This window comes from Novosphingobium sp. 11B, from assembly GCF_054589055.1.
The window spans coordinates 3,639-46,309 of record NZ_BAAILP010000272.1 but is presented as its reverse complement, the minus strand read 5'-3'; the positions used below and the strand labels follow the sequence as shown (position 1 = coordinate 46,309).

At 64.8% G+C, this 42,671-nt stretch carries 36 protein-coding genes, 1 tRNA gene and 1 riboswitch; of the genes, 15 read left to right on the top strand and 22 right to left on the bottom strand.

Annotation, left to right across the window (positions count from 1 at the left end; all coding sequences use genetic code 11):
* Positions 1-83 precede the first annotated feature (83 nt).
* From ACYPYD_RS23235 to ACYPYD_RS23220, 4 genes are all read right to left on the bottom strand, one after another.
* Positions 84-2,348 (bottom strand): NADP-dependent malic enzyme, encoded by a 2,265-nt coding sequence (locus ACYPYD_RS23235; RefSeq protein WP_008832097.1) that lies wholly within the window; start codon positions 2,346-2,348, stop codon positions 84-86.
* Positions 2,349-2,583: 235 nt separating this feature from the next.
* A complete protein-coding gene (locus ACYPYD_RS23230; protein ID WP_008832096.1) occupies positions 2,584-4,035 on the bottom strand; it encodes an efflux transporter outer membrane subunit in 1,452 nt (483 codons plus the stop codon).
* Positions 4,036-4,037: 2 nt separating this feature from the next.
* A complete protein-coding gene (locus ACYPYD_RS23225) occupies positions 4,038-7,226 on the bottom strand; it encodes an efflux RND transporter permease subunit (RefSeq protein WP_036526138.1) in 3,189 nt (1,062 codons plus the stop codon).
* A gap of 6 nt (positions 7,227-7,232) precedes the next feature.
* Positions 7,233-8,405 carry an efflux RND transporter periplasmic adaptor subunit gene (locus tag ACYPYD_RS23220; RefSeq protein ID WP_211149691.1) on the bottom strand — a complete coding sequence of 391 codons (1,173 nt, stop codon included), beginning with the start codon at positions 8,403-8,405 and terminating at the stop codon, positions 7,233-7,235.
* Positions 8,406-8,506: 101 nt separating this feature from the next.
* Between ACYPYD_RS23220 and ACYPYD_RS23215 the strand changes: the two genes are divergently transcribed.
* Positions 8,507-9,121 carry a TetR/AcrR family transcriptional regulator gene (locus tag ACYPYD_RS23215; RefSeq protein ID WP_008828720.1) on the top strand — a complete coding sequence of 205 codons (615 nt, stop codon included), beginning with the start codon at positions 8,507-8,509 and terminating at the stop codon, positions 9,119-9,121.
* Positions 9,122-9,264: 143 nt separating this feature from the next.
* The gene (locus tag ACYPYD_RS23210; RefSeq protein WP_008828719.1) at positions 9,265-9,528 is read left to right on the top strand and encodes a hypothetical protein; all 264 of its coding nucleotides are present in this window, start codon (positions 9,265-9,267) and stop codon (positions 9,526-9,528) included.
* A gap of 44 nt (positions 9,529-9,572) precedes the next feature.
* On the opposite strand, the gene ACYPYD_RS23205 is transcribed toward ACYPYD_RS23210, so the two are convergent.
* Genes ACYPYD_RS23205 through ACYPYD_RS23190 form a run of 4 tightly spaced genes read right to left on the bottom strand, consistent with a single transcriptional unit; the run spans position 9,573 to position 13,391 of the window.
* Positions 9,573-10,724: a glycosyltransferase gene (locus ACYPYD_RS23205; RefSeq protein ID WP_459665790.1), complete on the bottom strand. Its 1,152-nt coding sequence runs from the start codon at positions 10,722-10,724 to the stop codon at positions 9,573-9,575.
* An 11-nt stretch (positions 10,725-10,735) separates the two neighbouring features.
* Positions 10,736-11,227: a DUF2141 domain-containing protein gene (locus tag ACYPYD_RS23200; protein ID WP_069709314.1), complete on the bottom strand. Its 492-nt coding sequence runs from the start codon at positions 11,225-11,227 to the stop codon at positions 10,736-10,738.
* Between the two features lie 14 nt (positions 11,228-11,241).
* Positions 11,242-12,162, bottom strand: coding sequence for a hypothetical protein (locus ACYPYD_RS23195; RefSeq protein ID WP_086013060.1), 921 nt, complete (start codon positions 12,160-12,162; stop codon positions 11,242-11,244).
* 38 nt (positions 12,163-12,200) lie between these two features.
* The gene (locus tag ACYPYD_RS23190; RefSeq protein WP_459665788.1) at positions 12,201-13,391 is read right to left on the bottom strand and encodes a glycosyltransferase; all 1,191 of its coding nucleotides are present in this window, start codon (positions 13,389-13,391) and stop codon (positions 12,201-12,203) included.
* A gap of 346 nt (positions 13,392-13,737) precedes the next feature.
* Here ACYPYD_RS23190 and ACYPYD_RS23185 point away from each other — a divergent pair, with 346 nt between their 5' ends.
* Both ACYPYD_RS23185 and ACYPYD_RS23180 read left to right on the top strand, forming a co-directional pair.
* The gene (locus ACYPYD_RS23185; protein WP_459665787.1) at positions 13,738-16,080 is read left to right on the top strand and encodes a TonB-dependent receptor; all 2,343 of its coding nucleotides are present in this window, start codon (positions 13,738-13,740) and stop codon (positions 16,078-16,080) included.
* Between the two features lie 92 nt (positions 16,081-16,172).
* Entirely contained in the window at positions 16,173-17,900 is a 1,728-nt protein-coding gene (locus ACYPYD_RS23180; RefSeq protein ID WP_211149686.1) for an alkaline phosphatase D family protein, read from the top strand.
* Positions 17,901-17,991: 91 nt separating this feature from the next.
* On the opposite strand, the gene rpoD is transcribed toward ACYPYD_RS23180, so the two are convergent.
* Positions 17,992-20,031, bottom strand: a complete 2,040-nt coding sequence (gene rpoD, locus ACYPYD_RS23175) for an RNA polymerase sigma factor RpoD (RefSeq protein WP_459665785.1) — start codon at positions 20,029-20,031, stop codon at positions 17,992-17,994.
* A 359-nt stretch (positions 20,032-20,390) separates the two neighbouring features.
* Positions 20,391-21,068, bottom strand: coding sequence for a cold-shock protein (locus ACYPYD_RS23170; RefSeq protein WP_008833318.1), 678 nt, complete (start codon positions 21,066-21,068; stop codon positions 20,391-20,393).
* Positions 21,069-21,458: 390 nt separating this feature from the next.
* Positions 21,459-21,703: riboswitch (cobalamin riboswitch) on the top strand.
* A gap of 171 nt (positions 21,704-21,874) precedes the next feature.
* Between ACYPYD_RS23170 and ACYPYD_RS23165 the strand changes: the two genes are divergently transcribed.
* Complete coding sequence (locus ACYPYD_RS23165; RefSeq protein ID WP_459665783.1) at positions 21,875-23,917, top strand: TonB-dependent receptor; 2,043 nt, start codon at positions 21,875-21,877, stop codon at positions 23,915-23,917.
* A 195-nt stretch (positions 23,918-24,112) separates the two neighbouring features.
* Here ACYPYD_RS23165 and ACYPYD_RS23160 read toward each other — a convergent pair whose 3' ends face one another.
* The gene (locus ACYPYD_RS23160) at positions 24,113-24,562 is read right to left on the bottom strand and encodes an Rrf2 family transcriptional regulator (RefSeq protein ID WP_459665886.1); all 450 of its coding nucleotides are present in this window, start codon (positions 24,560-24,562) and stop codon (positions 24,113-24,115) included.
* An 86-nt stretch (positions 24,563-24,648) separates the two neighbouring features.
* Between ACYPYD_RS23160 and ACYPYD_RS23155 the strand changes: the two genes are divergently transcribed.
* The gene (locus ACYPYD_RS23155; protein WP_459665781.1) at positions 24,649-25,428 is read left to right on the top strand and encodes a class I SAM-dependent methyltransferase; all 780 of its coding nucleotides are present in this window, start codon (positions 24,649-24,651) and stop codon (positions 25,426-25,428) included.
* 142 nt (positions 25,429-25,570) lie between these two features.
* Here the strand turns inward: ACYPYD_RS23155 and ACYPYD_RS23150 are convergent, their stop codons facing one another.
* The 5 genes from ACYPYD_RS23150 to ACYPYD_RS23130 all read right to left on the bottom strand — a co-directional run bounded on the left by ACYPYD_RS23150 (position 25,571) and on the right by ACYPYD_RS23130 (position 33,018).
* Positions 25,571-28,705: an efflux RND transporter permease subunit gene (locus tag ACYPYD_RS23150; protein ID WP_069708983.1), complete on the bottom strand. Its 3,135-nt coding sequence runs from the start codon at positions 28,703-28,705 to the stop codon at positions 25,571-25,573.
* Positions 28,706-28,709: 4 nt separating this feature from the next.
* Positions 28,710-29,846 carry an efflux RND transporter periplasmic adaptor subunit gene (locus ACYPYD_RS23145; RefSeq protein ID WP_008831540.1) on the bottom strand — a complete coding sequence of 379 codons (1,137 nt, stop codon included), beginning with the start codon at positions 29,844-29,846 and terminating at the stop codon, positions 28,710-28,712.
* Entirely contained in the window at positions 29,843-31,159 is a 1,317-nt protein-coding gene (locus tag ACYPYD_RS23140; RefSeq protein ID WP_008831541.1) for a TolC family protein, read from the bottom strand. Before ACYPYD_RS23140 ends, ACYPYD_RS23145 begins: the two co-directional genes overlap by 4 nt.
* A gap of 1,371 nt (positions 31,160-32,530) precedes the next feature.
* Positions 32,531-32,746 carry a hypothetical protein gene (locus ACYPYD_RS23135; RefSeq protein ID WP_459665780.1) on the bottom strand — a complete coding sequence of 72 codons (216 nt, stop codon included), beginning with the start codon at positions 32,744-32,746 and terminating at the stop codon, positions 32,531-32,533.
* 65 nt (positions 32,747-32,811) lie between these two features.
* The gene (locus ACYPYD_RS23130) at positions 32,812-33,018 is read right to left on the bottom strand and encodes a cold-shock protein (RefSeq protein ID WP_036526131.1); all 207 of its coding nucleotides are present in this window, start codon (positions 33,016-33,018) and stop codon (positions 32,812-32,814) included.
* A 212-nt stretch (positions 33,019-33,230) separates the two neighbouring features.
* On the opposite strand from ACYPYD_RS23130, the gene ACYPYD_RS23125 reads away from it, so the two are divergent.
* Complete coding sequence (locus ACYPYD_RS23125; RefSeq protein ID WP_459665779.1) at positions 33,231-33,677, top strand: acyl-CoA thioesterase; 447 nt, start codon at positions 33,231-33,233, stop codon at positions 33,675-33,677.
* Here ACYPYD_RS23125 and ACYPYD_RS23120 read toward each other — a convergent pair.
* Positions 33,669-34,493: a transglutaminase-like domain-containing protein gene (locus ACYPYD_RS23120; protein WP_459665777.1), complete on the bottom strand. Its 825-nt coding sequence runs from the start codon at positions 34,491-34,493 to the stop codon at positions 33,669-33,671. The two genes, ACYPYD_RS23125 and ACYPYD_RS23120, sit on opposite strands and share 9 nt — an antisense overlap.
* On the bottom strand, positions 34,487-34,753 hold the full coding sequence (locus ACYPYD_RS23115) for an antitoxin Xre/MbcA/ParS toxin-binding domain-containing protein (protein WP_069708979.1): 267 nt from the start codon (positions 34,751-34,753) through the stop codon (positions 34,487-34,489). Before ACYPYD_RS23115 ends, ACYPYD_RS23120 begins: the two co-directional genes overlap by 7 nt.
* Between ACYPYD_RS23115 and ACYPYD_RS23110 the strand changes: the two genes are divergently transcribed.
* A complete protein-coding gene (locus tag ACYPYD_RS23110; RefSeq protein WP_459665776.1) occupies positions 34,737-34,982 on the top strand; it encodes a hypothetical protein in 246 nt (81 codons plus the stop codon). The genes ACYPYD_RS23115 and ACYPYD_RS23110 overlap by 17 nt on opposite strands.
* Before the next feature lie 83 nt (positions 34,983-35,065).
* On the opposite strand, the gene ACYPYD_RS23105 is transcribed toward ACYPYD_RS23110, so the two are convergent.
* Positions 35,066-35,239 carry a hypothetical protein gene (locus ACYPYD_RS23105; protein ID WP_459665774.1) on the bottom strand — a complete coding sequence of 58 codons (174 nt, stop codon included), beginning with the start codon at positions 35,237-35,239 and terminating at the stop codon, positions 35,066-35,068.
* 308 nt (positions 35,240-35,547) lie between these two features.
* On the opposite strand from ACYPYD_RS23105, the gene infA reads away from it, so the two are divergent.
* Positions 35,548-35,817 (top strand): translation initiation factor IF-1, encoded by a 270-nt coding sequence (gene infA / locus ACYPYD_RS23100; protein WP_036526130.1) that lies wholly within the window; start codon positions 35,548-35,550, stop codon positions 35,815-35,817.
* Positions 35,818-35,846: 29 nt separating this feature from the next.
* Positions 35,847-35,993 carry a hypothetical protein gene (locus ACYPYD_RS23095; RefSeq protein ID WP_155986264.1) on the top strand — a complete coding sequence of 49 codons (147 nt, stop codon included), beginning with the start codon at positions 35,847-35,849 and terminating at the stop codon, positions 35,991-35,993.
* Between the two features lie 301 nt (positions 35,994-36,294).
* Here ACYPYD_RS23095 and ACYPYD_RS23090 read toward each other — a convergent pair whose 3' ends face one another.
* Together ACYPYD_RS23090 and ACYPYD_RS23085 are read right to left on the bottom strand one after the other, a co-directional pair.
* Positions 36,295-36,567 (bottom strand): hypothetical protein, encoded by a 273-nt coding sequence (locus ACYPYD_RS23090; RefSeq protein WP_459665772.1) that lies wholly within the window; start codon positions 36,565-36,567, stop codon positions 36,295-36,297.
* Between the two features lie 348 nt (positions 36,568-36,915).
* Positions 36,916-37,006, bottom strand: a tRNA-Ser gene (locus ACYPYD_RS23085).
* 78 nt (positions 37,007-37,084) lie between these two features.
* Here ACYPYD_RS23085 and ACYPYD_RS23080 point away from each other — a divergent pair.
* Both ACYPYD_RS23080 and ACYPYD_RS23075 read left to right on the top strand, forming a co-directional pair.
* Positions 37,085-38,065, top strand: coding sequence for a peptidylprolyl isomerase (locus ACYPYD_RS23080; RefSeq protein ID WP_459665771.1), 981 nt, complete (start codon positions 37,085-37,087; stop codon positions 38,063-38,065).
* Entirely contained in the window at positions 38,062-38,388 is a 327-nt protein-coding gene (locus tag ACYPYD_RS23075; RefSeq protein WP_008827801.1) for a DUF1905 domain-containing protein, read from the top strand. The genes ACYPYD_RS23080 and ACYPYD_RS23075 overlap by 4 nt, the downstream gene beginning before the upstream one ends.
* 71 nt (positions 38,389-38,459) lie before the next feature.
* Here the strand turns inward: ACYPYD_RS23075 and ACYPYD_RS23070 are convergent, their stop codons facing one another.
* A complete protein-coding gene (locus ACYPYD_RS23070; protein WP_036526026.1) occupies positions 38,460-40,553 on the bottom strand; it encodes a RelA/SpoT family protein in 2,094 nt (697 codons plus the stop codon).
* A gap of 333 nt (positions 40,554-40,886) precedes the next feature.
* Between ACYPYD_RS23070 and ACYPYD_RS23065 the strand changes: the two genes are divergently transcribed.
* The 3 genes from ACYPYD_RS23065 to rutC all read left to right on the top strand — a co-directional run.
* Positions 40,887-41,351 carry a PilZ domain-containing protein gene (locus ACYPYD_RS23065; RefSeq protein ID WP_459665769.1) on the top strand — a complete coding sequence of 155 codons (465 nt, stop codon included), beginning with the start codon at positions 40,887-40,889 and terminating at the stop codon, positions 41,349-41,351.
* Positions 41,352-41,559: 208 nt separating this feature from the next.
* Complete coding sequence (gene rutB, locus ACYPYD_RS23060; RefSeq protein ID WP_459665767.1) at positions 41,560-42,288, top strand: pyrimidine utilization protein B; 729 nt, start codon at positions 41,560-41,562, stop codon at positions 42,286-42,288.
* Positions 42,289-42,290: 2 nt separating this feature from the next.
* Positions 42,291-42,671, top strand: a 381-nt coding sequence (gene rutC, locus ACYPYD_RS23055) for a pyrimidine utilization protein C (RefSeq protein WP_459665765.1), incomplete at its 3' end; no start/stop codon positions are given.

The window sequence follows — 42,671 nt, the reverse complement described above, 5'->3', positions numbered from 1 at the left end:
GGGGGCAGTCCACCCCCTCCACCACCTGCTACGCAGGCGGTCCCCCTCCCCATCGCTGTGCGACGGGGAGGATTTGGCTCAACTCAATGCCCGTCGGCAGCGCAGACCGCGATGCTGGTCAGGTTCAGGATGCCGCGCGCGGTGACCCCCGGCGTCAGCACGTGGATCGGCTGCGACAGGCCCAGCAGCATCGGGCCGACGGTCGGCGAACTGGACGAGGCCGAGAGCGCCGTCAGCGTGATGTTCGCCGCATCGAGGTTCGGCATGACGAGCAGGTTCGCCGCGCCCTCGAAGCCCGAATCCGGCACCAGCTTCTCGCGCAGCGCCTGGCTGAGCGCGGCGTCGGCGTGCATTTCGCCGTCCACGCGCAGTTCCGGCGCGACCTTGCGCACCAGCTGCGCCGCCGAGCGCATCTTGCGCGCGCTGGGGCTGTTCGACGAACCGAAGTTCGAGTGCGACAGCAGCGCCACCTTCGGATCGAGGCCGAAGCGGCGCACCGCGTCCGCCGCCAGCACGGTCATCTCGGCGATCTGCTCAGGCGTCGGATCGGGCACCATGTGGGTGTCGGTCAGGAACAGCACGCCCGCATCGAGGATCAGGCCCGACAGCGCATAGACGCGCTTCACGTCGGGCGCGCGGTCGATAATGCGCAACACGTGCTCGATCTGGCCCCAGTACTCCGAGTTGCCGCCGACCAGCGCCGCATCGACCTTGCCGGTGCGCAGCAGCATCGCGGCGGTCACGGTCGGGCGGCGGTAGGTGTGGCGCAGCACTTCGGCGGTCGGCACGCCCTTGCGGCTGGCGATCGCGCCATAGGCCGCGACCAGTTCGCCCATCAGTTCGTGGTCGGTCTCGGGATCGACGAGATCGACGTGCTCGCCAAGGCGGAACGACAGGCCGAGTTCGGGCAGCTTCTGCTCCAGAATCCGGCGGCGACCCACCAGCGTCGGGCGCACCATGCCTTCGTCGAGCGCATCCTGCACCGCGCGCAGCACGCGTTCGTCCTCGCCCTCGCCGTAAGCGACGCGCTTCATCGCCCCGCGCGCGGCCTGGTAGACCGGCAGCATGAGCTGGCCCGAGCGGGTGTTCATGTTCGCCAGCGACCGCTTGTACTCGGCGATGTCGAGCGTCTTGGTCGCGACGCCCGAATCCATCGCCGCCTTGGCGACGGCGCCGGCGATCTCGACGATCAGGCGCGGGTCGAACGGGGTGGGGATGATGTACTCGGGGCCGAACACCAGCTTGCGGCCGCCGTAGGCCTGCGCGACGCTGTCATGCGCGGGCATGCGCGCCAGACCGGCGATGGCCTCGGCGGCGGCGGCCTTCATCGCCTCGTTGATCTGCGTCGCGCCTGCGTCCAGCGCGCCGCGGAAGATGTAGGGGAAGCACAGGACGTTGTTGACCTGGTTCGGATAGTCCGAACGGCCCGTGGCGATGATCGCATCGGGACGCACTTCGCGGGCGGCCTCAGGCCGGATTTCCGGCTCGGGGTTGGCGAGCGCGAAGATCAGCGGCTTGTCGCCCAGCAGCGGCAGCCATTCCGGCTTGAGCACGCCCGGCGCCGAGAGGCCGAGGAACACGGTGGCGCCCGGCAACACGTCGGGCAGCGAACGCGCGTTGGTGTCGCGGGCATAGCGCGCCATGTTGGGCAACATGCCCTCGCGGCCGGAATGGATCACGCCGTCCTTGTCGGTCAGCGTCACGTTCTCGATCGGCAGGCCCATCGAGACGAGCAGATCGACGCAGGCCAGCGCCGCCGCGCCCGCGCCCGAGGTGACCAGCTTGGCATCGGCCAGCGTGCGGCCCTGCAGCACCAGCGCATTGCGCACGGCGGCGGCGACGACGATCGCGGTGCCGTGCTGGTCGTCATGGAACACCGGGATGTTCATGCGCTTCTTCAGCTCGGCCTCGATGTAGAAGCACTCGGGCGCCTTGATGTCCTCAAGGTTGATGCCGCCGAAGGTCGGCTCCAGCAGTGCCACCGCCTCGATGAACTTGTCGGCGTCGGTGGTGTCGACCTCGATGTCGAACACGTCGATGTCGGCGAACTTCTTGAACAGGACGGCCTTGCCTTCCATCACCGGCTTCGAGGCCAGCGCGCCGATCGCGCCAAGGCCGAGCACGGCGGTGCCGTTCGAGATCACCGCGACGAGGTTGCCGCGCGCGGTATAGTCCAGCGCCTTGGCGGGATCTTCGGCGATTTCCATGCAGGGCACGGCGACGCCGGGCGAATAGGCCAGCGCGAGGTCGCGCTGGTTCACCATGCGCTTGGTCGGTTCGATGGTCAGCTTGCCGGGCCGAGGCAGGCGGTGGTAATCAAGTGCGGCGCGGCGCAGCGTCTCGTCCATGTGTTCGTCCCGTGGTCAGTGGCCAAAGTCAGCGTGCGATCCCATCGTCGAGGCGATAGGATTCGCTGCTCCCACAACACGGTTCGGGCGCGCCTGTCGAGTGCCTAAGGCGCAAAATCGGGACGATCGACACACTTCGTCATGCCCAGCGGGCACGGACGGCCCTCGCACACCGGCTCGGTGGGGTGGTGCGCAAGGACCGTCCGCGATCCCGGCTCTCACCGGGACCAAGGGGTTAACGGGCGGGCTGTTCGCCGCCGACCGGGGTGGTTTCCTCCAGGCCGCCGCCCAGCGAGCGATATAGCTCCACCAGATTGCTGGCCTGCGTCAGCCGCGTGGTGACCAGCGCCTGCTCGGCCCCGTAGGCGGTGCGCTGCGCGTCGAGCGTGGTCAGGAACGAATCCACGCCCGAACGGAACCGCGCGTCGGACAGCTTCGCCGCCACGCCCGCAGCCTCGGCGCGCGTGGTCTGCGCACGGATCTGATCACCGATGCGACCACGCTGGGCAAGCGCGTCGGAGACTTCCTTGAACGCAGTCTGGACCGCCTTCTCGTAAGTCGCGACGGCCACCTTCTGCGAGGCCTTGGCATATTCGAGATTGCCCGAGCGGCGGCCGAAGTCGAACAGCGGCAGCGAGGCGCTGGGCGAGCCGGTGTAAGTGTAGCTGCCGTCCTTGAACAGGCCGCCGAGCGCGGTGCTCAGCGTGCCGAGCGTGCCGGTCAGCGAGATCGTCGGGAAGAACGCCGCGCGCGCGGCGCCGATGTTCGCGTTCTCGGCGATCAGCTGGTGTTCGGCCTGCAGCACGTCGGGGCGGCGCAGCAGGACTTCGGAGGACACGTCACCCGGCAGTGCGTCACGGGTCATCGGCTCGGTGCCGAAGCCGGTGGGCAGCTGTTCCGCCGCGACGGTGGTGCCGACCAGCAGGTTGAGCGCGTTCTGATCCCGCGCCACGCTGGTTTCCAGCGCGGCGATGTCGTTGACGGCACTCTGGTAGCTGGTCTCCGCCTGACGCACTTCCAGTTCCGAGCCGGTGCCGATGCGGAACTGCGCGCGGGTGAGGTCCAGCGTCTTCTCGAACGCCTTCGCCGTCTCACGCGAGAGGCGCAGCTGCTCGCTGTCCGAGGCCATCGTCAGCCAGGCATTGGCGATCTCGGCGATGAGGCTGATGCGTGTCGAACGCTGGGCTTCCTCGCTGGCGAAGTACTGCTCCTGCGCGGCGCGCGACAGGTTGCGGACACGGCCGAACAGGTCGAGCTCGAAAGCCGAAAGACCCACGGTCGCCTGATAGATCTCGATGTCCGAGCTGCCACCCGTACCACCGGCCGCGCCCGCGCCCATCAGGTTGTTGGTGTAAGTCGCGGTGCCGGTGGCATTGACCGTGGGCAACCGGTCGGCGCGCTGGACGCGGTACTGCGCCCGCGCCTGCTGGACGTTGCCCGCCGCGATCCGCAGATCTCGGTTGTTGGCAAGGCCCGCCTCGATGACCTGCCGCAGCCTGTCGTCGAGGAAGAAGTCCCGCCAGCCGATGCGCGATACGTCCTGCGCATCGGTCGGGGCGGCCGGATAGACGCCGCCTTGCGGCAGCGCCACCGGGACGGCGCCCGCCGGTCGCTCGTACTTGGGGGCAAGGTTGCACCCGGCGAGCAGCGTGGTGCCGGCGAGCAGGATGAGGATCGACTTTTTCATGTTCAGCTTTCCTGCGGTGCCGCGCCGTGGGCGCCGTCAGCGTGAGGCTCATCGTCGGTGTTCGTCGGCTTGCGGTCGGTCTGCCCGTGCTTGAACAGGCGAGCGACGACCACGAAGAACATCGGCACGAAGAAGATCGCGAAGATCGTGGCGGAGAGCATGCCGCCCACCACCGCACGGCCGATGGCGTTCTGGCCGCCCGCACCCGCGCCGGTCGAGACTGCCAGCGGCAGCACGCCGAAGACGAAGGCCAGCGAGGTCATCAGGATCGGACGAAGACGCAGCCTTGCCGCTTCCATCGCCGCGTCGAAGGCGTTCATGCCGGACTGTACGCGCTCCTCCGCGAACTCGACGATGAGGATCGCGTTCTTGGCCGAGACGCCGATCGTGGTGATCAGGCCGACCTGCAGGTAGATGTCGTTGCCGAGCCCCGTAAGCCAGGCGGCGAACAGCGCGCCGACGACGCCCAGCGGCACCACCAGCATGACCGCGATCGGCACCGACCAGCTCTCGTACAGAGCCGCAAGGCACAGGAATACGATCGCCAGCGACAATGCATAGAGCATCGGCGCCTGACCGCCCGAAAGGCGCTCCTCGTAGGACAGGCCGGTCCATTCGATGCCGGTGCCTGCGGGCAGCTTCTGCTGCATCTCCTCGATCGCCTGCATCGCGCCGCCGGTGCTCAGGCCCTGGCCCGGCGCGCCCTGAAGCTGCATGGCGGGACGGCCATTGTAGCGCGTGAGAATCACCGGCGCCTTCTTCCACGACAGCTCGGAGAAAGCACTGAACGGCGCCATCTGGCCGCTGGTGCCTCGTACGTAGAGGTTCGAAAGAGCCTCTGGCGAAGAGCGATACTGCTGGTCCGCCTGGATATAGACGCGCTTGGTACGGCCACGGTCGAGGAAGTCGTTGACGTAGGAACCACCCCAGGCGGTGCCGATCTCGGAATTGATCGCGGCAAGGTCAAGGCCAAGCGCAGCCGCCTTGTCCTGGTCGATCTTGACGTCGAGCTGCGCCGCATCGTCGAGGCTGACCGGACGGACCTGCGCCACGCGCTTGTCCTGCGACGCCATGCCGAGCAGCTGGTTGCGCGCTGCCAGCAGCTTGTCGTGACCCATGTTGGTCTCGTCGACCAGCCACATGTCGAAGCCGGTGGCGTTGCCCAGTTCCTGCACCGCAGGCGGGGTCAGCGCGAAGATCATCGCGTCACGGTACTTGGAGAAAGCCCCCATCGCGCGCCCGACGATCGCCGGTGCGCGGTTCTCCGCCCCGCCTCTATCCTTCCAGTCACGCAGCATCACGAAGGCCATGCCTGCATTCTGGCCCTGACCGGAGAAGGAGAAACCGTTGATCGTGAACACCGATACGACGTTCGCCTTCTCATCCTCGAGGAAGTGCTTGTTGACGAGATCGAGGCCCTTCTGCGTGCGCGGCAGGGTTCCGCCCGAAGGCCCCTGGACGAGCGCGATGACCACGCCCTGGTCCTCGTCCGGCAGGAAGCCGCCGGGCAGGCGCGTGAACAGGAACACCATGCAGCCCACGATCAGCAGGTAGACGAGGCCAGAGCGCTTCCAACCATTGGCGGTGCGACGTACGCCGCCCCGGTACTTCTCGGTGCCGCGGTCGAACTTGTCGTTGAACCAGCGGAAGAAGCGCGCCAGCAGCCCCTTGCCCTGATGCTCGTCGTTCCGGTGCGGCTTGAGGATGGTGGCGCAAAGCGCCGGCGTCAGGATCAACGCGACCATGACCGAGAGCGCCATCGACGAGACGATGGTGATCGAAAACTGACGATAGATCACGCCAGTCGATCCGCCGAAGAACGCCATCGGCAGGAACACCGCCGACAGCACCATGCCGATGCCGACCAGCGCGCCGCTGATTTCGTCCATCGACTTGCGCGCCGCCTGCTTGGGGGAAAGATGCTCTTCCTGGATCAGTCGCTCGACGTTCTCGACGACGACGATAGCGTCATCGACCAGCAGGCCGATGGCGAGCACCATGCCGAAGAGGGTCAAGGTGTTGATCGAGTAGCCGAGCACCGACATCACGCCGAAGGTGCCGAGCAGCACCACCGGCACCGCGATCGTCGGGATCAGCGTCGCGCGCCAGTTCTGCAGGAACAGGAACATGACGAGGAACACGAGCACCACCGCCTCGACGAGGGTGTGCACCACCTGCTCGATCGACAGCCGCACGAACGGCGTCGAGTCGTAGGGGAAGGCCACCTTCACATCCGACGGGAAGTTCTTGGCGATCTTCTGCACTTCGGCCTTGACCGCATCGACGGTGTCGAGCGCGTTGGCGCCGGAGGCGAGGCGAACGCCGAAGCCCGATGCGGGCTTGCCATTGAACTGGGTATCGAAACCGTAGAGCTCCGCGCCGAGTTCGACGCGGGCGACGTCGCGCAGGCGCACGGTCGCGCCGCCCTGGGTCGAGCGCAGGCGGATGTTGCCGAATTCCTCGGGCGTCTGCAGGCGCGACTGAACCGAGACGGTAGCGTTGAGCATCTGCTCCTTGGGCGCCGGCAGAGCGCCGATCTGACCCGCCGAAACTTGCGCATTCTGGGCGGAGATCGCGGTGGTGACATCGGCGATGGTCAGGTCGTAGCTGCGCAGCTTGAGCGGATCGACCCAGATGCGCATGGCGTACTGGGTGCCGAAGATCTGCAGTTCACCCACGCCGTTGATGCGGCTGACCGGGTCCTGCACCTGGCTGACGAGGTAGTCGGCAAGGTCGGTGGCTGAGTGGCTGCCGTCCTCGGAATAGATGGCGGTGACGAGCAGGAAGCTCGCTGCCGACTTCTGCACCTGCACGCCCTGGCGCTGCACTTCCTGCGGCAGCAGCGGCGTGGCGGCCTGCAGCTTGTTCTGGACCTGCACCTGCGCGATGTCGGGATCGGTGCCCTGCTCGAAGGTCAGGGTGATCGTCACCGTGCCCGCCGAGGAGGACGCGGCCGAGAAGTAGCGCAGGTTGTCGATGCCCTTGAGCTGCTGCTCGATGATCTGCGTCGTCGTACGCTCGAGCGTCTCGGCATCGGCGCCGGGATAAGTCGCGGAGATCGAGACCGTGGGCGGTGCGATCTCGGGGAACTGGGCCACGGGCAAGCTGCGGATGGCGATGATGCCCGCCATCATCAGAACGATGGCGATGACCCATGCGAAGATGGGCCTGTCGATGAAATAGCGTGACATGGCGGCTTACTGCCCCTTGTTGGCAGGAGCGGCGGGCTGCCCACCAGCGGGCTTGCCGCCCTGCTGGGCCTGCCCTTGGGGTGCGACCGGCTTCACCGGCACGCCCGGACGCAGCATCTGCGCGCCGTCGACGACGACCTTGTCACCCGCCTTGAGACCGGAAGTGACCAGCCAGTTGTCGCCGACGGTACGCGGGGCGGTGATCGGACGCATCTCCAGCTTGTTCTGCGCACCGATGACGAGGACGGTGGGATTGCCCTTCTCGTCACGCGACACGGCGACTTGTGGGACCAGCAGGCCATTCGCCTTGGTCGCCTGCGCGAACTCTGCGCGCACGTACATGCCGGGGAGCAGCAAGCCCTTGGGGTTGGGGAACTGCGCGCGGATGATCTGGCTGCCGGTCGTCGGATCTACGGTCACGTCGGTGAACTTGAGCACGCCTTCCTGCGGGTAGGTGCTGCCGTCTTCCAGCTTCAGCTTCACCGCGACATTGCCGCTGGCGCTCGTCAGGTCTCCGGCGAGAAGCTGCTGACGCAGGCGCAGGACGTCGGCGCTGGACTGCTGGATGTCGACGAAGATCGGATCGAGCCGCTGGATCGTGGTCAGCGCATCGGTCTGCGAGGCCGAGACGAGCGCACCTGTGGTGTAAGTCGAGCGACCGATCCGGCCGGAAATCGGCGCACGGATGGTCGTGCGCGCAAGGTCGATCTCGGCGGAACGCAAAAGCGCCTGCTGCGCCGAAACGTCCGCGCGCGCCTGCTGCGCGGTGGTCACCGCGTTCTCGTAGTCCTGCCGCGAGATCGCGTTGATCTTGACCAGTTCACCATAGCGGCGGGCTAGCGCCTCGCTCGATGCGATCGCTGCGCGCGAGCGGGCCAGCGCCGCACGCGCATTCGCCGCTGCCGCTTCATAGGGCGCACCGTCGATGCGATAGAGCGGCTGACCGGCCCTCACCTGGTCGCCCTCGGTGAACAGCCGCGCAACGATCAGGCCATTGACCTGCGGGCGCACATCCGAACTCTCGTAAGCGCTGGTACGCGCCGGCAGTTCATTGCTGAGCGTGACGGACTGCTCGCGCACGGTGACCACGCCGACCTCGGGCGGTCCTGCCGGAGGCTGCTCCTGTCCTCCTCCACAGGCGGAGAGAATCAGCACTAGGGCCGGAGCGATCTTTTTCATGGAGTTAATCCGCCAAGAGGGTTAAAGCGTGAGTGAGCGTTCACTCATGATTCGCGCGACTGGTATTGCGTCGCAGCATAAAAAGCAAGCCGGACAGGGAAATGACCAACGAGACTGCACTGGATCGCCCCCGAGCCGCCAAGTCGGCCGCACGTCGAAAACACCTTCTCGACACCGCGCGTAACCTTTTTGTCGACCAAGGGTTCCATCAGACCGGAATGGCGCAGATCGCGGCCGCCTCGGGCATCGCCGTAGGGCAAATCTACCGCGACTTCGCGAACAAGGAGGCGATCATCGCCGCCATCTGCGAAACGGAGATTACGGCTTGGCTCGATGAAGAGACGCTGAGCGCCGCCGTTGCAGCCAATGATCGCGATGCCATTCTCGCATGGATCGAGCGCGTCGGGTTCGAGGAGCCGGACTGCGACGACCGCCGGCTCATGTGCGAACTGCTTGCCGAAGCAGGCCGCAACCCGGCGATCAACCAGATGCACACCAAGGTCGACATGCGGCTTCGCGACAGTCTTGGCGCAGCACTGGGGTCGCTGGCACCTGCTGCAACGGCGCAGCGCCATGCTACCGTGGCGGACTTCATGATCGCCATGTCGTGGGGCATGGTCGCGCTGCGCGAACTCTCGCCCGACAGCGATCACGAGACGCTGCATGCCCGCCTTTCCGCACTGCTCAGGCAGGAGGTTGCCGCGCTGGAAGACTGATCCGCCGGCCTTTGCGAATATTGCGGCGCACAATCGTTTGCGACAGCAGAATACTGCTCTTTTGATGCGCTGGACATTGTTTCGTGGTTGTATCATCCTGTCTTCAATGTCGGCCGAACGGCCGCTTGAGAGGACGGGATGTGATGATCGAGAACAGTGAAGTCGATTCAGGTGAAAAGGCCATGATCCTGCTGCAAAGCCTGATCTGCTATCTGCGTGAAAAGAACGTGCTGTCGCGTGCCGACATCGAGGAACTGCGCGACCGGGTCGAGGCGCGAATCGCTACCGGCGAAAAGAACCTGCCCTGCACCGCCGCGATGGCCGCCGCCGCCGCGACCGAAATGCGCGAACTCGACGATTACTGTGGCAAGACTTACGGCGGCAAGCATCGTCGCCGGGTGAACTGACCACCCTCATCGTAAAGGGCTGTGACGGGCAGTAACCTTCCCTCTCAGGCTGCGCGCCGCTCGCGCCGCACGCTCGTCTCGTAGAGGGCAAAGAGGTCGGCGAAGTGATCGTCGCTGGTGCGGGCGGCTTGCGGGTAATGCTCGCGCTCAAACAGCACCTCGACGATGGCGCGCGCCGCTGCAGCCGGGTCGCAGGCGGTGTACGTGAGGCCGCCGCCGTTCGCGGCATGGTCGACCGCGCCGCCCTCGTCCGGGACCACGATCGGCACGCCGCTGGCGCGGGCTTCGGCGGCGACCATGCAGAAAGTCTCCGCCTCGCTGCCGTGAACGAGCGCGTCGGCGCTGGCGATGACCCGGGCGAAAGTGTCCGGATTGCGCTCGGGCTCGAAGAGGCGGACGTGCGGATTGCCGGCTATGTGTTTGAGCACGGTGCGCTGCTCGCGCCCCTCGCCGAACAGCACGAAGCCGACCGGCCGGTCGCGCGAGACCGAGGCCACCGCGTCCAGCACCAGGGGCCAGCGCTTTTCCGCCGCCAGTCGGCCGACGCCCAGCAGCAGGCGCGCGTCTTCGGGCAGGTCGCAGGCGGCCAGCAACTGCGCGCGCAGGGCCGGATCGCGGTTCTGCGGGGAGAAGCGGCCGGGCTGCACGCCCATCGGCACCGTCACCGTATTGGCGACGCCCCCGTCCGCCAGCCGCCGCGTCAGGCTGGAATTGGCGCAGACGACATGGTCGAAGCTGCGGCTGTGGCGGCGCAAGTGGTCCCAATAGACCGAAAACTGCCAGTCGATCGTTCGCCGCGCAAACACCTGTCCGAACCAGCGGTAGGCATAGGCGGAAAGCGGATCGGCATGCATGATCATGCTGCGCGGCGCATCGCCCGCCCAGTCGGCGACGAGACGCGCGCTGCGCCAGGGTGAGGCGGCCTCGACGAAGTCCGGCTGCAGTTCGTCGAGCGCGGCGTGAAGCTGTGGCGCCGAGGCGAAGTACCAGTACTTGCGGTCGAGCGGGAAGCGCGGGTTCTTCAGGGTGATGATGCGGGCATTGGGGCCGCGCTCGATCACCGCGTCCTCGTCCCCCGGTGCGAGGATGATGATCTCGTGGCCCAGCGCCGCGCCGATGCGCAGCTTCTGCTCCACATAGGTGCGCACGCCGCCGCCCTTGGGCGTGTAGAAGGCGCAGACGTCCACGATCCTCATGCTTTGGCCCCTTACTTCGATGCCAGCGGAGCTACGCCCAGCCCGCGACGGTAGTTCATCACGATGGAGATCGTCTTCGGCCCGCTGCCGACCGACGCGCTGGCCTTCTCGGCGCTCGGCTTGCTGAAGCCGAGCCGGGGATTGCCCGCAAAACCGATGCCGTCGATGCGCCAGCCGAACTTGCGGTTGCCGTCCCGGTCGTGGAGCAGGCTCACCGCGTAGTCGCCGGGGCCGGGCACGCGTACGCACAGGCGCACCGGGCCGCTGGCGGGGACCGGCACCTCGACGCGGCGGAAGGTCTTGCCCGCGCTCACCAGCACGTTGTCGTCGGCGAGGAAGTCTGTGTTGTTGGCCGGGTAGACCTCCAGCTTGAGGGTGCCGATACGGTCCTTCAGGCCCTTCACCTGCACTTCGAAGGAGGAGCCTGCCTCGTCCGGCCGACAGCGGCCCTCGGCCTTGCCGAGATCGGGCGTGGAGGGAATGGTCGCAGCGTTCGCCAGCATCAGCAGGGACAGGATCACGGGCGTTTCTCCGGATTGGCGAGGTCGTTGAAGGCGATGAGCGCGCCCAGCACGAGGTGCGCGGCGGTGATCAGCCCGGCCATGAGCGCCATGAGCGTGCCGATATCCCGCTCCTCGCCCAGCACCACGACGGTTATCCCTGCGAACAGCAGGTCCTTGTTCGGCACCAGCGGCAGGCGCGAGACGAGCAGGCGCAAGGTCGAAAGGTAGAGCCACCAGCTCAGCGCGACATCGGGCAGGACGATGTGCCACAGCAGCGCGAGGAACACGGTCGAGACGACGATGCGCGCGAAATGGACGCGGGTGATCATCCAGAGGTCATCGCGCGAGAGGCTGAAGACCTTGCGGCGGAAGGCCATGGCGCCCAGCGAGATCGCAAGAATGACGCCCAGCGACCCGGTCAGCAGGCGCCCGTCGATGCCCAGCTTGTCGAAGCCGAGCGAAGGCACCGCGAAGACCAGCAGCGCCATAGTCACCACGTTGCCGGTGACGGCCGAGAGGATCGACACGTCCTTGACCGTGCCGAACGGCGCGGCGGTCAGGGTGACGCGGCTGCGCGCCCAGGTGTAGAAGTACGCCTCGCCGAGATAGCCGAGCAGCAGTTCGTTGTAGATCTTCTTGCGCAGCAGCGCGAGCACGCCGCTGCCCGGAATGCGCCACAGCTTCCAGTAGATCAGCCACTCGCTGGCGGGGGTGATGAGGTAGTAGCCCGCGAAGATCAGCCAGAACCCCGGCGATGTCGGGATCATCTGCGGCAGGCGGCGCAGCTCGACGCTGTTCGTCTCATGCAGCACGGCGGCGATGACCGCCAGCGACAGCAGGATGGAGAATACCGCATTGCGCCCCCGCTTCGCGGTGCGATCCTGAGGGGTCAGTGCGATGGCCGCCAGATCGACGCCGTCTACGGTAGCAGCCACGGTTGCAGATTGAGACAAGGTGATCTCCGGGGTGACAGTCACTGGGAGCGCCGCAGCGACCGGCAGGGCGCCAGCGTGCTGAGGGCAAGGTCGCGGCGGCGCTCGGCCTCGCGGCGCGAGACGACCGCGCGCATCAGGTCGAGGTAGCGGCGCGCGGCACCTTCGAGTTCGTAGTGCGAGGCGACGGCGCGAGCGCGCGTCGGATCGCCGCGCAAGTCGCGCAAGGCCGCGATCCCTTGCGCGAAGCCATCCTGGCAGCGCACCGGGACCATCAGGCCGGTGCGACCGTGGTCGAGCAGGCTCGCCATGCTGACGCAGCAGTCGGTGGCGAGGATCGGCATGCCTGCCGCCAGCGCCTCGACCACGACGCCGGGCAGCCCCTCGTAATCGGAGCTGAGCAGCAGCGCGTCATGCTCTGCCAGCAGCGGGTCGATCGTCGCGACATGGCCGAGAAACGCGACCTGCCCGGCGATGCCCAGCGAACCGGCGAGCGCTTCGAGAGGACCGCGTTCGGGGCCGTCCCCGGCGATGGTCAGGCGGTCACCGGCGCGGGCTCCGGCGGCGAAGGCCCGCAGCATCAGCGCAAAGTTCTTCTGCGGCGCGAGACGCCCCGCCGCGAGGTAGCGCATGCCCCAGGCTGAAGGCGCGCGCCGTTCGATGCGGCCAAGCTGGATCAAACGGCGACGATTGAGGATCGGATTGGCAATCACCTCGACTTGACGCGGCTGCGCCAGCATACACTCGCGCACTTCGCGGCGCATCGGCTCGGACAGCGCGACCAGCGAATCGAACAGCCCGCCCTGCGCGCGCAGCCAGGCGCCGTAGCCCCGGCGCATGGCCCCTGACATGTCGGGACGGTGCAGCGCATTGCTGATCTTGAGCAGCATCGGCGGGGCGTGGTGGCCCATCAGCAGCTTCATGGCCGCGCCGATCACCGCGTACGTATTGCCGGGGCAGAACACCACGTCGACACGGTTTTCGATCAGGAAACTGTAGAGCGTGTGGACCATCCACGGCGTTCGCCACGATGCCGTTGCCTGCTGGAACCTGGGCCGCGTGGGCAGGCTCCAGTAATCGAGCGCGGGCGCACTGCACAGGCCCGCGCCGCCCGGACGGCCGAGAACCATGGTAACCTCGTGCCCCGCTTCGCGCCATTGCGCAGCCAGGCCGAGGGCGACGCGCTCGACGCCGCCCGGCTCAAAGCTGTGAATGGGGATCGCTATGCGCAATGGTTCCTGCATGTCCTTCCGACGCCGCCAGCCGTCTCGTTGCGGTGGCCTCTATGGACGGGTCATTTCGGGTTTGTGACGGTGATGCAGCCCGTCACGCAGCGGACATGCCAGCGACTTCGAAACGCCATGAAGCGGCTCTCTCGTACGCAGACGCACAAAGTCGGGTCTATGCGGCGCGTAACTTTCGATCATCGCCCCGAAACCTGGGACGGCTGGCGCTTTCACGTCACAAAGGTGTCGCGAAACCGACTGTAAAACGTCTCCGAATTGACTGCAGGGCGTCAGAATAAGCGCGCAGATGCTGCGCCGCACAAGCTTAACGCTACAGGGGGTTCACCAAGCCATGCGCGCCATTTCGATCCGCCGTATCTACATTCTCAGCACGAGCCTTGCCGCCATCGCCGCGAGCACTCCGGCGTTTGCAGACGAGGCAGCCGCCGACGCCGCGGCCTACGACAGCGCGGACACCGCCGACGCCATCGTCGTCACCGGCCAGCGCACCACCTACAACAACGCCGCGCTCGACGAGACGCTGATCGACGACAAGTCGCCGATCGCCTCGGCCATCGACCTCATCGGCACCCTGCCCGGCGTGCAGGTCAACGAGGGCGACGCCTTCGGCTTCGACGACTGGTCGACGACCTACTCGATCCGCGGCTACCAGACCAACCTCGACACCCAGCAGGTCGGCATCACCATCGACGGCCTGCCCAACGGTGGTTCGGGCTACGGCGGCGGCTCCAAGGCCAACCGCTTCATGGACAGCGCCAACATCGCCACCGTCGAGGTGTTCCAGGGCACCGCCGACATCGCCTCACGCTCGAACGAGGCGCTGGGCGGCACCATCAACTTCGTCACCGCCGACCCCATCGACGACATGCGCGTGCGCCTGTCCGGCTCGGTCGGCGACTATGACGCCAGCCGCTACTACGGCCGCTTCGACACCGGCCTGATCGGCGGCGTTGCCAAGGCGTGGTTCTCCTACGGCCACCAGCAGGCAACCGACTGGATGGAAGGCTCGGCCAAGAACACGCGCGACAACTTCGCGATGAAGTTCATCGTCGATACGCCCGTCAAGTTCACCGGCTACGCCAGCTACGACGATGCCTACGAGAACAATTACGACCAGATGTACTCGCCCGAGCAGTACGCCGCGAGCCCGCACCAGGACGGCCTCAACGGCGTGTGGACCGGCGTTCCGGCGGTGGACCAGAACTATCGCGGCGTCTGGGGCACCACCCGCAAGAACTTCTTCGCTTACCTGAAGGCCGAGACGAAGATCGCCGACGCGCTCGATCTCAAGGCCTCGGTCTACTACCATGACATGGCCGGGCGCGGTGACTGGGCGCCGCCCTACATCGTCAACGTCGGACAGGACACCTCGGGCGTCCAGAGCGAGATCAACGGCACCTCGACGGTGAAGGGCACGCCCGCATGGTGGGCCACCCTGCCCGCCGGTTCCGGCACGCCGACCTACTTCGCGACCAACGCCGCCGGCCAGATCGTCGCGCCGACCGCGGCTGGCGCCATCCAGCAGCAGTCGTTCCGCCACACCCACTACCGCAAGGACCGCCTCGGCGGCACCCTCGACGGCGCCTGGACCATGCAGTTCGGCGCGCTTGAGAACACCCTGCGCGGCGGCGTCTGGTACGAGGACACCCACCGCCGCGAATGGCGCGACTGGCACCACGTCAGCGACACCCGCGTCGGCCCGGCCTATGACGCCACGCCCTACTGGACGCAGTACGACCGCAAGTATCCGCAGACCACCTTCAAGTGGTACGCCGAGGACCAGGTCCAGTTCGGCCCGGTCACCGCGAACTTCGGCGTCAAGCAGTTCATCAACCACCTCGACCGTGAGGACCTGTTCGGCGAGAGTTCCAACGTCGGCGTCAAGTCGAAGTCGAAGGTGCTGCTCTCCGGCGGCATCCAGGTCGAGCCGATGACCGGCCTCGACGTGTTCGGCGGCTACTCGGAGAACTTCAAGGCGCTCTCCGACACGCTGCTCGAATACAGTGCTGACGCGTTCTCCAGCATCAAGCCCGAGACCGCCGAGAACTGGGAAGCCGGTGCGCGCTACTCCAACGGCATGTTCAACGCCTCGGCTACATGGTTCAAGAGCAAGTTCTCCAACCAGGTGATCTTCGTGCCCAGCTCGACCTCGGCCGGCCCGGATTACCTGAGCGAAGGCGACGGCCGCTTCTTCAACGCGGGCGGCATCGACTCCGAGGGGTTCGAACTGCTCGCCAACGTCCGCCCGGTTCACGGCCTGACCCTCTACGGTTCGTACACCCACATCGATGCCAAGTACCGCGGCACCGGCAATGCCGAACTGGACGCGGAACAGGGCGTGACGGCAGGCAACCGCGTCGCGGGCATTCCGAAGGACATGTGGGTGCTGTCGGGCACCTACAACTACGGCCCCGTCACCCTGGGCCTGACCGGCAAGTACACCGGCAACCGCTTCGTCAATGCGAGCAACGCCTGGACCGCAAAGAACTCCTTCATCACCGACCTTTCGGTCGCGGTGAAGGGCGAGGGCCTGACCGATACGCTCAAGGACCTGACCTTCGCACTCAACATCACCAACCTGACGGACGAGGACTACCTCGGCGGCATTTCGGGCAACTACGCCTGGATCGGCACTCCGCGCACGATGGTCTTCAGCGTCACCGCCGACTTCTGACGGTAGCGCGAGGGGCGGGTCGGCGTTCGGGGGGACGCCGGCCCGTCCTTTTCCTTTGCAGCACAGCACACCAGAACACAGGATTGCCCGCCATGACCATGCTCCAAGCCCATCAGGTTTCCCGCCGCGCCCTGCTGGCCGGTATGGCAGGAGGAGCGGCGATCATGGCGCTGCCGATTTCCGCCCTCGCCGCCACAGCGGTGAACCCGGTGTTCCGGCACGGCGTCGCCGCCGGTGACCCCGACGCTTCGAGCGTGGTGCTCTGGACCCGCGTGACTGTGCCCGCCGCCACCGATGTGCAGTGGGAACTCTCCGACAGCCCCGCCTTCGTGAAGATCCTGAAGTCCGGCACGATGCGCACGGACGCGGAGCGTGACTTCACCGTCAAGGCCCTCGCCGCCGGCCTCCCGGCGGGCGGTACGTTCTTCTACCGCTTCCGCATGGGCAAATCGGTGTCGCCGATCGGCCGCGCCCGCACCTTGCCCGAAGGCCGGGTCGATACGCTCGGCATCGCCCTCGCCTCGTGCTCCAACTATGCCTTCGGCTTCTTCAACGCCTACGATGCGATCGCGAAGGATCCGGCGATCGACTTCGTGCTCCATACCGGCGACTACATCTACGAATACGGCGGCAAGGACGGCTGGGGTGAAAACATCGCCCGCACCATCGGCCGCGAGCACGCCCCCGCGCACGAGATCGTCACCCTCTCCGACTACCGCACCCGCCACGCGCAGTACAAGACCGACGCCGGATCGTTGGCGATGCACGCGCAGCACACCCTGCTCGCCTGCTGGGACGACCACGAGAGCGCGAACAACCCCTGGACCGGCGGCGCGCAGAACCACCAGCCCGATACCGAGGGCGACTGGGCCACGCGCCGCGCCGCCTCGATCCGCGCCTATTACGAATGGATGCCGGTGCGCGAACCGGAATGGCTCGACGTCAAGGGCCGCACCCGCATGCAGTTCTGGCGCGCCTACCGCTTCGGCGACCTCGCCCTGCTGCACACGCTGGAGACGCGCCACACCGCGCGGGCGAAGCAGATCGAATACCTCGACCATGCGCAGGAAATCGTCGACGACGCCTCGGCCGAGAAGTTCAAGCGCGACGTCCTCGGCGCCCCGAACCGTCCGCTGATCTCGCCCGAACTGGAAACGGACCTGGAGGCCGCTCTCGCCCGTTCGGTGAAGGACGGACAGCCCTGGCGCGTGATCGGCTGTCCGATGGTGATCGGCCGCCTCAACGTGCCCGACCTTGCGAAGCTGGGCGTGCTGCCCGACCCGTTCCCCAAACTCGCCGCTGCGAAGACGAAGGAGGAACTGGCGAAGCTGGCAGCCGACCCGCATGTCTCGCTGGCGTGGCGCGGCCGCTGGAACCTGCCCGACTACACCGACGCCTGGGGCGGTTACCCTTGGGCCCGCGAGCAGTTCTATGCCCTGTCGCGCCGCGCAGGTGCGGGCGATCTGGTGTTCCTCTCGGGTGACAGCCACAGCTTCTGGACCAACGACCTGGCCGATGCACAGGGACGCCCCACGGGCATCGAGTTCGGTACGGCGGGCATTTCCTCCCCGGGCGATTTCATGGACAGCGGCTTTGGCGAGGACATGTCGCCCAAGCTCGATAAGGCCTACGCCGATCACATGCCTGAGGTGGTATGGACCGACAACATGCATCAGGGCTACGTCCGCATGCAGTTCGGCCGTAAGACCGGCACAGCCAACTTCGTCGCGGTCAGCACCGTCCTGTCGCGCGACTACACGACAAGCGTGATTCGCAAGGACGACTTCCGCCGCGACGGCAACCGCGTACGCTTCGCCTGATCTGAACCACGAACGATGCCAACCGACACGGACGGGGGGATCGCCCTGCGTCCGTATCGGCCGCGTGCCTGTGATGTTGAACGGCCTGTGCTTAGTCGAGGAACGCTCGCATGATGCGTGAACGGCTCGGATGCTTGAGCTTGCGCAGCGCCTTGGCCTCGATCTGTCGGATACGCTCGCGAGTCACCGAAAACTGCTGTCCGACCTCCTCCAGGGTATGGTCCGTTGGCATCCCGATGCCAAAGCGCATGCGCAGCACACGCTCCTCACGCGGGGTCAGCGATGCCAGCGTGCGAGTTATCATTTCCTTCAGGTTGGCCTGAATCGCCGCGTCCACCGGGATTACGGCGTTCTCGTCCTGGATGAAGTTGCCAAGGCTGCTGTCTTCCTCATCGCCGATCGGCGTTTCGAGCGAGATAGGCTCCTTCGCGATCTTCAGAACCCGCTTCACCTTTTCGAGCGGCATCGACAGTTTCTCGGCCATTTCCTCGGGCGTGGGCTCACGGCCCTGGTCATGGAGGAACTGACGGCTGGTGCGCACCAGCTTGTTGATCGTCTCGATCATGTGGACCGGGATGCGGATCGTGCGAGCCTGATCCGCGATCGAACGCGTGATCGCCTGCCTTATCCACCAGGTCGCGTACGTCGAGAACTTGTAGCCGCGGCGGTACTGGAACTTGTCGACCGCCTTCATCAGCCCGATGTTGCCTTCCTGGATGAGATCCAGGAACTGCAGACCGCGGTTGGTGTACTTCTTGGCGATCGAGATCACCAGACGCAGGTTCGCCTCGACCATTTCCTTCTTGGCGATGCGCGCTTCACGCTCCGCCTTCTGGACCATGTTCACGATGCGGCGGAACTCGGGGAGCGCCATGCCGGTGGCAGTGGCGATGTCCGAGACTTCCAGACGGATGCGCTCGGCAGGTTCAGCCTCGTTTTCTGCGAAGGCAGCCCACTTCTTGTCCTTCCCGGCCACTTCTGCGACCCAGGCGTCGTCCAGTTCGCGGCCCGTATAGGCTTCGAGGAAATCGGCGCGCTTCACCTTGTGACGCTCGGCCAGACGCAGCATCTGCCCGCCCAGCGTCGTCAGGCGACGGTTGAAGGTGTAGAGGTTGTCGACCAGATACTCGATCTTGGCCGCATGGAACTGCACCGATTCCACCTGCGCGGTGAGATCCTCGCGCAGTTGCAGGTACTGGTCTTCCTTGGCGACCGGGAAATCGATGCCCAGCGCCAGCGCGTCGAGCCGATCGCTCTGCAGGCGCTCGAAGGTGCGGAACAGTTCGGTGATAAGCGCGAACTTCTCCAGCGCCTCCGGCGTAAGCGCGGCTTCCATCTGACCGAGGGAGAGGGTGTTGTCCTCTTCATCGTCCTCGACCTGACGCTTGGGGATCGGGTTGCCGTCCTCGTCGATTTCCTCCGAGTTGTCCTCGCCGGAATCGTCATCGTCCTTGAAGGAAGGCCCGGCGGTGGCAGCGGAAATCTCGCCGTCGCCATCGCCCTCACCGTTTTCGGCCAGATTTTCGGGCTGCGGCTCCTTGGAGAGCATCGCGTCGAGATCGAGAATCTCGCGAAGCTGCATGTCGCCGTTGTTGAGCGCTTCGGACCAGCCGATGATCGCGTGGAAGGTCATGGGGCTTTCGCAAAGCCCCATGATCATCATGTCGCGGCCGGCTTCGATGCGCTTGGCGATGGCAGCCTCGCCCTCGCGGCTGAGCATCTCGGCGGCGCCCATCTCCTGCAGGTACATGCGGACCGGGTCGTCGGAACGCGCGAGCGTGTCCGCCTTGCGGGTCTCGCCGGGACGGCGCCGGGAATTGCCTTCGTCGAACCCGGTATCCGAACCGGAATCGTCATCGCCGCCATCGACGGCTTCCACGCCGTCTTCCTGCTCACCGTCCTCATCGTCATCATCGTCGTTCTCGACGATCTTGACGCCCATTTCCGAGATCGCGGCCATGATGTCCTCGATCTGATCGGTGGTCATCTGGTCCTGCGGCAGCGCGGCATTCAACTCCTTGACCGTGATGACGCCCTGGCTTTTGGCGCGCGCGATGAACCGCTGGACCGAACCCTTGTCCAGGTCGAGAAGAGGAGAGTCGTTGTCGCCGCTGCGATCGTCGTTAGTCATGCAATCCGTTGTCGTTATTGGCCTTTTCATGACGATGGTGACGCCAGGACAAGGCTAGGTTCTCAGATCATCAGCCTGATGATGCCGGTGAAGGGCGGCCTACAGGCAGGGATGAACCACTTCAGGTCTAAGGTTCAAGCAATGCGGCCGGACATCGGTTCCAGGAGCAAGCTGGTCCGCCCGCATGCTGCACGTTCGAATCAAGGAAACACGTCCCTCGTCCCGCAGTCGGCCTGTCGAAGGCAGCTTTGATCAAGGCCTTCGACATAAGCCGCTCGATGTCCGTCGCCGATCGCGATGCGATCGAGGAAAGCCCGAGATGAGGCCATGACCTCCTGCGGCAGCCATGGCCAGATCAGTCAGCGCTGGACCAGATTCACGGCCGACGCCTTGCCCCGGCGATCGATCTCGATTTCGAATTCGAGTTGATCGCCTTCCGAAAGGCCATGCAGACCGGAGCGCTCGACGGCGCTGATATGCACGAACGCATCGGGCTGGCCGTCATCGCGGACGATGAAGCCGAAGCCCTTCATGCTATTGAAGAACTTGACGGTGCCGGTGGCCTTCTCGCCAGTGGACTGATTCTGAACAGGTGCGGCACTTCGCTCGCGACGTTCGGCAACGATGACCTCGCCCACGATGGTCAGTTCGGAAGCGGAAATCTTGCCGCCTCGCTCGACCAGCTGGAATTCCAGCTGCTGACCTTCCGCCAGCGTTTCGAGGCCGGCGGACTGCACGGCGCTGATGTGCACGAATGCATCGTCGCCGCCGCCTTCAAGCTGGATGAAGCCGAAACCCTTGTCGGGGTTGAAGAACTTGACCGTCCCACGGCCCTGACCGACAACCTGGCCCGGGCCGCCGCGCGAACCGCCACCGCCACCGCCAAAACCGCCGCCTCGCGATCCGCCGAAGCCGCCACGCTGGCCGCCACCGAAGCGGTCACCACCGCCAAAGCGATCGTTGCCGCCGCCCCAACGATCATCGCCGCCGCCGAACCGGTCGCGACCTTGGCCGCGATTTCCCCTGTCGAATGTCATCTTTTAAGTACCTTAAGCTAAGTCCGAGAAACCTATCCTCGCGAGTGAACGTAGCACGCAAGGCCGCAGAACCCGTTTCAGGGTGCAGGATGAAAGGCGATAGCAGCGCAACGACGTCTTGGCGACCAGAGTTCTGCGATCGACTGCGATGCATGGCACGGAGGCGACTTTAGCACAGCGATGACCGAAATTTCACGCAATTCGACAATCGATCCGGCCGTCGCCGACCCTTGCCAGGCGCTCGGAAGCAAATTTTGCTCCCCGGAGCGGCCCGTCAGCCCTGGCATCGCTAGTCGGGAGTTCAGGATACAGGCCGTACCTGGACGCCATACAGACAGGCTTGTGCCGTGAAACCGTTTGAGATAGCGCGCCATATCTGCCCTTCATTGGTGCAGACAAGATCGCGCTGGTGCCTCGAAAGAGGCTTAAAAGGGAACACGGTGAGAAGGCATGCCCTTCGAATCCGAGGCTGTCCCTGCAACTGTAAGCGGTGAGCGCGATGCATATGTGCGGTGGGGCAAAGGTTCCTGCCGCCAGTCACTGGGCCGGACGCTGCAACATGCGAGGCCTGGGAAGGCCTTGCATCGTCGCATTGACCCGTGAGCCAGGAGACCTGCCTGCGTCTGGTCGCTCATGCCGTGGTCCAGGGGGTGGCCAAGGCCCGGAATCATTCCGTTCGAGCGACGAACCAGCGGTGGAGGCCGCATCGGTTCGCGCAGACGGTCGCCCGCGGCGTCCGACCGCCGGCGCGCGTCGACCGTCTTGATGGCGGCAAGCCTCCCACCCAGTCGCAGGCGTCGGGGGGAATGATGATGAATTTGATGAAAAGCGCTGCGCTGGTGCGCATCGTGGCAGGTACCGCAATGGCGCTGGCGACGATGCCCGCCTGCGCCGAAGAGGCACCCGCCGGCGGCGCGGATGGCGGTTCCGGCGAAATCGTGGTGTTCGGACGCGGCGAGGCCAAGATCGGCACCGCCCATGCCGCCAGCGAGGGCAGCGTCGGCGGTTCCGACCTGCTGGTCCGTCCGCTTCTGCGGGTCGCCGAACTGCTTGAGGCGGTGCCCGGCATGGTAGCGGCGCAGCATTCGGGCAGCGGCAAGGCCAACCAGTACTTCCTGCGCGGCTTCAACCTCGATCACGGCACCGACTTCACGACTTATATAGATGGCGTGCAGATGAACCTGCGCAGCCACGGGCATGGCCAAGGCTATCTCGATCTCAACGGCCTGATCCCCGAGATCGTCGCCCGCGAAGATTTCCGCAAGGGGCCGTACCGCGCAGATGGCGGCGACTTCGCACTGGCCGGCGCGGCCTACATGACGACCATCGATGGGTTCGACCGCCCGTGGATCTCGGTAGAGGGTGGATCGTACAAGTCGGGGCGGCTGGCCGCCGGTGGCACCATCAAGGATGTGGCGGGTGGCAGTCTCACGCTGGTGGGGCAGGCAAAGCGCTATGATGGGCCTTGGCAGCAGGCGGAACACCTTCGGCATTACTCCGGCTTCGCGAAGTACACCGCGCCCGCCGGCGAAGGCACCGTCGAAGCCTCGCTCCACGCCTACCACGCCACCTGGCGGCCGACCGAGCAGATCCCCGAACGGATCATCGGCAGCGCGCTGTGCCCTGACGAATTCTGCTCGCCCGATCCTTCGGCGCGTGGCCGCACAACGCGCTTCGTCGGCAACGTCGCGGTGCGACAGCCGAACTGGAGCGCTAATGTCTATGCCCAGTACTACGACTGGAACATGTATTCGAACCCAACTTATGCCGATCCGGACGGCACCAGCGCGCAGATCGACCAGTTCGACAAGCGCTGGGTCGTGGGTATCACCGCGCGCAAGCAATGGGCTGTGGGCTCGACGCTGCAACTGAGCATGGGCACTGAAAACCGCTACGATCACATCGGCAACGTCGGGGTGGATCGCACCGAAACCCGCGCCTTTTTGTCCTCGCTGGGTCGATATCACGTCGAGGAACTGTCCGGCGCGCTCTATGGCGAAGCGACCTGGAAGCCGTTGCCCGGCCTCAGGCTAACCGGAGGCCTGCGAGGCGACTACTACCACTACGCCGTCCGCGCGCGCGACGCCATGGCGACCGAACTGGGAGCCGGCAGCGGACACGATTCGATCGTCTCACCCAAGGTATCGGCAGCCTACGAGATCGTCCCGCAGTTCGAAGTCTATGCCAACTGGGGCCGCGGCTTCCATTCCAACGACGTGCGCGGTGCGGTGAACGTGGAATCGCCCGTGCCCGTTCTGGTGCGCGGCACTGGCAAGGAACTTGGCGGGCGCCTGCAACTGGGCACCGTCTCATTGACCGCGACGTACTGGTGGCTCGACGTGGGCAGCGAACTGCGCTTCGTCGGCGATTCCAACGCGGTGGAGCCGACCGGCGCCAGCAAGCGTCATGGCTACGAGGTGGTCGGGTTCTGGCGCCCGCTGCCGTGGCTGGCGCTCGACGGCAGCTATGTCGCCAGCCACTCGCGCTACGACAACGGAGATCGCATTCCCAACGCGGTCGAGAACGCGGTCTCCGCCGGCGCGGCGATCGTGCTCGATCCGTGGGAGGCGAGCGTGCGCGTCCGGCATCTCGGCCCCTACCCGCTGATCGAGGACAACTCGCTGCGCGACAAAGGCAGCACGATCGTAAACGCCCGCGCCGCATGGAAGGGCCGCAAGATCGAGATCTACGGCGAAGTGCTGAACATCTTCGACAGCCACGACAAGGACATCGCGTACTACTACGAGTCCTACATCCCGGCGTTCGACACCGATGGCCCGGTCGAGGGACGTCTCAGCCGCGTGATCGAACCACGCACGTTCAAGATCGGCGCACGCTACACGTTCTGATCACCAGCCACGCCCTGTCCCGTCATTCGACGGGACAGGGCGTCGGTTGCCGCTTATCCGGGCCATGATCCGGGGATGCGTTCTACGCTTCGTGTACATCTACACCGTACCGCAGGAAGCGACGAGCGAGACCATAAGCGACATTGAGGCCTGTCTTGCAACTGGCGGCGCATGCAGGGTTGGAAGAAAGGCCGATCAGGCTGAATGTGCACTCGCCATCTCGGAAGCGCTGCGCGCATCAAAGGTTCGGCCCAGGTCAGCGAGCTTCACAGCACCCAGCCGGGCGACCAGCAAAGCCTCCGCCTCTGAAAGCGCATCCGCCAGCGCCTCGTTGACAGCCGCCTCAACCGCGCAATCAGGATTGGAATGCTCGCTGCCGATAGCAAAGATGCGTGGTCCTCCTACCGCTCGATGTACGTCGAGGAGCGACACGGTCTCCAAATCTGCCGCGATAGCCCAACCGCCACCATGCCCTTTTTCCGAGCGCACATACCCTGCCTCGCGCAGACCAGCCATCGTGCGTCGGACGACAACGGGATTGGTTCCCAGCATCTCTGCGATAGTTTCGGACGTCATTGCCCCCTCATGCCGCGCCATATGGAGCAGCACGTGGAGCATTCGCGAAAGGCGACTGTCATTACGCATATTTCGATTCTTCGCATTCCAGCCGGATTGGCAAGCATCATGTTTCACGATACTTATTATGTTACATGATTCGTGGAGTGTGCGAAATGCGAGAGTTCGAGAACCCTGATCACTGGGATGCTGCCGCTCGGCACTATGAGAAGACTGCGCACCCCTTCACTGCTCGCTATGCCGAGGCGGCGGTTGCCAGAATATCCCTCGGGGCCGACAGCCACGTGCTGGACATAGCCGCAGGCACCGGTGCTTTGGCACTGGCTGCCGCGCGAACAGGCGCGAAGGCGCTGGCAACAGACTTTTCTCCAGGCATGGTCGCTCGTATCGCCGCCACCGGTCACCCCAATGTCGAGGCCAAGACAATGGATGGGCAAAACCTTGCGCTCCCAGACGGAGGGTTCGACGCCGTCTTCTCGATCTTCGGGGTCATCATGTTTCCCGACTGGCGCAAGGGGTTGGCCGAAATGGCCCGCGTTACGCGCCCTGGCGGCCACGGCATCGTGGCAACCTGGCAACAACGCGGTGCGGCGACCTTTCTTCTGCTCGGAGATATCCGTCGAAAGCTCTTCCCCGGCCGTGATGGCATGGCAATGCCGGAAGCCGTCGGCGTCCTCAGCGATCCGGGGAACTTCGCTCGCGAAATGATCCTTGCGGGCTATCGCGATCCCCGGATCGAGCCAGTGACGCATGATTATGAGCTCGACGTCGGGGCACTCGACGATCCCGATACATTGTTCGGCATGTCGCCCGACTGGACGAGCCTCAATGATGGGGAAAAGGCAGAAGTTATTACCGAGGTCAGGCAGATGGCGGGCGAACGCTCCGTATTGCCGATCCCTTCAACCGCGCTGATCGTGGTCGCTCAGCGTTGATATGCCGGGATCGTGCGCGACTGGTCGGGATTGGGGAGCGCCGTACTCGACCCTTTTCGGGGGTCCAGCGATCGAGTTCCGCCATACAGATGTAGGCCATCGGCAGTTGCTAGTGCAGCGAGGGCCAAGCGAAGACTGAAGATCAAATATCTGCATGCTTCTCCTGCCTCTTCTCTTCTCCGGAAAGCCAGAGCAGGGACATCGGCAGCAGCAGGAGCATGAATGCGGTGGCGGAGATGATGCCGCCCACGATCACGCAGGCGAATGGTCGCTGCGTTTCGGAACCGATGCCGGTGGAGAGCGCCGCCGGCAGCAGGCCCAAACCGGCCATCAGCGCCGTCATAAGGATCGGCCGCAGGCGGTCGATGGCGCCTTCAAGCACGGCCACGCGATAGGCATCGCCGTTCTCGTAGCGGTGCGTGATGTGCTCCAGCATGACGACACCGTTCTGCACCGATATGCCCGCCACGGCGATGAAGCCGACCGCTGCGGACACCGACATGTGGAGCCCCGCCATCGCCAGCGCCGTGACGCCGCCGACCGTGGTGAAAGGCACCATCGCAAGGATCAGCAAGGCGGAGCGCACCGAGCGGAATGCACCGAAAAGCAGGATGAAGATGCCGAACAGCGCGATCGGCACGATCACCTCCAGACGCTGCATGGCGCGCTGCTGGTTTTCGAACTGGCCGCCCCAGGTCATCTGGTAACCCGACGGCAACTTGATCTTGTCCTTCACCGCCTTCTGCGCATCGACCACAAAGCTGCCCTGGTCGCGCCCGTCGACGTTGGCCTTGATCGCCACGTTGCGACTGCCGTTCTCGCGGCTGATGCGCGATGCACCGACCTGAACCGAGACTTGCGCGATTTCACCCAGCGAGATCGTGCCGCCCTGTGGCAGCGGCACCTGTAGATGCGAGAGATCATCCACCGCGTTGCGCTGATCCGGCGCAAAGCGCACGACGATGTCGAAGTTGCGATCCGCTTCGTACGCGGTGCCGACCGTCGCGCCGCCGAAGGCGGTGGCGATGGCGGTGTTGGCATCGTCTGCGTTGAGGCCGTAACGAGCCATCGCATCCCGGTCGAGCACGGCGCGCACTTCGGTCTGGCCGCCAATCTTCACGGCATCCACGTCCGACGCGCCCGGCACCGCAGCCACCACCCGCGCGGTCTGCTCGCCCAGTTGCTCCAGCACGTTGAGGTCCGGCCCGGTGATCTTCACCGAGATTTCGCCCTTCACGCCCGAAAGGCTTTCCTCGACGCTGTCTTCGATCACCTGGCTGAAATTGGTGGGTACGCCGGGGATCTTGTCCACCTGCTTGCGCATGTCATCCTCAAGCGCGGCCTTCGAGCCGAACTTGGAACGCCATTCGCTGCGCGGCTTGAGGTCGATCAGCATCTGCAGGCTGGACGGTCCCTTGGGGTCGGTCCCGTCGTCCGGGCGGCCGGTCTCGGAGCCGACATGCGCTACTTCCGGGTAGGAAAGCATGATTGCGCGCACACGCTTCTCGACCTTGCGCGTGGTCTCCATCGAGGCCGAGGGCGTGAGCTGGACGGTGAGCCAGATGTTGCCTTCGTCCAGCTTGGGCAGGAACTCAGAACCCAGACGCGGGATCATCAGGAAGGCCAGCACCAGCGCCAGCCCGGAGGCCACAACCACCGCCTTGGTGCGCGGCAGCGCCTTCTCCACCGTGCTGCGATACCCATCGCGCAGACGGTCCATCCAGACGATGTGCTTTTCCGCCATGTCGTAGCGTTCGACAAGGAAGCTCAGCACCGCCGGCAGGAACGAAAGCGTCAGCACCAGCGCCGCGCCCAGCGCAAAGGACAGCGTCAGTGCAACCGGCGAGAACATCTTCCCTTCCACGCGCTGGAAGGTGAAGATCGGCACGAAAGCCATGATGATGATGGCCTTGGAGAACAGGATCGGCCGCGCCAAGTTGGCCACCGTGTTGCGCAGCACCTGGTTGCGCCGGATTCTGTCCGGCTGCACGCCCCCGTGCCGCGCCGCTTCGAGCGACAGCGCGACCATCAGCGCCTCCACCAGTACAACGGCAGAGTCGATGATGATGCCGAAGTCCACCGCGCCCATCGAGATCAGGTTGGCGGGCACGTTCACCGTATTGAGGCCCGCGAAGGCCGCCAGCAGTGCCAGCGGAATGATCGCCGCGACCACCAGCGCCGCGCGCCAGTTGCGCAGGAACACCAGCAGCAACACCGTCACCAGCGTGGCGCCGACGACGAGGTTTTCCGCCACCGTCTCCACGGTCTTGTCGAGCAGCTTGGTGCGCTGGTAGGTCGCGCGGATCTGGATCGGCGGCTTGCCCGTGCGCTTCGCATCGGCCTGGAACTGCGCGTTCATCTTGTCCACCGCGTCGCGCACGCCCTGCACCACCACGGCGGCGTTCTGGCGCTTGACCATGGTGACGATGCCTTCGCTGACATCGTCCTTGTGGTCGTAGGCAACCATGCCGCTGCGTTCGGGCGTGCCGATCTGCACGTCGCCCAGATCGCGCACGCGCACGGTATTGCCGTTCTGCGCGCGGACCACGGTGTTACCGACGTCGTCGATCGACTTGTAGAGGCCGACCCCGCGCACCACGACGACTTCGTCGCCGCGCGGGATCACGCCGCCGCCAACGTTTGAGTTCGCCTTGCCCACGGCGGTCTGCACGTCGGCCACGGTGACACCGTAGCGCTTGAGCAGATCGGGGCGGACGAGGATCTGGTACTGCTTGATGCTGCCGCCGAAGCTGGTGACATCCGCCACGCCAGGCACCATGCGCAGCGTCGGACGTACCACGAAGTCCTGAATCGCGCGCGCTTCGTAGAGCGGCATGTCCGCCGGCTTGTCCAGCACGTAGCGATAGACTTCGCCGACCGCGGTGGACAGCGGCGCCAAGCTGGGCGTTACGCCGGCGGGCAGATTGGCGTCCCGCAGCTTTTCCAGCACCTGCGAGCGGGCGAAGTAATCGTCCGTGCCGTCGTTGAAGATCAACGTGACCACTGACAGCCCGGTGATCGAGACCGAGCGGATGTCGTTCACGCCCGGCGTACCCGCCAGCGCGCGCTCGATCGGCAGCGAGATGGACCGCTCCATCTCCTCCGGCGCCTGCCCGGCCTGCTGGCTGATGACCACGACCTGCACGTCCTGCACGTCGGGGAAAGCCTCGATCGGCAGGCTCATCACCGCGCGGCCGCCGACGATGATCAGGGCCACGACCATGACGATCACGAAGATCCGCTTCTCGACGACGAAGCGGGCCAGTCTTTCCAACATCGGATCAGCCCCCGGAAAGCTGGGCGTTGAGCAGCAGCGCACCTTCGCCGACGATGCGTTCGCCGTTGCGGATGCCGGACGTCACGTAGGAGAAGCTGTCTCCGCGTTCGCCCACTTCCACCGGAACGCGGCGGAAGCGACCGGGCGCCTCCACGCGGAAGATGTAGTTCTTCATGCCGGATTCGAAGATCGCGGCATTGGGAACCTTGATCGCGCGGCGGCCGTCGTCGGTGACGAGGCGCGCACGGGCGTACATCTCGGGCTTGAGCGCGAGGTCGGGATTGCCGACTTCGGCGCGCACCTGCACACGGCGCGTGGCCGGGTCTACCGCGAGGCCGATCTGCGTGATCTTGCCGGTAAAGCGGCGGCCGGGCCAGGCCGGTACGTCGAATTCCACCGCCTCGCCGATGCGTGCGCGGCTGCTCGACGCCTCGGGAACGTCGAGGAACAGCCACAAGGTGCGCGGGTTGGACACGGTGTAGAGCGGGGTCTGTCCGGCGCCGACCTGCTGGCCGGGATTGATCTGGCGGTCGATGACGTAGCCGCTGACCGAACTGGTCAGCGCCAGCGCATCGCCCGCGCCGCTCCCCAGGTTGCGCAGGCGCAAGCGCGCGCGCTCCAGTTCGGCCCCGGCCCCGGCGGCATCGGCCTGCGCGCCTTCGAGATCGCGGCGGGAGATCGCGCCCCCGTCGAACAGCATGTGCGAGCGGGCCATCTCGCGCGCCTTGCGGGTGCTTTCGGCCTGGGCGGTGAGCAGATCGGCGCGCGCCTGGCCGAGATCGGGCGCATCGAGATAGGCCAGTGCCTGCCCGGCCTTCACCGCTTGGCCGATGTCGGCCAGAACCTGCGTCACCCGCCCGGCCACCGGCGCGCCGACGCGGCTGGTCTGCGATTCGTCGAGTGCAAGACGCGCGTTCATGTCGGCCGAGATCGGCAGCGGGCTGGTGGTGGCGGTGACGATCTGCACGGTGTCGAGTTCGGCCGAGCCCGGCGCATAGCTGATGAGGTCGGGCGACTTGCTCGGCGCGGCGGCGGGCGGCGCATCGGACTGGCCGCAGCCGGCAAGCGGGGCGGTCAGGGCGGTGGCCAGCAGGGCTGCGCCAAAGGCTCGGCCAAATGCTGCGGGGGCAGAAGCCCTCATCGATCGTCTCCGGTGGTTTCGCCAGTGGTTTCGGCAGCCTGAAGCTGCGCGATGGCATGGGCTTCGTCGGCACGGGCATCGACCGCGCCAAGTTCTACAGCCCGCAGCGAGCGGCGGGCATCGAGCAGTTCGAGCAGCGACGTCGCCCCGTTGGTATAGGCGAATTCGGCGACGCCCGCGGCATCGCGCGCGGCGGGCAGTTGCCGTTCCTCGATCTCACGGCGTCGTTCGCTGGCCTGGGAAAGCGACTGGCGGGCGATGGTGATCTCGGCCGTTGCCACGGCCGCCGCCTTGCGCGCCTCCGCCTCGGCCTGGACCAGCGCGGTGCCGGCGGCGTCCACTTCGCCGCTGTAGCGGTTGCGCACCGGCAACGGCACGGAAACGCCCACGCCGACGCTGCTGCCGACGCCGAGGTCGTCCATAGCGTGTTCGTACTGCATGCTGACGGTCACGTCGGGATGGCGCAGCGCATGCGCGCCGTCGAGGCTGCGCCGAGCCGCCTCGACGCGCGACTGCGCCGCCAACACGTCCGGACGGCGCAAGGCCAGAAGGTCCGCCGGCTCCGTACTGGCGGCGGCGGGCGCATCGACCCAATCACCGCTTGTAGCAATGTCGGGCGCATCCCGTTCTCGTCCGATCAGGGTGGCGAGGCCGAGCCGCGCCACCTGCAGCGCGATCGCCGCCTGCTGCGCGTCGGTCTTCGCGCGCGAGGCTTCCACCGCCTGACGCGACAGGTCCCCGCGCGAGATCGAGCCCGCGTGCTCCTGCGTATGCGCCATGTGCTGGCTGTCGGCATAGCTGGCCGCAATCGCTGAAAGGATCGCGCTACGCTGTTCTGCCGCCTTGAGGTCGAAATAGGCGCCGTACACGGCCTCGCGCATGTCGCGCCGCGCGCTGGCCAGGTCGCCTGCGGCGGCATCGATCAACGCGCGCGCTTCGCCGGTCCGGGCCTGCCGCTTGCCGCCGCGCTCCAGCGGCAGGTCGATGCCGACGACGGTGTCCGCCACCGAATCCAGCGGGCGCCTGCCGATCCGCCCCGGACGCAGCTGCACCGCGCTGAGATTGAGGTTCGGGTTGGGCGCGGTATCCGCGATCCGCAGGTTGGCCTGCGCAGTCTTCAACGCCAGCCGGGACCGGATCACATCGATGTTGTCGGTCTCGGCAGCGGCCATCGCCGCGTCGAGACTGAACGCGGTCTGCTGCGACGGAGCGGGCGATGCTGCAAGTGCGATGGGGGTGATGAACGGCAGCGGTGCAAGGCAGGTCAATGCGCATGCCAGCCACCGCTCACGAACGACCTTGAACGGCGTCATGAACGATGAGTGTCCCTCGGATTTGCGCGGGATTTATCGGCTTCGAAAGACAAGTTCCAGCGAAGTCTGCACCGATCTGCATGAAGATTTCGTAATCTTTTGGCAATGCAGCATACACCCTCCATTTTCCCGCCTGGAGAATACTTGAAATTCAGCCCCGCCAGGCAATTGTCCCCTCTGACAACATTCCACAAGGCAATGCACATGTCATCGCGTTACCGAACGATGCCGGCAAAGCGGATGCAATTCTTGCAGGCATGAAGCTATCCGATTGCCGGCACACGCAAAATGCGCATTTTACGCGGTTTTCGAACTGCCCAAGCGGTGGTGGCCGGCGGAGACGTAGCGGAAATGGCGCAGATCGCTGCCTGGTGAGCCGGTGGCAGCACGACCCAGCCAATCACCTCCGCCTGTCCAGGACCGCCGCGGATTGTGGAAAAGGAGGGGAGTTTTTTTCCCTCTAACCATGAGAGGGATAGCCCATAGCCTGACTTAGGTGGATGCTCGCTACCGCTTCGGTCAGGATGAGGTCGTGCCGGTTGCCGACCGCTTGCGCATGGTCGCCCGTGCACCAGTGCGCACGAATGACTGTATTCATGACTGCTGCGTGGAAAGAGCATCAATACGGCTGAGATGCATATAACGCGAAGATCACCGCCGCGCGCACGAGATTGGAAAAAGGCTTTCTGTAAAGGTTTGCGCGACTATCTCCGCAAGAATGCAGGCGAGACCGTCACAAGCATCAATCTTGAGAACCCCATGGCAGCCGCCAGTGATCAAGACCTGCGCGCGACCTTCAAGAAATGACTCTTCGGGGACCAAACAGCGTAAAAGATGAGTTCCTCTTCGCCGCGAACGCCCAAAATCTCCAAACTGTCAAGTTGATCCCGGTCCCGCGCAGGCGATGCCCGGCTGAGCGCCCGAGCCCGACTGACCTCTCGTTCAAACCCCGAACTACGCGATGCCATTTTCAACACTATCGATCGACTGCGGAGATGCAGCTATGCGTCCCGTTGTGGACGTTAAACGACCTCCACTTGCGATGCTCTGGTGCAGTCCATCCGCTTTCCTGTCCTGCAGGCCCAAAAATGACCCAAAAGAGACTGGCGGCTTTAAATTGAAGACGGCGAAAATGTGCCATCATCGAGATGGCAATACAGACCCCACCTCTTCAAGAATGCGGCAGCCGGCTAGAACGCCTTCGCCACCGGCATTGATTGAAGTCTATATTTTTCCGAAAGACGGCGCGCGCGACTGGCACAGCGCTTAGTCCGCAGGAGATTTCATCAGACGATTATCGCCCCGACCATGGCAAGCACACGACATTCACCAAGAATTCGTGCAGGCTGATCATACGGAAAGATTATACTGTTACTGACCGTTGACTCCTGCGACATCGGGAACGCTTTCACCGATGTGCAAGGCTTTCACTTTCCGAGCATCCTCGGTTTTCTGAGCGCGATCAGCCAGTTCGGTCCATGCAGACACCGCGCGCAGGCAGCGGTCTCGCACTTGAGGGAGTCTTGCGGCATCGGCCGCAATCGTCTGGAGATCGGCTTGCTCGCGATAAAATGCCAGCGACGACATAAATGTACTCCTGCCTCCGGCGGAAGATTGGCGAACCTTCGTAAAGGTCCGCCAATCCAGTTTGTTCAGGCCGACTGGAGATTGACGGCCGAAGTCTTGCCGCGACGGTCGGTTTCCAGTTCGTAGGACACGCGCTGATCCTTGTTCAGGGTGCGCATGCCTGCGCGTTCGACCGCGCTGATGTGAACGAAGGCGTCATCGCCGCCCGTTTCGGGAGCGATGAAACCGAAGCCCTTATCGGCGTTGAAGAATTTTACGGTGCCGGTGATCATATGGGTATCCTTTGCCCAATGCAGTATGACGGGCATGCGCCAACAGCGGCACATCCCGGCTTCGTGAGGCTAGTAAAGGACAAAGGGGAGCCTTGGCGGCCCAATATCCGTCGCAGGCGACGTTTCAGCCCGGCTCTTGTAGGCGCATCTGAAAAAATAGATAGGCTGAATTGGAATCTCGTCCAAAAACGAATCCGGAATGTCATAGCTATATGATAGATAGCATCATGAATTCCGCGCAAATGCACAGTTGTCCCTTGAAGATCGAGATCGACGACATCGACTTCATGGGGCACGTCAATAATTCTATATATTTGCAATGGGTGCAGGCAGCCGTCATCGAACATTGGCAGAGAGTCGCATCGCCTGCCGCCGTTGCAGCTTATTTATGGATCGCGCTCAAACATGAGATCACGTACCGCAAACCGGCATTCCTTCGCGACCAGCTGACGGCCAATGTAGTGCTGGAGCAGGTCCGCCGGGAGAGCGCATTCTACGAAACGACGATCCGGCGCGGCAGCGAAGTGATTGCCGAGGTGAACTCGCGCTGGTGCTGCGTCGATGCGGTGTCGCAGCGTCCGGTCCGGGTGACAGCCGCCGTAATGGCATGCTTCTTTCCTGGAGCCTCCGAGGAGCAAGCCGCTCCAGCGTCAAGATGAAGCGAGGCCCAATCTGTCTTCGTCCGTGTAGATGTCGAACCGGGAAAGTGTGACGGGTCCGAAGGTCATCGTCAGCGCCGCATCGGCTGCGTCACGTCCTCGCGCCATCAATATTCGCCCGCTGCGAGGGCGGTTGTGCCTTGCATCGAAGACATACCAGCGATCGCCCAGCCACACTTCGAACCAGGCCGAAAAATCCATGTCTCCCAGCGGCTTCAACAAGTCCATGTCGCCGAGATAGCCGGTGCAGTAGCGTGCAGGCACGTTCATGCACCGGCACAGCGTGATCGCCAGATGCGCGAAATCGCGGCAGACACCTTCGCGCTCCTCGAACACATCCCACGCTGTCTTTGTCGACCTTGCCTTCATGTAGTCGAAGCGGATGTGACGATGTACAAAATCGACGATGGCCTGGACCAATGCCCAACCCGGCGGGGTGCTGCCGAACAGGTCCCACGCCATTTCGCTCAGGCGATCCGTTTCGCAATAACGGCTGGCCAGAAGGTAGAGCATGACATCGTCCGGCAAAGCCTCGATCGCTGATTGCGAGGCTTCCGGTTCGACCGGATCGGGGGCGAAATCATCCTCGATGACGAAGCCGCAGGACAGCGTCAGGCCGCCGGCCGGAATGGTGAGACGGGTACAGATGTTGCCGAAGCTATCGACGTAATCATAGATCGGGACGTCAGGCATCGTGAACAGTCGCTGCGGCGTGCGCAGATCCTTGTTGCGCGAAGAATGGACGCTGAGATGCGCCAGCATCGGCACAGACTGTTCGCATGTGAAGGCTATATCGTAACCCGCGCGGATCAGCATGCGGGCTTCAGGTCCGCAAGGGCGCGCTCCACCCGGTTCAGTCCCTCCGCGGATTCCACGGCGAGATCAAGCGGTCGCCCGCCAAGCTTGCCGCAAGCCGTGTTGAGATAGGCGATAGCCTCGTCCCGGCCTCCAAATGTTTCGAGCGCCAGCTTCGTCACCTGCCCCTGGCGGCTCGCCGCATCAGGGGCCAACTTCGGGCGATCCGACCATCGCATTTTCGCACGGGCCGGCGGGGCGGGTTTGTCTTCGCTTTCCATTCAGGATTTCCTATTGATACGGACGTATCCGACGCGCAGCGACCTTCCGGAGCAGATTGGTTACCTGCAGCTGGCCGATGAGAGAGGCGCTTGCCATCTCAAGCATGGTCCCTTCGTGATCGGGGCCGGGGCCGCGAAGAAAATCCCGCGCCGCCACCCGACCGCCGAGAAGAGCGAACGCGAGATCGGCTATTTCGCTGCGCCGCAGGAAGATCGGATCATCTCTTGAAATCCGGCTCCATTGGCGTCCGCACGTCGGGATGCCCGCCGAGCGCGACCTTGGGCGGGCCAAGAGGTTTGGCGACGACCAGTTCATGACCATTGCGGGTAAGCTGAGACACCCATGTCCTGTCGCAGCCGGGCGATCCTGGTTTCATAGTGGCGGACCAGATCGAACCGCGCCCCGGCATCACGGCTGCCCTTGCCGCGGCTGGCGAATTCCATCAGCGCAATCTGATGATGATAAAGTAGCTGATTGAGGTCCATGCAGACTCTCCTTTTGCGGGAGCGCGCTTGGTCTCTCAGTCACCGATGTGCAAAAATGGCCGGCAATATTTACCTTCTACAGGATTTCACGCCGATCGGCGAGTGCATTACCTGAATTGAGGATATATTTAAAAATCCGCACCCTCATTGAAAAATCGATTTTTGTATGTATATGGACATCGCTGCGTCGTTTTTGACGAATTTGCGCCTGCATCGCGCAGGTGTTTTTCAGACATCAGCCTGGCTCTCATGACCGCCGTTTTGCGCATGCATGTCGGCGGGTGCCCTCGTATTCGGGATAGCATGGATTGGCCAAGGAAGAATTACTGACGATGGAAGGTTTTATCGAGGAAATCCTCCCCGATGGGCGCTTCGCGGTTCTGCTCGACAACGAGCACAAGATCATCGCCTACACGGCGGGCAAGATGCGCAAGTTTCGCATCCGCTCGGTGGTGGGAGATCGGGTGCATGTCGAAATGACGCCTTACGATCTTTCGAAGGGCCGAATCGTGTTTCGTGAAAAGACGCCGGGACAAGGCGGAGGGCCGCCGAGACGGCGCAGCGGGTTTAGAAGATAAAGGCGGAAAAGTCCGCACTACAGGAAAACATGCATATCAATATCCAAGGCGCGCAAAAGCGCCCCGAAAATACCATCTACCATCCAGCGGCCGGGCATAATGGACCGATCCGGTTGCCCTCCGGTCTTCTGAGCCGGGATCATTTGCAGCGTCTCGTCGCCGCAATGGTCGATTGATCAGACCCTCCCCGATCTCAATCGGGGATGAATTACGGCTTGCGGGCGAACCGGATCACATGGCGAAAGCCTTTGTTGTTCGCCCGCGCCCTAACCGGCGTCCCAGTTGTTGATCGGCGTGCGAAAAGGAACCCCGTTAGCGGGGTGATCGGCGTCCAACGGGACCCTCATTTCGATGGTTTAGACCACCGGGTCACGGCAGTCTGGTTTTCCAGACTGCGAGATCGAGATATTAGTGGTGGAGACAGTATGCTGTAGAAATGCAGCGCCCGCCGGCTCATCTGTCGGCGGGCGCATTCATTCAGGCTGCCGCGCGCTGCATCATCGCCCGACTGTCATAGGCATCAAGGACCAGCTCTTCACCGTAGCGGCCAAGGACACTGGCAATGCTGCTTGTGAATGCGACCTCGCCCGGTTGCCATGACTGCGACCATGTCTGCCGCGACACCCGCAATCCAGCCACTTCGACCACACGATTGATCTCGACCGCATCCTCATCCCCGGCGACAAGAGCGGCGTGGAACTCATCAAGCCGGTTGATCGCTCGACGCGCACGATTAGCAGCCACGAACATCGCCGCCTCGTCTGCTCATGCGTCCAGGTCTGAATGGCGCCGACCGCGGCGGCTGACTGTGCTTGCTGCGACATACTGCTTCCTTTCGGGAAGCAGACCGGTCAGTCGGCCGGCCCCGAAGGCTCTCATCCTGGAAGACCTCGATCGGCCCGATGGCGATGGAGCGTGGCGGATCGGACGCGAAGTGCATCGAGGCGTCCGCATTGGTTCGCGCTTGGCCCTTTCCAGCCCCATGGTGCGCAAGGATGCGCAAGGGCGCCCAATGCGCGGTGTGGGACCGAAGTGGAGAGCGGCTATCTCAGCCTTCCCGCATTTCCCATGTTTTTCAGATGATTGGTTCGGATCAGTTGGCGGAGCGGGAGGGATTCGAACCCTCGATACGCTTTTGGCGTATACTCACTTTCCAGGCGAGCGCCTTCGACCACTCGGCCACCGCTCCGCATGCACTGGTAAGGAGGCGGCCACTAGCGAGTCGCGCGGGGTTTCGCAAGCGGTGTGGTGATGGCATGAAGCCTTCATGCGCACTTTCTTTTCCGCCGTCGCACTTGCCGCCCTCGCCACGCCTTCGCTGGCGGCCGGGGACAAGCCGGTCACGCCCAATGACGTCGTCGATGCCGCTCCCGCTTCCGACTGGCAGCGCATCGCGCCCGGCGACCTGCTGGTCATGGACCTGACGCCCGGCGCCAAGGGCAAGCCGCGCCGCGTGGTGATTCAACTGATGCCCGCCCCCTTCTCGCAAGGGTGGGTCGGGAACATCCGCAAGCTGGTGGCCGCGCACTGGTTCGATGGGATCGCGGTGGTGCGGGTCCAGGACAACTATGTCGTGCAGTGGGGCGATCCCGATGGCGAGACGCCGGGCAAGGCCAAGGCTTTGCCTGCGGGATTGGCGAAGCCAACCGAGAAGGGCTACGTAACGCCGCTCGACGAAAGGTTGCGATCGAGCTTCATGCAGCGCAGCGCGCAAGAGGCCGGACAAACTGCGACGGTCCCAACCAATCCGGATTCCTATCTGCGCAACGGCCTGACGCTGTTCAATCATGGCTGGCCCATCGCGGCAGATGGCCGCACAGGCTGGCCCGTCCACTGCTACGGCATGGTCGGCGTTGGCCGCAATCTCTCACCCGATACCGGCACCGGCGCCGAACTCTACACGGTGATCGGACAAGCGCCGCGTCAGCTGGACCGCAACATCGCACTCGTCGGGCGGATCATCGCGGGGATGGAGCACCTGTCGTCGCTACCGCGCGGTACAGGTGCGCTGGGCTTCTATGAAACGCCTGAAGAGCGCACGCCGATCGTCTCCGTGCGGATGGGCAGCGACGTGGCGGACCTGCCTGCCTACGAATACCTCTCCACCGAGAGCGCGAGCTTCGCCGCCTACGTCGACAAGCGCGCGAACCGGAAGGACAGCTTCTACATCCAGCCCGCGGGCGGGCTGGACGTCTGCAATGCCCCCGTGCCGATCCGGCCCGTGAAGCAGGACGCGACGAAGCCATGAGCGCACACGGCGAGCACCTGCAGCACACCGGCCGTCTGTGGCGCTGGACCGGAGGGGCGAATAACGGCACCTGGCACTTCCTCACCATCGATGGCGCGGCGGGCGAGACGCTGTCCGGCACGGCGATCATGCGCAAGCTGGAAGGCACCGCGCGCGGGTTCGGCTCGCTCAAGGTCAAGGCGCGGATCGGCGCGACCGAGTTCGCAACCTCGGTGTTTCCGAGCAAGTCCGACGGCGGCTGGCTGCTGCCGGTGAAGGCCGCCGTGCGCAAGGCCGAAGGGATCGGAGAGGGCGATGACGTCGAGGTTTCACTGACGTTCTGAGGGAGTAGCCCCCTCCACCACCCGCTACGCGGGCGGTCCCCCTCCCCGAGCAAGCTCGGGGAGGAATTTGGTCAGATGCGTTCAGCGTCGGCCACCGCTTCGCTGGCGCGCAGGGCGCCGACGATGCGGGTGAGGTGCGCGAGGTCGGAAACCTCGAGGTCCACCTCGTAAGTGCCGAAGGGCTCGTCGCGCTGGGTCATCTGCAGGTTGGTGACATTGGCGCGGTTGCTGGCGAGGATCTGCGTGACTTCGGCGAGCGTACCCGGGCGGTTGTAGAGGATCAGCTGCAGGCGCCCGACGGCGCCGGTGGTCCGCTCGCCCCATGACAGGTCGAGCCAGTCGGCATCGACGCCGCTCGCCAGCGTCATGCAGTCGATCGCGTGGACTTCCACCTTGTGATCCGGGCGACGCAGGCCGACGATGCGGTCGCCGGGGACCGGGTGGCAGCATTCCGCCAGCTCGAAGCCGACCCCCGCCGTGAGACCGCGGATCGAGATCGCGCGTTCGGTGCGGGTCCATTCGGGGTCCTCGGGCAGTTCCGCCGTGCTGCCGGGGACCAATGCCTCCATGACCTGACGGTCCGATAGGCGGCCCGAGCCGATCGCGAACATCAGGTCTTCCTCGTCGCGGAGGTCCAGGCGTTCGACCGCGTGGGCAAGCGCCTTCTTGCCGAGCCGCTGCGGCAGGCGGCCGGCGATCTCGTCGTAGAGCTTGCCGCCGATCTCGGCGACTTCGGCGCGTTCCTTGGCGCGGACGGCGCGGCGGATGGCGGCGCGGGCCTTGCCGGTGACGACGAAGCCCAGCCACGAAAGCTGTGGCTCCGAGGTGGTGCTCTTGATGATCTCCACCACGTCGCCGTTCGCAAGCTGCGTGCGCATCGGCACGTGCCGGTTGTTGATCTTCACGCCGACAGCCGCATTGCCGAGATTGGTATGCACCGCATACGCGAAGTCCACCGCCGTCGAACCCTTGGGCAGCTGGAACAGCGCGCCCTTGGGGGTGAAGGCGAAGATGCGATCCTGATAGATCGCCATCTTGGTGTTCTCGAGCAGTTCCTCGGCGTCGTGGCTGGCGTCGACGATCTCAATCAGGTCGCGCAGCCAGCCGACCTGCCCGTCGGGCCGCGCGCCGCCCTGCTTGTAGGCCCAATGCGCGGCGAGGCCGAATTCGTTGAGCCGGTGCATCTCGCGCGTGCGGATCTGCACCTCGATACGCATCGAGCGCTGGAAGATCAGCGCCGTGTGCAGCGACTGGTAGCCGTTCGACTTGGGCGTCGAGATGTAGTCCTTGAAGCGCCCCGGGATCATCTGCCACGCTTGATGCAGCACGCCGAGCGCGCGGTAACAGTCGTCCACGCTGTCCGTCAGGACGCGGAAGGCCATGATGTCGGTGATCTGCTCGAAGTTGACGTGGCGCTCGGCCATCTTGCGCCAGATCGAATAGGGGTGCTTCTCGCGGCCGGAAACCTCGACGTTGAGGCCCGCCTCGGCCAGCACCTGCTTGATCGACAGCGCCAGTTCGTCGACCTGCCCGCCCTCTTCGCTGCGGATCTGCGCAAGGCGGCCGGTGATCGTGGCGTAGCCTTCGGGTTCCAGCTGTTCGAAGGCGAGCAATTGCATCTCACGCATGTATTCGTACATGCCCACGCGCTCGGCGAGCGGGGCGTAGATATCCATGGTCTCGCGGGCGATACGGCGGCGCTTGTCCTCCTTCTTGATGTAATGGAGGGTGCGCATGTTGTGCAGGCGATCGGCCAGCTTGACGAGGAGAACGCGCAAGTCCTCGCTCATCGCGAGCAGGAACTTGCGCAGGTTTTCCGCCGCGCGTTCGCTCTCGGTCATCACCTCGATCTTGGAGAGCTTGGTGACGCCGTCGACCAGCCGCGCGACGTCGGGGCCGAACAGCTTGTCGATCTCCTCGATCGTGGCGAGGGTGTCTTCGACGGTGTCGTGGAGCAACGCGGTGATGATGGTCTGCTGATCGAGCTTCAGCTCGGTCATCAGGCCCGCCACTTCGACCGGATGGCTGAAATAGGGGTCGCCACTGGCGCGTTTCTGGGTGCCGTGCTTCTGCACGGTATAGACGTAGGCACGGTTCAGGAGGGCCTCATCGGCCTCCGGAGCGTATTCCTTGACGCGTTCGACGAGTTCGTACTGGCGGAGCATGTCGGCTTGTCATGTCAGGTTTTACTGCACCGCGACAAGAGGGCGGTGACTAAAATGCAGATTTTGCAACGGAAGAACCCGGAACAGACCGGCACCCGGAGGCACCATAACGGCACCCAAAGCATCCCTACCGCCAATTCAATCGTTTTCACAGGGCAACTTACGTAAGGGATTTGTTAACCATCCGGGAACTGTGCGGCTGCACAATAAACGCGAACCGGCTGGCGCATCGTTCTCACCCCCCACCGCAGCGCCGCCGGTTCGACCGCGCCTGATTTTGCATCGGGCCGGACCATGCACCGGGGACACGAATGCGAAGAGGTAGCCGATCCCATGGCGAACATCGATGATTTCGCGAGCAGCGAGCGCCCCGAGTGGCTGAAAGCGCTGGCGCGGCGAGCCTCCGTCTCGTCGGAAGCCGCCGCTGGCCAGGGCGCGCAACAGCAGCGCGCGCCGCGTGTGCGGACGCTGATCAAGGCCGTGATCGGCGGCGAGGGGCGAACGGGCGAGGACGTCATCGTGCGCAACGTCTCGCCCGGCGGCATGTGCATCGCCTCGCGCACCTTGCAGCCGAGCACCGGCGAGATGCTGCGCGTCTCGCTGCCCGGACAGGCGGACCTGCAGGCGCAAGTGCGCTGGGTCGGCAAGGGCGAGTTCGGCGTGCTGCTGACCGGCGGCAGTGGGCTCGACCTCGATCGCATCCAGTCGTCCAACCGCCAGCGCAACGCCGGCTTCGCAGCGGCGCTGGAGCGCCTGCTGGGCGTCAGGCCGCAGGAGCCGCGCCCCTCGGCCGTGTGAGGGCCGCCTGAACATTGCCCGCTCTCCCCAGTCATCCCCGCGCAGGCGGGGACCCATCTGATGCCCGTGCAGCCGGAACCGTCATCAGATGGGTTCCCGCCTTCGCGGGAATGACGAAATTGTTTCGATCGAACAGGGCGAGCGATCCGAAATCACGATCCCAAACAGCCACCTTGACCACCCCGGACCTGTGCTCGATAGTATCGGGGTGAGCGAGATCATCGTCGACCCGTCCCCCGGTTCCCACTCCTCCGCAGTGCTTCCTGCGCGGCCCGAGGCCATCCGGCTCGATCCGGCGACCACCGCCGTGATCGTGGTGGACATGCAGAACGCCTATGCCTCCAAAGGCGGCTACGTGGACGAGGCGGGCTTCGACGTCGGGCCTGCCGCCGCGACCATCGGCCACATCGCCGATGTGCTGGGCACCGCCCGCGCGGCCGGGATGACAGTGGTGTTCCTGCAGAACGGCTGGGACGCCGACTACGTCGAGGCAGGCACGCCGCTCTCGCCCAACTTCCACAAGTCCAATGCGCTCAAGACCATGCGCAGGCGCCCCGAACTCTCTGGCAAGTTCCTCGCGCGCGGGGGCTGGGACTACGAACTGGTCGATGCGCTGACACCGAAGGACGGCGACCTGCGCGTCCACAAGCCGCGCTACTCGGCCTTCTTCAACTCGCAGCTCGATTCCGTCCTGCGCGCGCGCGGCATCCGCACGCTGGTATTCACCGGCATCGCCACGAACGTCTGCGTGGAATCGACCCTGCGCGACGGCTTCCACCTCGAATACTTCGGCGTGCTGCTGGAGGATGCGACGCATCACCTCGGCCCCGACTTCATCAAGGAGGCCACCGTCTACAATGTCGAGAAGTTCTTCGGCTGGGTCAGCACGGTCGCCGATTTCCGCACTGCCGTGAGCCAGCTTCCACCAAAGGAGTGACGATGCCCTTCGAAGCCGTGAACCCGTCCGAGTTCCCCACCCCGATCGCGCCCTATTCGGCCGGGGCGAAAGCGGGTAACGTGCTCTACGTCTCGGGGATGCTGGCGCTGGGCGAAGGCGGCTCTGTCCTGCATGTCGGGGATGCGGCAGCGCAGACCCGCCAGGTGCTGGAGGCGATCCGCATCACCGTCGAGGCGGCAGGCGGCACCATGGCCGACGTCGCCATGAACCACATCTTCCTCAAGGACATGGCCGACTACGCCGCGTTCAACGCCGTCTATGCCGAGTACTTTCCCGGCGACAAACCCGCGCGCTATTGCATCAAGACCGACCTCGTGAAGCCCGACTGCCTCGTCGAGATCGCGTCGGTGGCGCATCTGGCA

Coding starts and splice junctions, on each gene's coding strand:
- ACYPYD_RS23235 (WP_008832097.1), bottom strand. CDS start 2,348: ATGGACGAGACGCTGCGCCGCGCCGCACTTGATTACCACCGCCTGCCT.
- ACYPYD_RS23230 (WP_008832096.1), bottom strand. CDS start 4,035: ATGAAAAAGTCGATCCTCATCCTGCTCGCCGGCACCACGCTGCTCGCC.
- ACYPYD_RS23225 (WP_036526138.1), bottom strand. CDS start 7,226: ATGTCACGCTATTTCATCGACAGGCCCATCTTCGCATGGGTCATCGCC.
- ACYPYD_RS23220 (WP_211149691.1), bottom strand. CDS start 8,405: ATGAAAAAGATCGCTCCGGCCCTAGTGCTGATTCTCTCCGCCTGTGGA.
- ACYPYD_RS23215 (WP_008828720.1), top strand. CDS start 8,507: ATGACCAACGAGACTGCACTGGATCGCCCCCGAGCCGCCAAGTCGGCC.
- ACYPYD_RS23210 (WP_008828719.1), top strand. CDS start 9,265: ATGATCGAGAACAGTGAAGTCGATTCAGGTGAAAAGGCCATGATCCTG.
- ACYPYD_RS23205 (WP_459665790.1), bottom strand. CDS start 10,724: ATGAGGATCGTGGACGTCTGCGCCTTCTACACGCCCAAGGGCGGCGGC.
- ACYPYD_RS23200 (WP_069709314.1), bottom strand. CDS start 11,227: ATGCTGGCGAACGCTGCGACCATTCCCTCCACGCCCGATCTCGGCAAG.
- ACYPYD_RS23185 (WP_459665787.1), top strand. CDS start 13,738: ATGCGCGCCATTTCGATCCGCCGTATCTACATTCTCAGCACGAGCCTT.
- ACYPYD_RS23180 (WP_211149686.1), top strand. CDS start 16,173: ATGACCATGCTCCAAGCCCATCAGGTTTCCCGCCGCGCCCTGCTGGCC.
- rpoD (WP_459665785.1), bottom strand. CDS start 20,031: ATGACTAACGACGATCGCAGCGGCGACAACGACTCTCCTCTTCTCGAC.
- ACYPYD_RS23170 (WP_008833318.1), bottom strand. CDS start 21,068: ATGACATTCGACAGGGGAAATCGCGGCCAAGGTCGCGACCGGTTCGGC.
- ACYPYD_RS23165 (WP_459665783.1), top strand. CDS start 21,875: ATGATGATGAATTTGATGAAAAGCGCTGCGCTGGTGCGCATCGTGGCA.
- ACYPYD_RS23160 (WP_459665886.1), bottom strand. CDS start 24,562: ATGCGTAATGACAGTCGCCTTTCGCGAATGCTCCACGTGCTGCTCCAT.
- ACYPYD_RS23155 (WP_459665781.1), top strand. CDS start 24,649: ATGCGAGAGTTCGAGAACCCTGATCACTGGGATGCTGCCGCTCGGCAC.
- ACYPYD_RS23150 (WP_069708983.1), bottom strand. CDS start 28,705: ATGTTGGAAAGACTGGCCCGCTTCGTCGTCGAGAAGCGGATCTTCGTG.
- ACYPYD_RS23145 (WP_008831540.1), bottom strand. CDS start 29,846: ATGAGGGCTTCTGCCCCCGCAGCATTTGGCCGAGCCTTTGGCGCAGCC.
- ACYPYD_RS23140 (WP_008831541.1), bottom strand. CDS start 31,159: ATGACGCCGTTCAAGGTCGTTCGTGAGCGGTGGCTGGCATGCGCATTG.
- ACYPYD_RS23135 (WP_459665780.1), bottom strand. CDS start 32,746: ATGTCGTCGCTGGCATTTTATCGCGAGCAAGCCGATCTCCAGACGATT.
- ACYPYD_RS23130 (WP_036526131.1), bottom strand. CDS start 33,018: ATGATCACCGGCACCGTAAAATTCTTCAACGCCGATAAGGGCTTCGGT.
- ACYPYD_RS23125 (WP_459665779.1), top strand. CDS start 33,231: ATGATAGATAGCATCATGAATTCCGCGCAAATGCACAGTTGTCCCTTG.
- ACYPYD_RS23120 (WP_459665777.1), bottom strand. CDS start 34,493: ATGCTGATCCGCGCGGGTTACGATATAGCCTTCACATGCGAACAGTCT.
- ACYPYD_RS23115 (WP_069708979.1), bottom strand. CDS start 34,753: ATGGAAAGCGAAGACAAACCCGCCCCGCCGGCCCGTGCGAAAATGCGA.
- ACYPYD_RS23105 (WP_459665774.1), bottom strand. CDS start 35,239: ATGGACCTCAATCAGCTACTTTATCATCATCAGATTGCGCTGATGGAA.
- ACYPYD_RS23095 (WP_155986264.1), top strand. CDS start 35,847: ATGCATATCAATATCCAAGGCGCGCAAAAGCGCCCCGAAAATACCATC.
- ACYPYD_RS23090 (WP_459665772.1), bottom strand. CDS start 36,567: ATGTTCGTGGCTGCTAATCGTGCGCGTCGAGCGATCAACCGGCTTGAT.
- ACYPYD_RS23080 (WP_459665771.1), top strand. CDS start 37,085: ATGCGCACTTTCTTTTCCGCCGTCGCACTTGCCGCCCTCGCCACGCCT.
- ACYPYD_RS23075 (WP_008827801.1), top strand. CDS start 38,062: ATGAGCGCACACGGCGAGCACCTGCAGCACACCGGCCGTCTGTGGCGC.
- ACYPYD_RS23070 (WP_036526026.1), bottom strand. CDS start 40,553: ATGCTCCGCCAGTACGAACTCGTCGAACGCGTCAAGGAATACGCTCCG.
- ACYPYD_RS23065 (WP_459665769.1), top strand. CDS start 40,887: ATGGCGAACATCGATGATTTCGCGAGCAGCGAGCGCCCCGAGTGGCTG.